Below are 57671 nucleotides of genomic sequence, written 5' to 3' on the forward strand. Positions count from 1 at the left end.
ATGACTAAATCAATGGGTCCATTTTGTTCAATTGTTGCCCTTAGTTTCGTCTGTAATAAGGGAATATTACAATAATCAACTACGATTGGCGTTATCTGTGATGGATCTGCTGATTGATGAATGACACTTTCCATACGAAATTCGTTCCGTCCTATCATAGAAACATGAAAACCTTGACCTACTAACCAAAGAGATGTATTTGCTAACATCCCTGTCCCACCAACTACTAATGCGTGTACCATTCATATAACCCTCACTTTTATTCACATGGTGTAGCATCTACAAGCATATGCAAAGCCTTTTTATCAATTTTGCCGACGCTTGTTTTCGGTAATTCCTCTAAGAAAAGGATTTGTTTAGGGATTTTAAAACGACCTAGCTGTTGATGGCACAGATCGTGGAGTTCATCTAAAATGGTCGCCATTTGATGGTGACAGACAATGAAAGCCGTCACGACCTCTCCCCAATAATCGTCTGCTACGCCAATTACGGCAACCTCCTGTACATCAGGATGCTGTAACATACACTGTTCAACTTCCTGAGGATACACATTTTCACCACCCGAGATGATCATTTCTTTTCTACGTCCAACAATAAAGAAATCGCCATCCTCATCCATCATAGCTAAATCGCCCGTTTTTAACCAACCTTCTTGCATAATATTGGCCGTTTCCTGCTTGTTATTCCAATAGAAACGAAACATATGCTTGCCTTTTACCAATAGCTCCCCCACTTCACGAGGTGCACAATTATGTCCAGTAGGTTTGATGATTTTAGCTTCAATGAACTGCATACTTTTCCCAACGGCCCCTTTTTTGGCATAGGCATCCTCGCGAGCAATGAAAAAGTTATTAGGCCCTGCCTCCGTCAAGCCGTAGCCCTCTTTAAAAAATAACCCCTTCCTATAAAATGCATCGTAAATTGGATGAGGACATGGGGCACCCCCTGATAAAAATACTTTCATCGAAGGAAATTGATTTTCCTGAAAATATTTCGAGGCAATCATTGCTTGATACATCGTTGGGACAAAAAGTGAGATCGTTGTTTCATATTGGTTTGTAGCTCGCAGTGCTGCCTCCGCTTCGAATTTATCCCCAATGATAACAGTCCCACCAGCCATCAGTAAGGGGATACAAAGCGCATTTAAGCCACCTGTATGAAACATGGGCATATAATTTAAAGTACGATCTTTGTCGTGCAAACCCCAGCTAATAATTGTATTGATAGCATTCCAATTGACTGACTCAAAGGATAACACGACCCCCTTTGGCCGACCTGTTGTCCCCCCCGTATAAATCATGAGCCAGGGATCATCTACTTCCATCGGTTGCTTATTAACGCTCCCTTTCTTCTCTTGCTCGATACTTTGAAGCGAAAACATTTTGTCTAACACGATTGGACAAGTATCCGCCTCTTCATACAATAAAATTGAAGGGGTAGCATCCTCCAAAATTTGGGTTAGTTCCTCCTTACTCAAACGCCAATTTAACGGCACATAAATGAGTCCGCGCAGCCCACAGGCAAAGAGAACAGCAAAAAGCTGAATATGATTTTTGGCAAAAACTGCGACTCTACTTCCCTTCAAAAGCCGCTGACGCTCGAAAAATTGACACCATTTACTGATTTCCTCACTTAATTGCTGATACGTCCATTGCTCTGCTGTAGCAAGATTAATCAATGCAATGTGGTGAGGTGTTAATGCAGCACGCTTTAAAATCCACGCTTGCTCAACAAACATGTAGAAAACCTCCCATCACATCATAATGGCGCCATCCACATGAAGCGTATGACCATGGACGTAGGAGGCTTCATCAGATGCTAAAAACAAGTAAGCATTTGCAATATCACGAGGAGTGCCCAAACGCTGCAATGGGACGATGGATCGCATTTGAGCAAGGATATTTTCAGGCATTTTCTTTACCATATCGGTTTCTGTAAAGCCAGGGGCAACCGCATTGACATTGATCCCTTTCCGCCCTAATTCCTTTGCCCATGTTTTAGTCATTCCTACAATCGCCGCTTTTGTGGCTGCATAATTCGTTTGACCAACATTGCCATAAACACCACTTACAGAGGATGTATTAATAATTTTGCCACCCCCAGCCGCAACCATATGAGGAATCACTTCCTGTGTACAGTGAAAAACACCTGTCAAATTGACATCTAGCACTTGTTGAAATTGATCCTCCGTCATCTTAGTTAGCATGGCGTCTCTTGTAATCCCTGCATTATTCACTAGAATATCGATACATCCTACCTGTTCAATGACGGTTGCCACTAATTGTTTTACGCTCTCCCGATTCGCTACATCCACCTGTATAAATGTCGCCTTTTCACCTAAATGTTGTGCTGCAGCATTCCCCGCATCATTATCATAGTCAGCAATAACAACAACTGCCCCTTCTTCGATAAAACGCTCAGCCGCCGCATAGCCAATACCATTGGCGGCACCTGTAATAATGGCGACTTTATTGTTTAAGCGCATAATTTCTCCCTCCAATTTCTAAAAAGGTTTCAATTTCAGCTGTCAGCTGTGCGACATCATCCACTAATGGCGAGTGCCCACAATCTTTTAAGCTCACAAATTGAGCCTGCTTGCCCAAATCCTGAAGCAATTCTGCATTCATTTCTTCCGTAATGACTAAATCACGATCTCCTCTTACTACTAAAATGGGAATAGTAAGAAGTAGGGCTTCGTGTGACCCTTTAGCCACCTCATGATCAACTACACTTATATTAAAAGTATTCAGTGCATGATAAACTTCCGCTAAATTTCGCTGTGTCAGCATATCCTCAATATATTCTTCATATTTTTCCTTGCTCGGCTGGTGATGGGTATAAATTAAAGAATTCCACAGTGACTGTAAGCCTTCTCTATTTTTCGTATGATAGAAGCCCTGTACAAGCTTCGTTTTCGAAGTATCTACAAGTACCTCTTCATAGCTATACGCTCTCTTAAATGAGGCAGGATTGCCCGTTCCTAAATCCGTGTAAAATGGATAGCCCCGTGTGGAAGCAGATGCTAGTAAAATCAGTCGCTGACAATAGCTTGGATAATTGGCGGCAAACTGTAGACAGACTGCTCCACCCGTGGACCAGCCAATCATATCAAAGGTTTGTAATTGCAAAGCATCCACAAATAATTTGACATCCTCACTAAAATCTCTGATAGACGAAATAGGCTGATGGTAGGAAGAACCACCAAAACCACGTAAATCAATCGCATAAATCGTAAATTTGTCATCTAAAGCATCCATTAGTAAGTCCCAATGCTTAGAGGAGGTCATATTCCCGTGAACCAGCACTAAAGGATGTACTCCACCCGAACGTTTTCGATAGGCCATCGTTTCCCCATTTGCTAACTGAACCGTTTTTAACATTCTATTTCCCCCTTATCCCCAACGTATTGTAATAGCACCCCATACATAGCCAATGCCTGCACTAACCAATGTAACAATATCGCCAGCCTGTATTCGATTTTGTTCTAAGGCAAGCTGTAAGGACAATATTTGATCAATCTGACCAATATGCCCATAGTCTTGTAAATAAATAGATTGCTCGGGCTGCAGACCAAGCTCCGTTAATATATAATCATGCGCCGACCTTTTCATATGCAGCATCGCTAAATAATGTAACTGCTCTTCAATATATCCACTTTTCGATAAAGAGCTACGAATGACCTTCAAAAAATTACTTAAAGATTTCTGCTCTAACCGTTCTTTCATGCCAATCGGGTCTAGAACATCCAACTGATATAAATGCTCTGTTAAATGAAAGGGTGTTAATGGCGTTTTGGTGCCACCAACAGGAACGACGACATCCTCAGAAAAGGTGCCATCTGTCATGATTTCCGCCTCTAAAAGCTGGTTTTTTGGATAGTTTTTTTGTAACAGCATAGCGCCTCCACCAGCAGCCAAATTATACATAAAGCGTGTTCGTGGATTGCTATAATTGATAAAATCAACATTGCGATAACCACCAGCGATGAGAATTGTGTTGATCGTGTCGTCGGAGGCCATTAAGCTTTTTGCGACCTTCAGCGCCATGATCGTCGTGCCACAACGTAATTGCACATCAAATGCCCATGCATTGACTGCACCAAGCTCTTCCTGCATTTTGATGGAGGCTGTCCATAAAGGATATTCCTTATGCTCCTCTCCCATATAAATAACAACATCAATATTTTTCGGCTCTATATGTGCTTTTTTCAGGGCATCCTGCGCTGCCCATATCCCCATTTGCACGGTATGATCATGCTCTCCAGGAATCGGTTTTTCATGAATGCCCATTTTTTGACGGATAATATCCTCTGGGATATTGGAAAGATCCGCAATTTCACTCGATGACATTCTGTTTTGTGGTAGATAAATACCTGTACTGACAATCCCTACTGTCATTCAAATCGCTCCTTTTCCTGCGGCAGGGCAACCTGTGTTTTTCTGTTCTTTACTTTTCCTCGCCATTTCCATATGAGCAAGCGAAGTGTACCAATAATGCCCTTTGGGAAAAAGATCACCGCAAAAATATAGAGAATGCCAAAGAAAATAATCCAACGTTCAAAAATAGGATAATCCCGTGCCAATCCAGATAATGTGTGCTGAGCATATTCAATGACCGCTGCCCCTAATAATGGTCCCAATAAAGTGCCGACTCCTCCTATAATCGTCATTAATAAGGCATCGAGTGTAATATCCATCGTCATTACACTTGTATTAACGAAGCGTAAGGATACGGCATATAAAGAACCTGCGAAGCTCGCAACAATGCCTGCCACAACGGAAGCAATGACTTTATAATGCAAGGTGTTAAAGCCTAATGATTTCGTCCGTTGTTCATTTTCACGAACAGCAATTAAAATTCGACCTGTTGGAGTATTAACGAAGCGATAAAGGGCTAAAAAGATTAAAACTAGGCTCCCTAGTACAAAAAAATAGAACGTCATACGATCTCTAAACATATCTGGTGCTCGAAATGTAAAGCCATCATTGCCGTAAGTAACCGTGCGCCATTTTTCAGCTAGTACTAGAAATAATCCTGAAAAGGCTAATGTCAGCATAGCAAAGAAATGACTTTTCAAACGAAGTGTCATTAGCCCTACTAAGAAGCTAACGAGTCCTGCTAACAGCATGCCAATCACGATGGACAGGACAAAAATAACCATAGTATTTTCCATCTGCTTGAGCATAACCGCTGTTGTATAGGCACCAATACCAAAAAACATGGCATGCCCAAACGACACGATTCCTGTATAACCTAGTAAAATATCATAGCTCATTGCTAGTATCCCAAAAATGAAAATTTGCGTTAATAAAATAAGTAATGTCCTTGAATCATTGACAAAAGGAAGGATGAAAAATATCGCGAATAATAGGGAAAATGCGATATGGCGTAAGGCAAATTTTGGCTTCATGATGTTCGCTCCTTTCGCAACGCAAACAGTCCTTGAGGGCGGAAGATTAATACAATCGCCATTAATATCATATTGACTGCTAGTGATAGCACAGGCACATAATAAGCCATAAAGCTACCTGCAAGTCCTACTAAAATAGCCGCCAGCAACGAGCCAGAAAAACTACCCATTCCACCAATGACTACTACAATAAAGCCTAAAATAGCGTATTCCATACCCATTTCTGCATAGATTACGCCTGAATAGGGAGCCATCAACATGCCACTTAGTGCTGCAAGTGCCGCACCAATCATGAAAACATATAAAAACACGCGTTTAATATGAATACCAAGCGCCTGCGCCATTTCCTTGTCTTGAACGCCTGCCCGAACAATTAAACCAATCTTCGTACGCTTCAGCATATATTGGAAAATCCCAAAAATCACAAATCCAATAACAATAATAAATAAACGATATTTGATGATAATAACGTCACCAATTTCCCAGCTACCAGCTAAGTAACTTGGTGTTTTCACGGCAACACCATTCGGGCCAAAGACAACTTTAATTAGCTCCTGCAAAACAAGCATCAAGCCTAACGTTATTAAGATTTGCTGAATATGATTGCCGTAAACAGGTGTGATAATTAATTTCTCTGTGATAAAACCTAGCAATGCCCCCGTTAAAATGGCACCCATAATCCCTACAATGAAACTTTCCGTATACATATAGGTGAAGATTCCCGCATAAGCCCCCCAAACAAATAACCCACCATGCGCGAAATTTAACACATCCATTAAGCCGAAAATTAACGTCAAGCCTGCCGCTAGTAAAAATATCAGCATGCCTGTTGCCAAGCCATTAATGATTAAATTGACGAACAGCTCCAATGATGGTCACCCCCTTTATCCAATTCCCAAATACTTGCGTTTTAGTTCTTCATTATCAATAAGCTCCTGCATATTGCCTGAATGTACAGTTCTGCCATCATCAATTAATGTATAAGTATCACCGATTCGGCTAGCCATCATAAAGTTTTGTTCCACAAGAACAATGGACGTTTTCTTTTTCATTTCCACAATGGCTTCCATCACCTTTTCTACGACTATTGGCGCTAGCCCTTTCGACGGTTCATCAATCAAAATTAACGGACTATCATTGATAAAAGCTCTTGCCATTGACAGCATTTGCTTTTGGCCCCCTGATAAATGGCCACCAGCCTTCTTCCAAAACTTCTTTAAGTCGGGAAAAAGCTCAAGCACATATTGTTGTCGCTCGAACGACGCTGTATCCTCCTTGCGCATCGCTACCTTCATATTCTCCTCCACCGATAAATCAGCAAAAATCCCTTGATTCTCTGGCACATAGCCTATCCCTAATTTAGCCACCTTGTAAGTGGGACTTTTTTTAATAGAGTGGGAGCGAAAGGCGATTTCTCCCTTTGTGGCGGGTGTTAAGCCCATAATCGTTTTCAGCGTAGTCGTTTTACCTGCACCATTCCGACCTAGCAATACTGTCACCTGCCCCTCCTTCGCTTCAAAATTGACGCCCTGTAAGATGTGATATTGGCCGATATGCGTATGAACCTCATTTAGTGTCAGTAAGGTGTTCATCGTACAATCCCCCCAAATATGCATGTTGTACGGTGTCATTATTCATGATTTCCTCAGGTGATCCGTCTGCTAATAATTGACCATTAAACAACACCATTATCGAATCCGATAAATCTAAAATCATATCCATTTTGTGTTCAATAAGCAAAATAGTTTTATTTCCTTGCTGTTTGATTGTGCGAATCACTTCTAAAATGGTTGGTACTTCCTCTAAAGACATGCCAGCAGTTGGTTCATCCAATAACAGAATTTCCGTATCTAACGCTAGCAGCATAGCAATCTCAAGCTTCCTTTTTTCCCCATGTGAAAGCATCGTTGTAAGGGCATCGCGTTTATTATCTAGTAACACAAGTGCTAATAGCTCTTCTGCTTTTTCAGTGATCGCCTTATAGCTTTTATAGTGCCGAAATAGCTGATAACGTACTTTCTCCTTAGATTGCACAGCTAAACGAACATTTTCTAAAACCGTTAAGTTTGGAAAAACATTCGTAATTTGAAAGGATCGACCTAAACCCATACGTGTTCTTTCAATGGCCGACTTTTGTGCCAATGATTGCCCCTTAAAATAAACATCACCCGCAGTTGGCTTTAATTCACCACTAATTAAATTAAAGAACGTTGTTTTACCCGCACCATTCGGTCCAATAATGGACTTCAGATGCTTTTCAGGCATTTGAAAATTGACACCATCCACCGCTGTATGCCCACCAAAACGGATTGTTAAATTATCAGTGTGTAATATAGGCTCCATCTCTACTCCCTTCCCTTCTACTAGATATGTAGAGAGACAGAATTTCTGCCTCCCATATGGCTAATTCATAACAGGTGGGGCTGTTTCCTCAGGACTCAGCTCACGAATAAGGACTGGTACTGGGTAATCCACACCTTCTTGATTTTCTAATCGAATGGAATACATAGATTGAAGCGCTTGGTGATCCTCTTCACGGAAGGTCATCGTGCCTTTCGGTGTCTCAAATGACATGCCCTCCATCACATCAATTAGCTTATTGGCATCGGCATCCCCATCCGATTTCTTTAATGCCTCTACAATCGAAATAGCTGCGGACATTCCCCCAGGTGTAAATAAATCCGGTACCTCATTGAAACGTTTTTGATGCTCCTCCACTAACCATTTATTCACATCATTTTGAGGTAACGTATGATAATACACAGAGAAGCCTTCCATACCAACTAATGGATTCATAAATTGAAGCGCAATAATATCAGGCGCACCCGTAGAAATTTTAATGCCTTTTTCTTGAATTTTAAGATCAGCAATTTGATTCCAAGGAGAATTTGCCCCTGCCCATACGACAAATAAATAATCTGGCTTAGCATCCATCACCTTTTGCAGATTCGACGTAAAGTCTGTTGCGGCTGGATCTGCATACTCCTCTAGCACAATCTCTGCTCCCAACTTCTCTGCAGCCGTCTTAAATGCATTCACACCATCCCAGCCAAATGAATAATCTGGTGCAAACGTTGCAATCCTCACACCATCTCCCGCAATAGCTGCCGCCGCAGCATACGCATCCTGTGATGAATTACGTCCTGTACGGAAAATATATTCATTAAATTCTGACCCTGTAATACTATCTGCTACCGCAGGCTCCACGACCATAATTTTTTCATACTCCTCTGCAAGTGGAAGGACAGCCAGCGTATCACCAGAGCTTGACGAGCCTACTAGAAAATCAACCTGATCATCCTCTAATAGCTTTGTGGCCTTTTGTACAGCCACCTCAGGCTTCGTCTCTGTATCCTCATAAATAATCTCAATTTTTTTCCCATTGACCTCCATCGAACCGCCAGTGGCATACTCTATCCCTAAATCAAATCCACGCTGCGTTTGTTTCCCATAAGACTCAAGTGCCCCTGTTAACGAAGCAAGCACCCCAATCCTAATCGTTCCCCCTTCGGCCGTAACAGCCTTCGTCTCACCATCAGAACTGTCTGCATCTGCAGCCTCTTCCTTCGTATCTTTTTCGCTACAAGCCACCAACAACACAGCTACCATCACTAAAAGAAACCAATACCATTGCTTCCTCATCCCATATCCCCCTTCAAATTCAACTCCTAAGAAAGCGCTTTCGTTGCTATGACCTCACTATATAAAAGACCAGTTACAAATTAGTTACAAAAAATGATCCGGCCAAGAGGGCCGGATCATTTTTCTGTCCCGAAAGTGAAGCATAGCGTAACGGCAGGGACAAAACGGGTTTTTATCTGCACGAAAAGTGCAGAGTATTTTCCTGTCCCGAAAGTGAAGTGAAACGGAACGGCAGGGACAAAACTGGTTTATCTGCACGAAAAGTGCAGAGTATTTTCCTGTCCCGAAAGTGAAGTGAAACGGAACGGCAGGGGCAACGTTTATCTGCACGAAAAGTGCAGAGTATTTTTCTGTCCCGAAAATGAAGCATAGCGTAACGACGGCAGTTCAAACCACACTCTTTGCCGTTCATTTACCAGAAAAGGATATCCCTTTTGCCGTCCATCATTTAGTCAGAAATATTCCAGAGAGAGGCTTCTAGAAATTGTATTTAGCAATCTTCGGACAACTCCAAAGATTACTTTTTATAATGACTACTTTATTCATGCAAAAAGACCCTTTCAAATGTAGAAAGAGTCTTATATAGAAAAATGTTGAAATTAACGTTTTGAGAACCGAGGTGTACAACGAACGCCACATTCTAAAATTCAAACCGATAAAAAAGAAGACAAAACGTTGAAAGTACAACATTTGTGTCTTCTATATGTTGGAGCTATTCATTCGATACTCCCGACTGCATACCGTAATTTCTAATGAGCATACCATTGGACTTCATCATCCCAAATTTCTCGTATAAAGGAACTAAGTCATCGTCACAGCATAGATCAATCATGTATATATATTGAAGCTCAATGAGCATTCTATTGATTAATTCCTTGCCAACACCTTTACTTTTATAGGCAGGAAGCACTTCAAGAAATGGTATATAGGCAGATAGAACTCCATCACTAATGGCTGTTATAAATCCAACTATTTGATTGGATTGTTCATCAAGAGCCATAACGACTTTGCTGCTATTTCCCAACAGCTTTAGGTGCGTTTGTGGGCTTGGTGGGTTCGGCCAATCGACAAAAAAGCCCTTTAACATATCAGATGAAATATCCTCTAGATTGTTTTTATATAGTAACAAATACTAGCTCCCCCATTCAGTTATCATATCCGATCGATAGTTTACTAGCCATTTGTTGACCACCAAACATCGATTTTGCTTGTAGGTACCTATTTTGACCATTCCTGTTTTAATACGCTATACAATAATGAATCTCGCCAAACACCATCCTTCATTAACAAGTTTTCGCGCAGAATCCCTTCTTTTGTCATTCCTATTTTTTCTAACACTTTGGATGAACCAATATTTCTTGGGTCGCATGTTGCATAGATGCGGTGGAGGTTTAATAGTTCAAAACCGAAATTTATAACTAATTTAGCACTTTCCGTAGCTATACCTTTTCCCCAGTAATCAGGGTTTACAATGTACCCAATTTCTCCAACCTTATTTGTAAAATCCCTCATCATGAGCTCTACCGCACCTATTAGCTTGTCTTGATAAATAATGGCAAACACATATCTTTCTCTTGGTATCAGCTTTGCCTCTTCCAGTACATCATGAATAAACTCTTTAGAATCCTCCTCTGTATTCGGCCCCCATATTTGATACTGACAGACAATTTCTTGTGAGGCATATTGATGAACATCTGCCCAGTCAGGTTCCATGAATTCTCGTAAAATAACCATGTCACTTGCTAGTATTAAGTCATTATTTTTAATCATTTTGATTATGCCTCCCTTGTTCTGTCTCTACTCGATCCAACCATTCACTCATTAAATTGGTAAACAATTCAGGTTGTTCAATTTGTAAATTATGACCAGCGCTATCTACTATTGCGAAGGATGCTCTAGGGTATTTTTTAAAAATCGTAAAGGCATCCTCATAGCCAACAACGGAATCCTGTCTGCCTAATAGAAAGAGGGATGGTTTAGCAAAGGACTGTTCATCCACAGCAAAAGAGAAGCCGTAACTGTGCAGAATTTTTTCTAAAAAGGCATGATCTGCTATACTACATCCTACTAGAATCTCTGTTGTATATCGCTTCCAATTATAAGCATCTAGAACAACTTGATTTGACTGAAAATCTTCTAGCTCCTGCTGGCTTAATGTTGATAAAAAGGCATGATCTGATGACACAACACAATGTTCTGGCACTGTACGATGCTCCTTCTCTGGAATAATAAGAGGACAAATAAAAGCAGCCCCTAAAAGCCGCGCCGCTGACGTTCGCATAATGCCGCGCGCTAAATAGCCCCCATAAGATTCACCTACTAGCAAGTAGGATTCATCGGGAATCATTGCTTGTATAAATTCATGGACCACTTCTAACATTTCATCTGAGTTCTGAATCGATGAATAGTTCGTAGTCTTTCCCATCCCAGGAAGGTCAAAATAGATACGTTTCCACCCCTCCTGCTCTAAAAAAATTGGCTCCATACACCCCTTCATTAACCGATGATCAGGTGTAAAACCGTGTAGCATAATAATAGGTATTCCTGTTCCGATTATTTCAAAGTAAATATTTGCTTTACTAGTCTGACAAAATGGCATTGTTGTACCTCCGAATATATGATCTAAAATAAAGATTTCTTTCTCGTTTGAATCATGAGCCCCCAACACTGTGCCAACATTCTCTACCCCATAATCAAATCATAAACAGCCATTGTTGATTCCATTGGAGTAGTGTTCAATTCCTGCTGTAATTGTTGGACGCATTTTTCATACCATTTCAAGGCTAGTGAACGGTTTTGAAGCTGGTAATGACTATACATAAGCAGACGATACCCTTCCTCCCATAACGGGTCCTCACGAAGCATCCGCTCTGCATAGCCAATAGTCTTTTTATACTGTTGCTGTCTTGTAGCGTTTTGGGCTAGGCGTTCAAGTACCTCAATATATAAATACTGTAGTTTTTCGCGATCCTGTGTCAGCCAGTCTAGTTGTTTTTTTTCCGCATATAATGCGTCCGTATAACTAGCTAGAGCTAGTTGTAGCCATTCATTGGACAGCTCTGGATCAAATTCCTCCATGCCTAAATGGAAGTAATAATGAAAGCGTTCTACGTCAATTTGAAGAAAAGAGATATGCTGTAATTGATACATATTATTTTTTCGCTGAATAAAAAGGCTATCCTGTCTGGCATGTCGTTGTGGTTCTAGTACTTTTAGTAAGGTATTCAAAACCACTTTAAAATCTCGATCCAAGGACTCAACGCTCCGTTCAGGCCATAATGCTTGAGCAATTTCTTCCTTCGGTGTAAAGCGATGACGATGACAATACAAATACACGAATAATTCCTTTGCCTTATCACGCTGCCACTCTTTATCTTCAAGCTTTCGTTGTCCTCTTATTAGGCTTACACTCCCGAAAAGTTGGAGCTGAATTTCGTCATGCGAGTAGCTCATACTATCTTCCGCCTGTAAAAATTGTCGCAACCCAACGATGGCTGCATGCTCTTCACTAAAGCATTGTTGACTGTATTGCAAAAGCTCATAAAAAATCATTTGATTGCTTGGGCCAAGGATCATTTTCTTTTGCAGAAAATAATGATAGCCATTTGTCATGCACAATTGGGCGAACTGTTGAAATGAAGATTGAAATTGTTCGATTGTCTTCTCTTGAAAGGCAATCACGGATTGATAAAATAAAACATGCATCAGCCCATTACGATCCCCACATTCTTGAAACAGTTGCTGGGCTTTTATTAATAACTCCTTCGCCTGTGCCGTTTCTTGCTGGGAAACATTGATTTTCACCTCTGCTATGAGAATTAGCGCCGTCATCCATGCATCTTGGACCTGTTCCGTTTCCTGTAAGCCAAGCGCTAAATATTTCTTAGCAGCTTCCATATCCCCTAGCATATGTTTGACGATGGCCAGTCCCATATATGGCTCTGCCTTAACCCGTGAGATGTTGATCGTATTCATTAATGTCAGTGCTTTTTCATAGGCATAACACGCCCCTTGATAATCGGGGTACTCCATTAATAACAAAGCATGAGCTTTTCGAATATAGCCAACAGCCTCAATGAAGACAGACTTTTCGCGTAAACCTCTTTGAATACCGTGCTGGGCCGCATACCAAGCATCCTTTCCTTCCCCTAACAATGTATAGACAAAAGCTGCTAACAATTCACTTTCACGATGAGTTGCGACGAGCTGAGGTGGTAATTCAAGCCGTTTTCCTAATAATTCCTTTGCCTCTTGCAACTGTCCTGTGCGCAGCAAGACACGTACATCGACATTGGCTCGTTGCACAACATCCTCTGGTAAAGCCACATCATCGATAAATAACTGCGCCCCCTTTGCCTTCCCTAAGTTTACTAAATTTTCAGCGTATTGACGTTGAAGCTCTACTAATTCCGTCTTCGGTAGGGGAGTATGTTTGGCGAGCTCTAAAGCTTTTTCTAAATGAGGTTCTGCCAATGCTGGTTGAATCGTGTCTAAATAGATATGGGCTAATCCCGCTTGTGCTTTTGTCACATAAACATCATCCCGCTGCTGCTGTGCAATGGTTGCACATTTTTCATAGGATTGCTTAGCTTTTTCATAAAAAGCACGGTAGCGATGGCATTCTCCCTCAAAATAATATAATTGATAAAACTTTGTTTTTTCTTGTACGGTAAAGCGATTGATTTTTTCTAATAACCATTCAAATTGACCAGCGAGAATTAGTAGCTCTGCATGGAGCTGTAAGAGCTCTCCGCAAAAATTGGGATCATTCGTTTTAAAGGCATGATAAAGGGCAGCTTGAACATTATGTTGTTCCACATAAAACAACGCTGCTTGTTGATGAAGGTCATTATATTGCTGCGGATACTGTTGCCATTTTATTTCTAAAAAACGACTAAACAACGCGTGGAATCGATAAATGCCATCAGTTGTAGCGGGCTGAATAAAGACGTGGCGTTGCGTGAATGGATTCAACATTTGTGCAAGTTCTGAGCCATAAAAATTCTCTAATAATTTTGCTGAAAAGTTTGGAAAAATCGCTAATTTTAAGATGATTTCTTGTTCAGTGGCTGTCATCGTACTATAAACTTCTTCCGACAAATAGCGGAAGAGATCATTTGTCGGGATGGTTAGCCAATGATCTAAAGGAGCATGATGCCATTGCTCTGCTAGTAAAGAAATGCTAATAGCCCAGCCTTCTGTCATGTCCAAAATCTTTGCGATTTCAGAGCTCGATAAATGCACATCTACATATTCTTCAAAAAATACAGCAATCTCCTCGTTTGAAAATGCTAGCTCCTTCTCTGTGATAACAAGTAATCTTTTTTGTAGCTTTAATTTCCTCGTAATATCCCAATTAGGTAATGTTCTAGAGGCGATAATGAAATGAACAGTTGGCGGCGCAAACTCAATGATTTTCTCCATTAAATAATTTATGTGAAATACATGATCGACGAGATGATAGTCATCTATAACAATTAGGAGCGGTTCATCGATGTTACATAAGCAATTGACAAACAGCTTATACCAGCGATTGAGCTCCTCCATTTTCGGAAAGCGAGATAATTGGTCCCATGTATCAAATGTCTGACCAAAATTAGGTACAACTCGTTGTACACTGAAAAAAAGATGCGTTAAAAAGGGTAAAATCGTATCATCTTCATCGGAAATACTGTACCATGAAAATCGTCGAGATTCGTGGTATAGAAATTGAGTGAGGGTGGTCGTCTTGCCATACCCTGCACCACTATGAATAAGTGTGCATGTATGCTGATGACATTTTTTTAATGTTCTCATTAGTGACGCTCGATTAATACAATGATTGGATGAATTTGGTGCTATACATTTGGATTGTATGATAATATCTGTCATGGAAACGATAACCTCCGTTTGTGTAAGGTTACAAAAATTCGGATTATTAAATTATTGACAGTTTACCATATTTTAATAGCTTTGATGGAAAGAAATAAAAAACCCGACTATCAAATAATGATAATCGGGCTTTTGTTCTATGATTATAGTAATTCTTTACGTAATTCTGCAGCTGATTTTGGTGAAAGCAGGCTGAATGGGATATCAAATACTGTTTTCGCCCCTTTATCACCAGTTTGGCTTAGACGGTGTGCTGCACGCGCATAAGCGACTAAAACACTAGACGTGAAGTTTGGATTACTTTCTAATTTTAATGAGAATTCAAGAATTTGTTTATCGTTTGCACCACTATCACCACTGCGAATCACAAAACCACCATGTGGCATACCTGTGTGGTTTGCTGTAAATTCTTCTTCAGTAATGAAGTTTACAGTTGTGTTATATTCATCGAAGTAGTTAGGCATTGTCACAATTTCTTGTTCAACTTTTGCCGCATCTGCGCCGTCTTCTAGTACAACCCAGCATTCACGAGCATGTTTCTCACGCGTTGTTAGCTCTGGATTTTCACCATTACGTACACGATCTACTGCTTCTTTAATAGGTAAAGTGTATTGTACAGCATTTTTAACGCCTTCGATACGACGAACCGCATCTGAGTGACCTTGACTTAGACCATCTCCCCAGAAAGTATACGTTGTACCAACTGGTAATACAGATTCACCTAATAGACGATTTAATGAGAATAAACCTGGATCCCAACCAACTGAGATGACAGATACTTTGCCAGACTTTTGAGCTGCTGCATCAACCGCATCGAAAAATTCAGGAATTTTCGCATGTGTATCGAAGCTATCAATTGTATTAAACCATTGAGCAAAATGTGGACCTTGCTCTGGTAAATCTGTTGCCGAACCCCCACATAAAATCATAACATCAATGTCATTTTGGAATTTTTCAGCGTCCTCTACTAAATATACGCTTGCATTGCTAGTTACGTTTACTGTTGAAGGGTCTCGACGTGTGAACACCGCTACGACTTCCATATCTGGATTTTGTGATATAGCATACTCCACACCACGACCTAAATTTCCATAACCTACAATACCTACTCGAATTGCACTCATTAAAATTCCTCCTCACGATTACGCGACTTTGTGAAAACCTTCACGTTAAATCTAACTACAATAATACTTCGTGTTAGAAAAATTCACAATAGTTTGAGTATGAGTTTTTTTGAAAGAATATATATCAGTTTTCTATGATTTTTATCCAATGATGGTATGAATGCGGTTACAAATTACTAAATATTCCAAGAACCTTTAAGTTTTCGTTAAAGTCTTGTAAATGACGGCTATTTTTCGAACCAGTCTTGTACAATAAATGTAACGACAAAAGGGGGCATGTTGAATGAAAAGTACTGGTTACTCATTAAGCACAACAACGGCACAAGGAGAACTACTTGCATTCCATATGACACAAAATTCTGTGGATCACAACAGTGAAGCGATTCAAACTGTAAGGAAACCGCTTGAAAGTTTTTCACCAAACAAACATTTATGTATCGGTGTTCTACCTTTTGACGTTATGGAAGACACCTTAGACAAATCCATCCAGAAAAACAGGGTTAATGAAATCGACTTTTATAATAGTGGTAAGGAAATTGCTCGCTGGCTCATTAAAAAAAGCGAATACAACAAATCTAGCCATGACTTCTTAACTTGAAGTCTGAAGAACAATATATTTTCATGCTCCTCCTATTTTTAATTCCCCCAACTATTGAATCTCCTGAGCCAATTGTGCGAGGCGTTCTTCATCAATAATATGGTAGCCCGTCTTGCGTTTCTCTAAAATCTTCTCCTCACAAAACTGTGCCAATACATATAATAAATGGCGATAGGAAACCCCTAAATACTCACAGATTTCTGTATGTTTTTCCTTATAGACGCCCTGATCAGCCGATAATTGAATAAATGCTGCTAAACGACTTTCAAAAGGATATGCCTGATTTTGTGTATATTTGGAGGTCATTTTTGTTGCCTTTTCCCCTAAAAATACGCAAAGTCGGCGTAAAAATAATACATCAGCAAGTAACTTTTCCTTACATGACTGAGTAATGGAGTAACAAATTGTCTTCGTTACTGTTTGAATTCCCTTTGTATATCTTGCCTCATTTAGTAATTCAATTTCTCCCATAAATAAAGGTCCCTCTAAATATTCGATAAGCGACACCTTGCCATTCTTATGCGTCATATAAAGCTTCGCCTTGCCCTCAATCATGTAATACAATGTTTCTGGGAAGGAGCCTTCCTGGAAAATCCATTCTCCTTTATTAAATTCACAAACTTCTAAATAGGGTTCAATATCAAATGAGAAAAAATCATGGATCGGATATTTTTCGAGATAATGGGTGCGATTTTCTGCTGTTAGAATATGCATTTTTTTACTCTCTCCTCTGAAAAATATGAGATATCTCACATTATTGTAACGATGAACGTGCTATTATTCAACATAGTTAAATGGAGGTACGGCAAATTTATGAATAATCAACGATGGCTTTCTCAAAATTTCTTTACATTTTTTATTACTTGGGGCATATTCTTACCCTACTGGACAGGGTGGCTTGTGGACGCTAAACATCTGACTGTGTCGCAGGCAAGCGTTGTAATGGGCTGTGGGTTACTCGCCCGTGCCACGTCTAATCTTTTCTTCTTCCCTACGCTTGCTAAATATGTAAACAATAAACGACTCATTACCATTTTAGCAGTCGGTTCTATTCTGACTGCATTGTTGTACATACCTAGTTCTGGCTTTAGTGCATTATTAGTTGTAACTATTTTATTTAGTATTTTTTACCCAGCACTGTTACCAGCTGTAGAAAGTAGTGCCGCAACGCTAGTCCAATATGGCAACATTCATTATGGTAAAAGCCGCTCCTATGGTTCCTTTGGCTTTGTTATTGCCGTATTAATTATTAGTATGCTAACAGGAGTATTCGGTAAAAATATTATCTTTTGGAGCATGATCATTGGTTTAATTGGCATGCTGCTTATGCAGCAATTCGCTACACCAAAGGAATTGCTTATTGTACCGACAAAAGAGCAACGTGCAAAATCATTGTCCATGAAAACACTATGGAATATTAAAGGCTTCCCTATTGTGTTATTCATTGTTATTTTATTGCAAGGGGCACATGCCTCCTATTATAGCTACGGTTATATTTACTTAGAAGACTTACATGTTGATCCATTTTATATGGGCATGATTATTAATATCGCGGTTATTTGTGAAATTTTATACTTTATGAAGGCCGATACATTATTTACGAAATGGCGTTCTTCTTCTTTATTACTGTTAGCAGCTAGCGGGTCTTCTCTACGTTGGTTACTCATATTTATGTTCCCAAATGTTTGGGTATTTATTGCCTCTCAAACTTTGCATGCGTTATCCTTTGCTCTGGCACATTTTGCTTTTATCCGTTATCTAACGCAAACCCTACCAAAGGAGCAAATTCCAAACGCACAGGGTATATATTCTGCATTAGCGATGGGGTTAAGTACAGCCATCCTGACATTTTTGGGAGGCTATTTATACGAAATATCGCCCGGTTTATCCTTTGCAGCTATGTTAATTTGTACCGTTCCAGCCATCGCAATAGTGCTCATGACACGACGCAAATATCAATATTAATATGAAACGCAGGTGAGAATGACATCACCTGCGTTTTTCATTTCGGATAATAGGAAAATCCAGGATATTTCACCACAGGCCACTTTTCTTTTCTTAGCGCTTGGATTAGCTCCGGGCCAACGTGTAGATTACTTTGCACTAGTTCGGTTGGTGTTAGCGCCATCCATTGATTTAAGGAGACGTCCTGGAAACGGTCACTTTTAAACATTTCTAAAAACCATAAAGGCTCCGTACCCGTATTTTCAATATAGTGACCGGTCGCAAACGGCACATAGCCGACATCTCCTGCACGATAATCGAATGTTCGAGCAGTTCCATCCCCAGTGAATACCGTCATACGCCCTTTTCCTTGTAGATAATATTGCCATTCATCATTATTCGGATGCCAATGCAGCTCCCGCATTGCCCCAGGCTCAATTTCCACTAATGCTGCCGCAATATTTTTAGAAATTGGGAAATTGGTCGAATCAACAATGCGTACACTGCCACCTGGTGTTTTCAAGGGTGGCTGAGCTAATAAACGGTGCTTAAAGGTTTGTGGCACCTTACCATAAGGAGATTGAATTTTTTGCGAGTCAATCGATCCAGGAACAGTGTCTTGATAAATATAAACCTGTTCATTCGGAATATCGTCAAAAGCACTGATGGGTACACCAAAGTTCGCTGACAGCACTTCCTTTGGCGTATGAGCAAACCAATCTGAAATAGAAAGTGTATTAAGGTCAGAGAAATTCCCATCATCAAAGACTAATAAAAATTCACAGCCACCCGCTAATCCTTGTATGGAATGAGGAATTCCTGGTGGGAAATACCACAAATCCCCTGGACCTACATCCGCAATAAAGTTACAGCCATTTTGATCGACTGCCGTAATACGCGCATGCCCTAATAGCATATAAGACCACTCTGCCTGCTGATGCCAGTGTAGCTCACGTACGCCCCCCGGTGTCAAACTCATATTAACACCTGCCATTGTTGTCGCAATTGGTAATTCACGGACCGTAATTTCGCGCGACCAGCCCCCTTGATTCAAGGTCATATGCGTGTCTGAAAATGAAAATCGTAGGTTTGGAATCAAACCTGCATCTGTTGTCGGCGGCACCAGCATATCAGGATTTTCTAAATCTCGCATAATATCGCGTGGCCCTTTATCTATGCCTCCTGCCCCATCACTACGCATAGGCTGAGGCACCTGAAAATAACCTGACGACATATTTTCCAATTATTCACCTCTTTATGTTAGAAATCGAACTAAAATGCTATGATTCTCTAAAATGTATGGGTATACAGCTTGGATTATGCCCTTTACTTTCAGGGACGGTTTTCACCTAGCATTTCGTTTCACCTATTTTGAATTCTCCCCTTTCTTCTTGCAAACTGTGCAGCCATCATGTACGGTCGTTACAAAATATCCGTAGCCTCCATCACACATTCATGCAAAATATCTAAGCCTTCCTCCAATTCCTCGTAGGTTGCGTACGCATAGGATAACCGAATATGATGCTGATCCTGAAGATCGTAAATATAGCCTGGGTTAATTAAAACACGACGCTGTAATAGCTTGACAAAGAAATCCTTATCCACTACAGGCTTGTGGAACTTAAGCCAAATGTAAAAGCCCCCCATTGGCTTATGCCAGTCAGCCAGCCCACTAAATTTTTCTTGTAAAATTCGTTCCGTAAAATCAGCACGATTCTGTAATTGTTGACGTAAACGTATTAAATGTCTTTCATATTTTCCTGACCGCAGCCAATGCAACACAATCTCTTGTGAAATAGCACTGGAGCCATAGTCCGTTTGCATTTTTATATCCGCCAATCGTTCAATAACTGTCGTTGGTCCAATTAGCCAGCCAATGCGTAATCCAGGACTTAAGGTTTTCGAGACACTACCAATATAAAGAACCTGTCCACTACTATCCATTGCCTTTATCGGTGGTAATGGGTCCTCAAAAAGCAATTCATGGTAAACATCATCTTCAATTATAGGAATCCGTTCTGCTTGGCAAACCTCATAGAGCTGCTTTTTTTCCAAAGATGTCCATACATAGTTGGTTGGATTATGCAAGGTAGGAATGGCATAAAACACGGCTTGTTTTTTTCGCTTCCTTTGAGACAGCGTCTGAGCAAGCTGTTCATCACGTTGTATCCCAATCATTTGCATCCCAACCGATTGAAAAGGATGCACAGAATTCAAATAGGAGGTTGGTTCCTGAAAAACGATGGACCCTTGCTCTAATAAACCAACGGCAATTAGCTGTAAAGCTTGTAGTGCGCCAGAGACAATACAAACGTTCTGTGGCTCCGCTTCGATGCCCCGTTTTTGTACATAATCACAAATAGCTGCCCGGAGTTCGTCATTGCCCTGTGGTGATGAGTAGCCTAATGTTTTGGGCTGCAATGACAGCTCCCTTAGTGAAGCTTCAATTTCCTCTGTTGGTAACAGACTCGGTGCTAGTTCTCCTGTTCCTAATCGAATCACATCATCTCGCTGCTCATATTCGTTAATTAATTGGATCGTATGGTAATTTGGCTTATGCAGGCTCGTTTCAATATAGTTTTGCCAGTTTGGCTGTGTTTGTTGAAGGAGAGCATGCCAGGAATTGCGAGTGACATAAACTCCTGAGCCTACCGTTGCTTCAAGGATGCCCATCGCCTTTAATTCCTCTAAAGCCTGTTGAACTGTACTGCGATTCACGTCAAATTGCATGGCCAACTGTCTTTGAGTAGGTAGTTTGGTCCCTGCTGCCCAATCACCTCTTTCGACTTGTGCTGTTACCCATTGAACAATTTGTTGCTGTAACGTGCTGTCACTTTGTCTATTTGGCTGCCAGCTCACGGTCATCACCTTCCATTTAAAATTGGGTGGATAAAAAACCATCCAATTGGTCGTTTTCTTTTAGTTATATCATAGCTAAAATGAATAAGGAAAGGAGGGATTAATCGTTGGAAGCATTTTTTCATGGCATCATTTTAGCATTCGGTCTCATTTTGCCATTAGGCGTGCAAAATGTTTTTGTTTTTTCACAAGGTGCTACACAGCCAACTATATGGCGCGCTCTACCAGCAAGTGTGACAGCTGCTATTTGCGACACACTGCTAATTTTACTGGCGGTTTTTAGTCTATCATTAATCGTCCTACAATTTGAATGGTTACGTATTACCTTGATGTCGGTTGGGATATTGTTCTTACTTTATATGGGCTATACGATTTGGCGCTCTAGTCCAGCAACTGCCGATCAGAGTGAAGCACTTCCCGTAAAAAAACAAATTCTTTTCGCACTTTCTGTGTCACTTCTGAATCCACATGCCATATTAGATACGATTGGGGTCATTGGCACAAGTGCCTTAAAATATAGTGGTACAGAGCAAATCATCTTCACTACAGCATGTGTCCTCATTTCTTGGCTATGGTTTTTCGGACTTACTTTGACCGGAGCCTCTTTCCAAAAGCTTGATAGCTCTGGTAATCTGATGAGAATTTTTAATAAATGCTCAGCCGTTTTTATTTGGGCAACAGCTTGTTATCTCGCTTTTGGTTTCCTGTAACCTACATAGAAAATGCCCAGGATTTCTCCTGAGCATTTCTTTTATAAGGAGACAAAAACCATGAGCTTTTCATCAAAAAGCTCTGTTTCTGCCGATCTCCCCTCTGTCCATTCTTCGCTATAATGTATGGATTTGACTAATACATTGGCTTGTAATAACGCTTCATGCTGCTGGATGATAGAAAGTACCTTTTCACTACCGCAAAAGGCGATTGATATATATTGTTCAACAGGTAGCTGCCACTTTTTACGAGAATCTTGGATGAACCGAATTAATTCTCGCATTTGCCCCTCTTCTAGCAAACTCTCGGTTAATTGAACATTCATCAATACACGGCAAGTGCCATCCTCAGCTAAAATATAATGGTCTTTCACAATCGCTTCAGCGATAACATGGCTTGATAACAATGTTAGCTGCTGCCCTTCTAACATGATTGGTAATTCCGCATTTCGCTGTAGCTGTTCTTTCTCTTGATCCGTTAATGTCATCATATACGACTTTACTTGATTGACCCTTGAACCAAATGCAGCACCAGCTGTTTTAAAATTAAGCTTATATTGGATGCTTTCATACGCAGAGAAATCATGTGTCCATTTGCAAGCTTTCATGTTTAATTCCTCTTGAATTAGCTCGCAATAGCCTTGATAATCAGTCAGCTCTCCAGATACAGCAACAATAAGCTCGCTTAAAGGCTGTTTAACCTTCATCCCCTGACTATTACGAATACTCCTGCCAAGCTCTACAACTGTTAAAACTGTAGCCATTTCTTGTTCAAGCTGGCGATTTACTAGTTTTTCGTCGTAGATTGGATAATTTTCTATATGCACACTCTTGCCTGTTAATAGTCGGTAGATATCCTCTGTGATAAATGGTGTAAATGGTGCAAGTAATCGGCAAATGTTCGTTAAAACCTCATAAAGGGTACTAAATGCGCCCCGTTTATCCGCTGTCAGCCCATGTGCCCAAAATCTGGCACGTGATCGACGAATGTACCAATTACTTAGCTCCTCCATTAATTGTGCTATTTCCCTTGTTGCATGTGTAAATTGATATTCATCCATAGCAGTTGTCACAAGCTGGATTGTATGATGCAATCGGGACAATATCCACTGATCTAAAAGTGTTCGTGTACCAGTATTTGTAGCATCATACGTAAATTCATCAATGTTGGCATAGAGCTGATAAAATTTAAAGGTATTATCCAATGTATCCACTAGCTTTGATTTAGCATCGACCACAATCTTTTTGGAAAAACGCTTTGGATTCCAAGGCGAGCTATCAACTAAAAACGCCCAACGTAATGCATCTGCTCCATATTGCTCTATTAACTCTACAGGCTCTAAAGCATTGCCTTTACTTTTTGACATCTTTTGTCCATGTTCATCTAACACATGCCCTAATGATAAAACCTGTTTATAAGCTGGCTTTCCTGTGAATAGCGTCGATACCGCTAATAAGCTATAGAAAAAACCTCGAGTTTGGTCGATTCCCTCAATTACAACATCTGCTGGAAACTGATTGTGAAAAGTTTGAACATCCTCGAAAGGATAATGTTGCTGAGCAAAGGGCATTGAGCCGCTGTCAAACCATACATCAATTACCTCTGGTGTACGCGTCATATCCCCTTGACAAGTAGGACAAGTACAAACAATTTCATCAATAAATGGTTTATGAAGCTCGATTTGTTGATCGACATCTCCCTTAGCTAATTTTCTTAACGCTGCGATACTGTTGGGAGCCTCCTCATGCCCACAATCCTGACAAATCCAGACATTCAACGGTGTACCCCAATAGCGGTTACGGCTTATATTCCAATCCACTATATTTTCAAGAAAATGGCCAAATCGACCGTCCTTAATATGATTAGGATACCAAGTCACTTGCTGATTGTTTTGTAATAACTGCTCTTTTAAAGCGGTCATTTTGATAAACCAGCTGTCCGTTGCATAGTACAATAATGGAGAATCACAGCGCCAGCAATGGGGATAGCTATGCTCATATTTTTCTTTACTAAATAAGAGCTCCTTTTTCGCAAGCATTTTTATAATGTCCACATCACAATCTTTCACAAAGCGTCCGACTAGCTCTGGCACCTCTTCTGTGTAACAGCCTTTCAGATCCACTACATTGACAAAGGACAAGCCATGCTGTTGAACCGTTTTATAATCGTCCTCCCCATATGCTGGAGCAATATGCACAATCCCTGTACCGCTATTCTCCGTGACATAATCAGCCATCACGACTACATGACCTTGATGAACCGTCACATATGAAAATGGTGGTTGATACGACACACCAGCAAATTCCTGCCCAGTATGCTCACTTAAAATTTCCACAGCTTCAGTGAAAACCTTAGAAACCAATGATTTGGCTAGAATAAATACTTGATTCCCTTGCTTTACCCGTACATATTGTAGAGATGGATTCATCGCTAATGCCACATTGGCAGGTAGTGTCCATGGTGTTGTTGTCCAGCCTAAGAAATATTCATCACGATCAGCAAGCTTAAACATGGCTGTGGCAGATAAATCTTTCACATCCTTATAGCCCTGTGCTACCTCATGTGAGCTTAAGGATGTTTGACAACTCGGGCAATATGGTGAAACTCGATGCCCTTTATATAAAAGCTGTTCCTTATGAACATGGCTCAAAATATGCCACACTGATTCTATATAGTCATTACTTAATGTAAGATATGGATCATCCATATCCAGCCAATAACCAAGCTGTTCTGTAAAGGAACGCCATTTTTGTTCGTAGGTAAAAACACTATTTTTACACGCTTGAATAAAACTTTCCACTCCATAATTCTCAATCTCCTGCTTCCCTGAAATACCTAATGCCTTTTCTACTCCTAGTTCCACAGGTAAACCATGTGTATCCCAGCCTGCTTTTCGTTCAACTAAATAGCCTTGCATGGTTTTATAGCGGGCCACTACATCTTTAATCGTTCTACCAAAGGCATGCCCGACATGTGGTAAACCATTTGCTGTTGGTGGTCCCTCATAAAATACAAAGGGTTGCTGTCCAGCTCTATTTGTGACGGAAGCTAAAAATGTTCCCTCTTGCTCCCACAATGCCCGTATCCGTGTTTCTCGTTCAAGCATCGTTTCCTTCTTTTGTTCTGCTTTCATTTTATTTCCTCCTATACAATATTATTTTGTATAAAAGGCATACAAAAAACCCCGTCCCAAGGAAAGGGACGGGGTTAACCGCGAATACCACCCTAATTCTATTGACACCTTAGTCAATAGCACTCAGCAACGTACTATCATACGTGTTCTTTTTAACGGTAGACACCCGGGTTAGCTTACTAATTTCAGCTAACCTTCTCAGAGAGGATTTTCATGTAACACCTGCACACCGACTTCCACCAAATGTCGGCTCTCTGTAGAACAAAATGTAACATTACTTTTTCTCATCAACGAAGTTGTATGCTTTTATTGTCACTCATCTTATCAAATTACCAATTGTCTGTCAACGGTGGACAACCTTAATTTATTTCGTTTATACAAATGGCAATGCTTTGATGCAAAGATGCATATTGAGCTTGGTGATTCGTTTGAATAAAAAAACTCTTTAGCAAAGTTTTACTATTAAACCTGACAATATAAAAATTCGCTTCATCCAATTGGTCTTTTAATGTCGATAAGGTTGCTGGCAATTGCTGTATTAATTGGACGACTTCATTTTGTGCTAATCCTCGCTCCAACATCGTAAAAATGGGCACTAACAGCCTTTCATCCTCATCATGGATAAAGATATATGAGGCTGTAAATACATGGACCATAAGGCATATAATAGATCATCATAGGCAGTTTTCTTTATTTTAGGATTTTTCACAAGTTCATCCATCGCATCTGATACATGTGCCACACTATGCGCCCATCCCTTGCCAGGTACAAAGCCCCTTACATCCATCTCAGTTAACTTTATTTGACCTTCCTCTAATCTGTCCTGCGAAAAAAAATTGTCCTTCAGATCCCTTGCTAATATAAGCGCTACTAATAAAGTCGTGAAGGAACGAGTAAAAACCCCATCTGAATCCTCTTCCTCAATACCGTTCAGTAACAAATGATCCAAACAATAATGCCATAGTTTAGTCAAGCAACGATGATCCAGCAGTTTTTTCTAGTATCCATTCATACAAGCTACTATAAATATAAGTATCTCTTAGTTCACTATCGGTAGAGCCGATATGGGCTAGCATGGACTGTAAAAGCTGTTCTTGATTCACTTGTTCCCATGTTGTTTGACCTTGTTTTATGGAGCTTAGCTTCTCCTCTAAATCAACGGCAAACAATATATTCTGTATCAATTGTCAAACTCCCCTTTGTTCATTATTGTTTTGCTTTCACTGTAGAGCCCATCTAACTTCCAACCATCATAAAAACGGACATATGTAAATTCCTTTTACCAATTATCCAAACGCACTATTACCTTGCTACGCCAAGGTAAGGTGGAAGCAACTATTTTCCCCTTGCGAATCTCAGTTATATCATCCGCTACACTCTGAAGTGTGGAAGGTGCAATTGTGTGATGCATCAAATAATCCTGACGATCTGGACTTGACTCAATCTCCGTCATTACTTGCCGGTGAAAAGTTATTACCTGGTGATTCGCCTGAAATAGCGAATAGACTAGAGTACCACCAAATAGAATGATGAAGGACCCTACAATAAGTACAAATTTCTTCTTCAAACCTATGTAAAAAGCCCAATTCTTTTCTTTATTAAATAAATGAATATACATTGCAATACTTAAAGGCCACAAAAATAGTAACTGCCAACATAGGACTACCCAAAATAATTCTCCAAACGAAACAAAATATCGAATGCCTAAGTAATTGAAAATCCATAATGGCATGGACCAACGCCAAGTGGATTCTCCCTGTGGCTTACTTTTCAAATAAATGAGTAGGAGTGGCAGGCTTAGGAAAAAAGCAGTCGCATTATCCAATAGAGCAAATATCAACTCATCAAACCTTTCGCTAGAAAATTATTACAACTATTGTAATTGAATCCAGCAAAGAAGAAAAGCTTGGCAACAAACAAAAAAGAGCCTGCTATTTACAACAGACTCCCTTATTGAAAATTAATAGTCGATACTGCTTTGCCATTCGTCTCGCTATAGGGCACTTCCACTCGATCACCCTATCAAAACAGCAATGTCTCATGAAGCTTACATATTATCGTTAAGACCCGTAAATGGTGTGATCACCTTTTTTTCATTTGAAGATAATACGATATTCGTAGAGGGTGTACCATAGGGCATAGTCGCATCAATAAATTGCTCTAATGTTTCTACTGAATAGGTTGCTAGTTTAACAATATAGCTAATCTCCCCTGCTACACGATAACATTCAAGAACATCCGGGTGACTATTACAAAAAGCAGATAGGCTTTTACAATCGATGGATTTAAATAAAATAATCGCCTGAATGGTACGTTCCATTTTTTTGATGTTCACTTTAGCGTGATATCCTTCAATCACACCTTGTTCCTCGAGCTTTTTGACGCGTTCAATTACTGCAGGAGAAGATAAATGAACGGTAGCGGCTAATTCCTTCATCGAGATTTTTGCCTTTTGCTGTAACTGCTGTAAAATTTGAGTATCAATTTGATCCACCATTAATCACCTTTCTTAATCAAGTTTTTTCCGTATAATTCCTGTTTTTATAAGGAGATTTATCTAAAATACATTATACAGCTTCTGTTATTGGTTGGCTTCTTTAATTACAATAAAAGCATAAAGGAGGCAGAAACAAATGAAAAAAATAATGTTACTTTTAGCAAATGGCTTTGAGGCCGTGGAAGCAAGTGTTTTTACAGATGTACTTGGTTGGAATAAATGGGAGGGTGATGGATCAACAGAGGTTGTCACTGTAGGATTACATACACAGCTTCAATGCACATGGAATTTTAAGGTCGCTCCTGAAAAATTACTCCATAACATTGATTTAGCAGAATTTGATGCATTGGCTATCCCAGGTGGCTTTGAGGAAGCGGGCTTTTATGAGGATGCCTTTAGTGCGGAATTTCAAACGGTTGTCCGGCATTTTCATGAACAGCAAAAGCCAATTGCAACGATCTGTGTAGCTTCCTTAATATTGGGACATAGTGGTATACTCCGCAATCGTCAGGCAACAACCTATAACCATCCAACTAGTAAACGATTAGCACAGTTAGAAAGCTACGGTGCGATTATTGTCAACGAGCGAATTGTGCAAACAGATCATATTATTACTTCCTCCAACCCAGGAACAGCCTTTGATGTAGCCTTTCGCTTACTAGAAACACTAACATCTACCACAAATACAGCAAGGGTAAAAGACCTAATGGGTTTTCATTAATTAATAAAAAAAGTAGGCTACGCCATGTATTTGGCGTAGCCTACTTTTAAATTTACTATTATTTGCTAACTGGTGGTACTGTTTCAGGTGTGCTTAAATCGATTTCCTTCGCATTGTCTAGCACATCTTTTGGAATTGTAATTGTCGTCACAGCATTAAAATCATGATATTTGATAGTCATTTGCTGTTTTGTTTTAATCGTATTGCCTTCTACTTTCATGCTTAATGACATATCCATAGCAATCTCTTCAACATTAAATGTCTTTTTATTAATCACTAATTTGTAAGTAAGGCTATCAAAAGACATATTGCCTAATTGTCCATCCAAATCAGCATCCATTCCTAAATCCATGGCACCAATCTGCTGCTTCACCAACTCTGTGAATTTATCACCAGCACCTTTCAAGGTTAATTCATAACGGTCTGCTGTTTCCTTTAAAGTGAAATCCTCAGCAAATGATTGAAGCATCTCTAATTGTTCTGCTGCATCTGGCTGCATGCCTGTTTGACTGAGAACATCTTCAAATAATTGTTTCGGGAATTTTACCCAAGCCTTCTGGTCTGCCTCATACATATACATACCATCTTTAGCCGTCATATACATTTTAATTGGCAAATTAATCGCTTCACCGCTTGTTGGCTCTGTTAATGACATCGTACCTTCTGCAAAGAATTGCATCGGTTCTGTAACAATCTCCATCTTCATATTGCCTTTAGAATCCATTTTCATGGTTTCCTGACCATCTTTTGCTTCTACTGACTGCGATATTGTCATTGTAGCCTTCATGCTTTTTAAATCTTTTTGCTTAGCTAATGCTTTCGTGAACACTTCTTCTAGTAAAGCATGATCGTTTGCTTCAGGCTTTTCTTCCGTTACCGGCTCCTTATCTTCCCCAGTTGAAGGCTGTTCTAAGCCTAAGGCGTTAACAATAAATGTCGCTAACTGACCACGCGTTACATTTTTATCCACCCCGAATTCTGTTGCCGTCACGCCCTTCGCAATTCCTGCTTCATGCAATGCCGTTACAGCATCTGCAAATGGACTAGTTTGAGGTACATCCGTAAATGGACTTTTTCCTTCTGCTTTTAAGCCTGTTGCCTGTGCCACCATAACCGCCATCTGTCCACGCGTAATCGTCTCATCAGGTCTGAAAGTATCATCCTCATAACCATTTACAACACCTAAATTAACCAATGTAACAATCGCCTTATAGTATGGACTAGTTGAATCGACATCCTTGAAATTCGGATTTTCAACATCCGTTGTTGTAAGATCGAAAGCCCCTGCAATCATCTTCACTGCTTGTCCGCGTGTTACATCCTGTGTTGGTTTAAATGTTCCATCAGGAAAACCATTTATTATATCAGCTGCATATAATGTTGAAATACTTTTATAATGTGCATAATCTTCACTTACATCTTTAAATGGACTTGCTGCCGATGCAGGTACAACAGCAACAGCCGTAATGGCCACCGCCGAAGTTGCCGCCATAAAAAACTTACTTTTTTTCTTTATCATAATCATTCTTCCCCCATTTATGTAAAATTTTAAAGGCTTACCTTTAATTTTATATAAACATTTGGGAAAATGCTATGTATTTGGAAATTTTCAAGCTTATTGGTTTTTCCTCTTTGTCACATTTAGGGCTTTATCCGTCACTTCTGTGTGGCTATCCGTCACTTTTGCCCCGCTATCCGTCACTTTCTGTGCTTTATCCGTCACTTCTGCCCCGCTATCCGTCACTTTCTCCGTTCTATCCGTCACTTTGGCTGTTCTCTCATTTTCTCTCCATTATTTTATGAGGATTTTTATCCCCGCGATTTCTGTCTGGCTTTATCCGTCACTTTGACTGTTCTCTCCTTTTCTCTCCATTATTTTATGAGGATTTTTATCCTCGGGATTTCTGTCTGGCTCTATCCGTCACTTCTGCCTTGCTATCCGTCACTTTGGCTGTTCTCTCATTTTCCCACCATTATTTTATGAGGATTTTTATCCCCGCGATTACTGTCTGGCTTTATCCGTCACTTCTGCCCCGCTATCCGTCACTTTCTCCGCTTTATCCATCACTTTTGCCCCGCTATCCGTCACTTTCTGTGTTTTATCCGTCACTTTCTCCGTTCTATCCGTCACTTTGCTGTTCTCTCCATAACTTCATAAGGATTTCAAGAGCAAACAAAAAAGCCGACCTCCTAAGAGATCGGCTTGTGAATGTTATGATTACTCAGCAGCTTTTGCGCGTAGAACCATTTGTAGGATACCACCATGACGGTAGTAGTCTACTTCTACTTCTGAGTCGAAACGAGCTAAAGCTTGGAAAGTTTTAACTGTGCCGTCTTCAGATTTAGCAGTTACTGTTAAGATTTCACGTGGTTTCACGTTATCAGTAATGTTTACAGAGATTTCTTCTTTACCAGTTAAGCCTAGAGTTTCAGCAGATTCACCTGGCATGAATTGAAGTGGAAGAACACCCATCATTACTAAGTTAGAACGGTGGATACGCTCGTAAGATTGTGCGATAACAGTTTTCACGCCAAGTAGGAATGTACCTTTCGCAGCCCAGTCACGAGAAGAACCCATACCGTAGTCGTTACCAGCAAGTACGACTAAGCCAGTACCTTGCTCTTGGTATTTCATACATGCGTCATAGATGTACTCTACGTCGCCTGTTGGCCAGTAAGTAGTGAATCCACCTTCTGTACCTGGAGCAACTTGGTTACGGATACGGATGTTTGCAAATGTACCACGCATCATTACTTCGTGGTTACCACGACGAGAACCGTAAGAGTTGAAGTCACGGATAGCAACACCGTTTTCAATTAAATATTTACCTGCAGGTGTATCTTTACCGATGGCACCAGCTGGAGAAATATGGTCAGTTGTGATTGAGTCACCGAACTTCGCCATAATGCGTAAGCCGTCTAAGCCTTTGATAGCTTCTGGTTCTTTTGCAAGACCTTGGAAGAATGGTGGGTTTTGAATGTAAGTTGATTTATCATCAAATGTATATAGAGACTCAGTTGATGTTTCAATTGCATTCCATTTTTCGTTCGCTGTGAATACAGTTTCGTATTCTTTTTGGAATAATTCACGGTTAACTACAGTACCTAATACTGCGTTAACTTCTTCAGTTGAAGGCCAGATATCAGCGAAGAATACTTCGTTGCCATCTTTGTCTTTACCGAATGAATCTTTTTGTAGGTCAACATCCACTGTACCAGCAAGTGCATAAGCAACAACAAGTGGTGGAGAAGCTAAGTAGTTAGCTTTTACAAGTGGGTGTACACGACCTTCGAAGTTACGGTTACCAGAAAGAACTGATGTTACGAATAAGTCATTTTCTTTAATGGCATCTTCGATTTCAGGTAATAATGGACCTGAGTTACCGATACATGTTGTACAACCGTAACCTACAGTATTGAAACCGATTTGGTCAAGGTATGTTTGTAAACCTGAATCTTCAAGGTAACCAGTTACAACTTTAGAACCTGGCGCTAAAGAAGTTTTAACCCATTTAGGTACTGTTAGACCTTTTTCTACAGCTTTTTTCGCTACTAAGCCCGCAGCAATTAATACGTATGGGTTAGATGTATTTGTACAAGAAGTGATCGCAGCGATTGCAACAGCACCTGTTGGAATTTCTACATCGCCTTCAGCGAATTTTGCTACAGATGTTTTTGCGAATTCATCTTCTGTTAAACCAAAACCTTGTGTACCTTGTGGTGCCACTACTGCTTCTTTGTAACGAGAACGCATTTGAGATAGTGGAATTAAGTCTTGCGGACGTTTTGGACCAGAAAGGTTTGGTTCGATTTCAGCTAAGTTTACTTCTAATACGTCAGTGTAAACTGGCTCTAAAGTTGGATCGAAGAACATGTGGTTAGACTTTAAGTAAGATTCTACAACCGCGATGTGCTCTTCGTCACGACCAGTTAAACGCATGTAGTTTAATGATTCTTCGTCAATTGCGAAGTAACCACATGTAGCACCATATTCAGGAGCCATGTTAGAGATTGTCGCACGGTCAGCTAGTGGTAATTTAGATACGCCAGGTCCGAAGAACTCAACGAATTTACCAACTACGCCACGTTGACGTAATACTTGTGTTACTTTTAATGCTAAGTCAGTAGCAGTAGTTCCGTTTGGAAGGTCGCCCACTAATTTAACACCGATAACTTCTGGAATTGGGAAGTATGAAGGTTGACCAAGCATACCTGCTTCAGCTTCGATACCACCTACGCCCCATCCAAGAACGCCAATACCGTTGATCATTGTTGTATGAGAGTCAGTACCTACTACTGAATCTGGGAATGTTTCGAATGTGCCGTCAGCATTTTCGTTTACGTGTACAACTGGAGCTAAGTACTCTAAGTTTACTTGGTGAACGATACCTGTTGCTGGTGGTACAGCACGGAAGTTATTGTAAGCAGTTTGAGCCCATTTTAAGAAGTTATAACGCTCAGCGTTACGTTCAAATTCTAGGTCCATGTTTGCTTGTAGTGCAGCTGCATTACCGTATTTGTCAACTTGTACTGAGTGGTCAATTACAAGGTCAACTGGAATAGCAGGGTTGATTTTGCTTGGGTCGCCGCCCATTTCCTTCATTGCTGAACGAAGAGATGCAAGGTCAACAACTACTGGTACACCAGTAAAGTCTTGTAATACAACGCGAGAAGGCTTGAATGGTACTTCTGCTTCTGGATCAGCACCATTGCCCCATTTTGCTAATTCGTTTACGTGCTCTTCTTTAATTACATATGCATCGTATTGACGTAAAACAGATTCTAATAAAACTTTAATTGAGTAAGGAAGGTTTGAAACTTTTGCAACGCCAGCTTTTTCAATCGCAGCTAAATCATAGTAATTGTAAGTTTTACCATTTACTTCGAATGATGCGCGGCTGTTGTGTAAATTACCTTGTGCCATTTGCGGATCCCCCTAAATATATCTTTTTGAAAAGGCTTTATAAAAGTGTAGCATCTTTTCTCCAATACCCATGATAACGTATTTATATTCATAAGTAAATTACATTAATATTATCTTTTTTGATAAGCATAACTTATGACCTTGGTTTCTATCCTGATGTTTTTAATTTTTTGATGTGCATAATAAAAAGGGTTTGTTTTTATAAGGGTTTCTATACCTATCTAACTAAGTGTATTTTAACTGAGGGACTTTTTGGGGGTACTCGTAGTTTTTTTAAAAAAGGTACCCAGATAAATGATAATAAAAAAAGTTTGGACAGGAACTATTTTATTCTATAGAAGAAAAAATTTTATTTACAGTAACTTTTACTTATGGATTATTATTAACCCATTTATAATTGAAAATTAAACATCATTAATACTAGTCACTCGATTGCCTGTTGATTATTCAAATGACTAATTAATAATTTTTCAACCTGAGTTTTCAAAGCCATATTAGCATATCTGATTACCACATCATTACCAGCTATAGCTATATGAACGTCACTAATGATTGAACTGCCATTTTTAGAATTAAAGATTTATGAAATAGTCGCCTTTGCTCAGGATTCAACATACAACTCCAACCTCTCAATAAGAACTTTCGTTTGCTTTTTATAGTACGAGTGTTTATATTTTGGGAAGTATTTTTCTGTGGAAATAATTACATATATGAAATAGAGCAATACATTGTTAAGATATTATAGCTCAACATTCTATGCGAAATTCCCAAAATTGATATTGAGGTGATTTTTACATGACGTTCGCATCGTTTGGACTATTATGTATACCCATTTTTTATCTTTATCAAATTATCTTTTACTTCTTTTTCAGAAAAAAAGAACCTAAAGAATCCACCTTAAAGTATTACAAATTTACCTGCGTGACCAATTTCTTGATTTTAAGTGCGACTAGTCCATTAGGGCTTTTTATCGGTGTTATGGCAACTGATAGCGGAGAAATCCCTATGGTTTCATTCATTTTAGGATTTTTATTCATCACTGGTTTACCATTACTTTTCTTCATTTGGTCACTTAAAGATTTTCTGGTTTTACATAAAGAAGTAAAATAGGCAGTAAATAAAAACATAAAAATGCCCATTATCAATTTAGAAAATGGGCATTTATTTACATTATCAAATTGTTTTAGCCATTGTTATATTCGTAATTTCATAACCCATTTTTTCATATAACCCACGAGCTATTTTATTATGACCAAAAACATTTAAACCAATTTTATTCATACCTAACTGTTTAGCAATAATTTCAGCTTCTTTCATTGCTTTCTTGCCATACCCTTGCCCTTGATATTGTTCAAAAATCACAAAATCATAAATAAAACCTTCATTAGGGGCTTTTTGCGAAATCCAAATCATTCCAACTAAAATATCGTCATGAAAGATAGACGATAAATGATTATTTTCGGTCTTCTCACCATTGGGTAGTAGTCGTTCAAATGATTCCCTCGACAAGTCAATCGCTTCATCTTCACTCCAATTTCCGGAAGCAATTTTGTCTTTTGCATAGTCTTCAATTGCATAACTAATATATTGTTTGAACTCTTCGTGGTTCATAGGTTTTAAAGAAATCACTTTATTTCCCTCCTAATCTATCCTTTAATCTTAACATTTTTTCAAAATTTCTCATAATTACATTTAAAATTAATTTCTAATTATTAAATGTTACGCTGTGCAATGATAATCTTTAAACCTTCGGCTGTAATTTTCCGTCAGCAGCAAATGACGAATTGCACCAAGTGGTTCTCTTCTATTGTGCGATAGTTGAAAGTAAAATTGGTGCTTGTTTAAAAGATTGAGTTAAGTTCATCACCACGAAAAACACCTGAGGTTAACACTTGAGATAACTGGATCGTTGCATTACTTGCTTCAACAGTGCTCGCCCTCGCAATACCAAATTGCTTTTGTACAAGTTCAGTAAATTCTACTACCTCACTCAAGTTACTAAATGAATCGCGAGCATTAGTACCAATTCTTGAAAGAAGTATCTTTAGATGACGAGAATGACCGTTGTGCAGCATCATGATTAAGTTGTTGAGCAAGCTCTATGTCACTCATGTCAAGAAGCACGAAATCTACATTAGCCAATTGATTGTAAAAAATGCCGCTAAGTTTGTCGTATACGATCACCTTACCCTTTTCGTTTTAATTAAAAAGAACTCACAATGATGTGAGCTCTAGTCTTATAACATTTCCTGTAAAGCCCCGAATTCCTCCGGCATATCCCAATCCTAGAATGTAAAGTCGATGGAATCCTCTAGGTGCTCTGCATCTAATGCAGTAATGATGCCACCATCCATATTACAATTCATTAGGATTGTAGTTTGAAGACCAACTAACGCTGATTTATTTATAACGCCTCAATAACTTACGGAAAATAGATGTATTGAATTAGAATGTGGCACTTCCTGAATACTCTGCACCTGTTGATCTATTCCTTTTCGCTACACGGCCCGTAATAGGGACTTGTGTTTTGGTTTTGTCCATACGTACCTCTAGGAGTGATTTTTGTTTGAAGTCCTTCAATATCTACTTTCTTCAGTTCTTCAAGCTGACTACATTGTGGCAGTCACAAAAGAATCGCCTTCTAATAAAGCCGTTTTACATTTTGATTCAGGACATTTGGAGTTATAATTCCAATAATATAGATTGTTAAGGATTTGATTGTTAATTTTCCTGTTTTAGACTGATATATAATGATCCATTTGTTTGAACTTGTGCAAAATACACATCTTTTATGTTCTGGACACTTTGCTTTTTTAACTTCTTAATAAGCCAGTCTTCTGTTAATTCAAGTTCCACTAAATTTTCGACAATAAGCTGACCATCTGAGATGACCTCTGTTGGTAAATATGTTGGTGGTGTAACGTCTGCTTTGACATCTTGCTTTGTAGCTGATTGAACTGATGTTTTAAGTAAAACACTAAGCTTTCCATCTGTTTCAAGTATGGCGTATTGTATGTCCTGTACAGAAAAAATAGCTTGCTCCCTTAACATCATTGTAAGTTCGTCCATATGCAAACGATTTTTCTTTAAAGCAGATTCTAAAATTAGACCATTTTGAATGACAATAGTCGGTTTATCATCAAAGAGTACACGTGCTTTTTTAGATTTTAATGTAATAATGGTCACTATAAATGTTAAAAAACACCACCATATTAATGATATTAATCCATCTAAAAAGGGGGTTTCGGCAACTGCAGCGATTTGAGATGCAATAGAACCAATGGAAATCCCTGTTATATAATGAAAAAATGTGAGTTGACCAAGTTGTTTCTTCCCAAGGAGCCTAGCCAATATCAGTAGGGCTAAAAAGGATAATATGGTTCTAAGTGTCATTTCCCAAAAATTTAATGCAAAAAAATGGTCCATACTTTATTCAACTCCTTACATCTCTGTTGACTATTAGAATGGACATGAAACTTTTTCTTATGCTTTTTTTGAGATAATTAGTATTTTGTACTTGCTATCAATTGAATTCTACCCTTTTGTCATCTTGTTATGTTAAATATAAAATGAACACTTACTTGCTTATATAGTTTAACATGTCCCACAATCTTAAAAAGCAGTCAACACTCACTATTATTATATAGCCATAGTTATTTTTAATGTAATCGTGGATATTTTTGTCTATACAACTGCCTACAAACCCTCTAAAATAAGTAGTAATTTGAAGGCATGGGAGATTACTATTAATTATCGATGATGAATGACGATGCAATAACAAATAAGAAAGCGATAGATTATGCTCAACAAAATACAGTTGAATTAATTAGAGTATTAAATAGGTGTAGAGGATTTAAGCAATATCCACATCAATTGGCAAGCTAACTTTATAGATGCATATGATAACATCAATCCTGAATCTGCTATGACTGTCCTGCTCAAAAAAGGAGATTTTGCTAAGATCGATGTAGCTAATTTTAAAGCGTCTGACTTAAAAGAGAAAGCTACCTATTATCATGCTACATAATGATTTGAAGTAAAATATAAATAACACGAAAAGTCACTCACATTAAAATTTGAGTGAATTTTCGTATATAAGCCCTAAAATTCTGCCACTAATGTAGAGCCGCCCTCTTCCCCTGCTTGCGGAAAGGGGCTGCCTTTTTTTGATGGCAAAGTGTTCAAACAACACAAGGGAACGATTGAGCGTATTGTAGTTATTAAAAAAATGACAAAAGCCATCGAGTATCAAATTCTCGGTAACTTTTGTCAATAGGCTGAAATAACACTTATATAAATATTATTTACATTATTTCTTCTTATTCACATCATCCGGATAAACAATCGTATTATATACTTCTCCACTTGATGCATCTTTATAAATTACTGTGACTTTATAATTATCAACGTCTGCCCCATTAAATAATTGATAGTACATACCCGTTAAAGCAAGCCCGACTGCTGCCATTGTATCAAGACTTCTTTCAAACTCTTCTTTGTTTACAGATAGAGTGAATTCTGAAAAGGTTTTGTTATATGTAATATCTTTGACAAATTTGAAATCATCACTAGTTTTAATTTCATCTACATTTGCTAAAATACCTTCTTTTAAACCTTTCATCATTTCTTCGTGCTCTGGTTTAGCCATTTTATAAGTTAAAGAACCATCATCATTCTTAATGACTTCTTTAATTCCACTATTTTTCGCATTAGAAATAACAGAATCGATGTCCTGTCCTTCGAAAAATAAAGCAGGAATGGTTACTTCCACGTCCCCACCTTTTTCTTGATCCTCACTACATGCAGCCATTAAAGCACCTAGTAATAAAAGTAATGGTAACATCCATTTTCTAGCCATTAAATCTCCTCCTCATACACAAATATACAGAAGATGAAGGGATTTCACTATAACTATTACAAAAAAACATTTATTAAGATAGAAACACTTTTCATCGATCACTATTATCTGTGTACAAACCAGTTAGATTCTTTCGACTTTTCATTCAAAATGACCATTCGTTAATAAATAGTAAAATCATATATTCAACGTATCTTTCTTTAATTTTAGAAAATGGCACTGATAACAATGTTATTTTAAGAATTAATACAGCTTTATTTAACTCATTGAGAAATTCTGGTGTTCGTGAATGTATTCCTCAGAATTTCATTAATTAAGAATGCTATAAAAAACAAGTAATCAATTATTGATTAAAGATCCTGTGTTAATGGCAGGATCTTTTCTTATTCAACAATCAGGCCATATAAATGAACACCACTTTTAAAAGAACTGGATATTTATGTTAACATATAGGTGAGATTGTGAAGAATTACACTTTAACTAACGGCGCAGTTTAGTTGAACAACCATATAGGTTTTTATGGTAAAACAGTAGACGGTAGGTGCATATTCATCTTTACAGGAAAGTGGGATGGGCTATCGTTTAGTTAGGAGGTAGTGATTTTGGGGTATTTGATTGGTTGGGGTATTTTGATTTTGTTAGTTGCAGGAATTTTATTTTGGTCAGCTGTGTTACCGAAGATTACAAGTAAAAGATTATCATTTATTATGATTAGTCTGGGATTCAATGTAATCTCAATCCCAATGTCCATATTTGTAGGTGGAATGGCCACAGCTTCTCCGACCAGTACTATGAATGATTTTTGGATAGGGTTTCTCATAGCCCAGGCAACATCACTTTTAGTACTAATAATTGCAATCTTAAAATGGATTATAATTGACATAAGAAGAATAAAGAAGCGTGTGAACAGTAATAATTAATTAAGAGTAAAAATACAAGTTTGAGAAGAAATCTACTTAAACTATAGGGTGCTTTCCTTGAAGATCAAAGAGCTGTTTTTGACAGCTCTTTTTTCTTATTGTAATTACGAGGCAGTATAGTTCAACAATTTGCTATTTTAAACATCCCACACATATCGCTATGTTGAATGAATACCTGAAAGATATTGTTCAGCAGTTTGTAACTATGCCGTAAATTTCAAGTCTAACTTATAAAACAAATTGTATATAGACAAACATTGATTTACAAAAGCACCCTCAATAGTTGGAGAAAGAGTGAGAATTGGTTAAGTGAATCGAGTTGACGTGTTTCCTCTATCCACGTCTTTAAACAATCATAAATCCATTCAAATGTTGACTTAGGAGTTGTCGAATGTTGGAACTCCTATTTTGATATTGCAGATAATATAACAATATGGGGAATCAACTAAATACCACAAAGTTATTTGCTGAACAGTACAAGAATACTGTTCAGCAGAAAAAAACAAAAAGGATGATATTTTGGTAACCAATTTTACTCAACTAAATGGCGCAATTCATAATAAAGAATGCGTCTTTTTTCCATGAGTGGGCCAGGTTGTTTAATAACATTTTTTATAATTGAATATTCATGATAACTTTTTTTATCAAGATTTCATTTGGAAAATTACAAAAAGGAGTTGTTGTTTAAACTATTTTGACATATTGTCTTCCGTTAAAGCTAGAACTTCCCTTGCTGCTTCAATGAAAGATAATATAATCGGTGAAAGCCACTTGTCTTTATGCCATGCCATATGTGTATACACTTCCAAGTTTTGAAATTGCCAAGGAAGAGCAACAAGTTCGCCACGTTCAACTTCGACTGCAGTTACTATTTCAGGAAGAAAGGCAATACCGATTCCCGAAATTGCGCATTTTTTAATGGCTTCTGCACTTTGAAACTCTAATGATGAAATACTATCAATGTCCCCCTTCTTAAACGTTCGGTCAAACATTGTTCGATAGGGACAACCCTTTTCGTTAATCAAGAACACCTCTCCGTGAAAATCGTCAAGCTGTAATGCTGTTTGTTTAGTAAGTGGATGATCTGGAGCAACAAAAAAGCGAAAAGTTTCTTCTGTCAATGGCTCTACTGCAAGTCCCGTTGATTGAATGGGTTCGTCGAGTATAAAGGTGACATCCGAGGTTCCCTCAAAGAGTGTTTGTTTGAGTTGTTGATTTGGAACCGAGCGAAAGATAAGACGAACACCAGGATGCCGCGAACGAAAAAGCTTAAAGATATCTGGAAGTCGATAGGCACAAACAACTTCGTTAGCACTAATCGTTAAGGTGCCACTTAGAATTTCATTGTCATGAACGACACTCCGAGCTTCGTCCAATTTGTTTAGAACCTCTTGGACGTGAGTTAAAAAACGTTTACCCGCAGTTGTGAGAACAAGATGCTTTCCCAAACGATCAAAGAGACGAACATCTAGTTCTTCCTCCAATGCTTTTATTTGCATCGTAACATTAGAGGGTACGTAGTTTAGTGCTTCAGCAGCTCTACTGAAATTTAATGTTGTTGCCACTGTGTTGAACGTTTTCAGCTGGCGCAATTCCACCAATAATTCCCCCTTTTGACCTTCAATATTATTGAACACTACTTTTAATTTCCTTCACTTTCATTGAAAGTAACACGACTTTATACTAAATACAAGAAATACATTCTAAAATGTTTGTGTTTCATTTAAAAAGGAGTGACAATTCAATGGATAATTATGAGATTTTCAATTTAGGTGATGTAACCTTACAATCGGGAGTGACGTTACCAAGCGCTTTTCTTGCTTATAAGACTTATGGGAAGTTGAATGAAACTAAAGATAATGTTGTCATTTATCCAACTGCTTTTGGCGACCAGCATGTTAATAATGAATGGTTGATTGGAGACGGCATGGCACTAGATCCACAAAAATATTTCATTATCGTACCGAATCTAATAGGGAACGGTTTATCTTCTTCTCCAAGCAATACACCTGCACCGTTCGATAAAGCTAATTTTCCGCAGGTAACCATCTATGACAACGTTCAGTTGCAGTATCGACTTGTGACCGAAAAATTCGGCATTCAGAAAATCGCTCTTGTAGTTGGATGGTCAATGGGTGGTCTTCAATCTTTCCAATGGGCAGCCAGTTATCCTTACATGGTGGATCGAATTGCCTCTTTCTGCGGAAATGCAAAGACTTGGCCGCAAACCTATGTGGTTCTGGATGGACTGAAGGCTGCACTCATGGCCTCAGTCGGCTCAGACTCTACTAAAATAAACCAGTTAACTTCTAAAGATATGCGTGCAGTGGGCCGTGTCTATGCTGGATGGGGATTATCGCAAACCTTCTATAAAGAGGAACTTTATCGTGAAATGGGATTTGAGGAATTAGAAGATTTTGCGGTTGGTGTATGGGAAAATAGCTTTATGAGTATGGATCCACACAATGTTCTAACCATGTTATGGACGGGACAACATGCAGATATTAGTGCAAACGCAGCATATAACGGAGCGTTTGATGAGGCACTCAAAAGCATTAAAGCGATTACCTATATCATGCCAGGAAGTACTGATCTCTTCTGTACGGCAGAAAATAACGAATATGAAGCTAATCTTGTACCTAATGCTGAATATCATTCTATCAAATCAGTCTGGGGTCATTTTGCTGGTCGCGGAATTAACAGTACCGATAATACATTTATTGATGAAAATTTAAAACGCTTATTGGGACTTCAAAAAAACAGGTAAACTGTTTTTTATATACTATTATTAAGAGACGGTTACCCTAGAATTAATCGTCTCTTTCTTTTATTCAAGGACTATTGCGTAGTACATGGATACTGTACATTAGGGAAATAAAGGACGATCACCATAAAATTGGTGCTCGTCCTTGTTCAACTATCGGCTGGGATAGTTGAAGTAGCTATAAATCAGGACCTGCATTTTAGACATATCTAATTTGATTTTGTGAACAGATGCACTTACACGAACGAAGCAGTTAGTTTAAGAAGAAGTAGAAAGTTACTTAAATGAATGACAAAAACCAGGTATTCACTTTTAATTAGTGAACCTGGTCGTTTTTTATCTCTTTGCTTTCTTAAAGAATTTTGTTGATTTTTATATTAAACTAACAGAGTATTTTCCCCTTTCTTTCTATAAAAAAAGAGCAAAACCATAATGGTCTGCTCCGCATTTAAAAATGTACGCTCGAAACCCGGCATTTCTTTATTCATTTATCGTACGCAAACATTTTATTTTGTATTTCTATATGGAATTTCTGTCCATCAAGTTGATGAAGCTTGATAATATCTTCGGCTACTTGTCGAGCTTCTTTTTGAATCATATCATCTTTCTCTTCTGTTAAATTGATGATGATGTGGACAATTTCTGATGTAATCGTATAGTCGATGCTAAAGGTACCAACTTGTTGTACCGTCATCGCTTCAAATAAATGAGCCATAACATCATTATAGCTAAATCTGGTCGAGTTCATGGTCACAGGATCATAAAGATTTTTAATTGTCATTTGAAACGATATTGGATTTAAATCATTTTTTTGAATACATTCAAGCATCATTTTCTCTATTTTTTGTTTGGACAACTGATCTATTTTTTCAGGTATTGACACAAGGAGCTCTATTTTCCGATTCGGCAGTACACCATAATCTACATAAAAGATATAAGATTCTTTTTGCAGGGCCATAGCAATATCACTCATTAGAAATTGATAGTGCTGCATATAACCAAATAATTCATCGTTAGTAGGTTGCGCTAGAGAAACATTTGATTTCTCCGCATATTGAATAGGTACATTGCCAAAAAAGAAAAAGCCACCACAAACGATGATGGAAAGAAGAAACCATAAGGCAAATAGTTTTTTGATAAACATTTATAGCCCCCTTATTCGGGACTATATGCAAGTTCAGTACCGTAAATTACGGTAGAATTTTATAAAATAACACACGGTCTTGATTTTCGCCGCCATAACCACTATGGATTGACATATTATCCATTACCTTGTCACCCTTCTCCATTCTGAACCCCATATTTGTGTGAAAGGCAATGGACACTTCGTTTATAGGTGATGTTACACATTTAACGATATTACGATGATACTGTTTCACCACATGGAAGAATACATCATACAACCTTTTTGCAATATTCTGTTTTCTGTAATCAGGGTGAACCCCTACAAAATGAATGAACGCTTCATTGGTGTTGGATTGCGATAAAAAGCCGACAAGAAAACCAATAATCTCGCCATCCTTTTCCATAATCAGGCTTGTGTTCGTAAAGTGATCGAAAAATAATTTAGGCAGTTTATCTGACATATTCCTTCCGCCCCACCACTCATTAATCACTGGCGATAACGTATAATAATCTGCACTCTGTAAACTACGAATATTCATGGTATCCTTCCTCCCCTTCGACTTCACCTTGTAATTGGTCAGCATTATAGAGAACACGCTACCAATGCATATGAGTATATTGTCATTCGGATGTCTCAAATGAATAACAACACTATACCCTCGATCTAAGATGTTTAATCATACTGTTATTTTACTCTACCAATTATTTCAATTCCAATATTCCCCTCAAATCTTTGCCATGACCAATGATTTTAATGTATGACTTAAAGCCTGAATGTGATTTGTCGTATCCGTCATCTTCACTAAGAGCTGATTTTCGTCCTCCACAGAAAGCAATATATCACCTGTTGATGAGGCATTTTGCTCTGTCATTTTATTCAGCCTTTCAATTTGCATTTGAATTGCCTCAAACTGTGAGATGGCACTGCTTAATTCGTGCATGCCTCTCGTCAAATCTGTATTCGTTTGCGTAAATGAATCCTTTAAAATATTAAAGAAATGACTGACATCCTGTAAAAGCTGTTCTCCGTGCTGCAAGGCTTTTTCACCATCATCAGAACGTTGATGAGCCTCCGTCGATTTCTCAAACAAGGTTTTCGTCACATTCGTAATACTGACCGTAATGGCAGCACTTTCCTCAGCTAGCTTTCGCACCTCTTCGGCTACAATAGCAAACCCCTTCCCATGCTCCCCAGCCCTAGCCGCTTCAATGGCTGCATTGAGTGCCAATAAATTTGTCTGCTGTGCGATATGTGTGATCCCCTTCAACAAGCTATCCACTGTTTGTAAACTATTTTGAAGCTCGTTGACGGTTTCTGCGGTTGAACTCATCGCATGACTCATCACGCCCATTTGAGCCATAGCGCCTTGCATTTTAGCCCATCCTGCTAAAACCTCTTGCTGAAGTTCAGTCGATTTCAATACTGTGTCCTTTGAAATCGTCAAAGTTTCATTTACAAAATGAACAGAATCACTCATAGTGCCATGAATCATATGCAAGCTAGAAGCCTCTTGCTGAATACTTGCAGAAATATCCTCAGTCGCTACCAATATTTGTTTACTAGAGCCTGAAATACTTTGCATAGTTTGTTGGAATTGTGTCACATGCTCGTCCAATGCCTGACTACTTTTCTCGATTTCCCGAAATGTATTTTGTAATTGATTGAAGGAAGCTTGGACTTCATTTTGCTGAATTTCTGCATGTTTAATTAGCTCATTGCCCCATTTAGCTAATAAATAAAAAGCAATAATGACACCGTTCATAATCGCTAGAAGTGTGACAAAAACAATGATGTCGTCAAACGGCCCTAACAAAGATGACGAGTTGACTAAATATAAAATGAAAAAACTAATATTAGTCAGTATTCCAAAAAACACGATTAATTCCTTCTTAAAATAAAGGGCAATAATAGCAATAGTGCACAGCAAAATATAATGCTTATTCAATGAAAAACTATCTAGTAAAAATAATGTAAACACTACGCTTGATGGAATAAGACCAAAGATAAATCCCTTCACATATGTTTTAATTGGCAAGAAATAATTACACACCGCTAAAGTGATGACAGCTAGTCCGACAAATAAAAATAGTATTCCTTTTGATAGGATCATAGGTCCACAAATTAGAATGGCTAAAATCGATATTATTGCCAAATTAACTCGGTGCACCTTCCTTGTATCATAACGAATTTTGTTCTCCATAACGCTCCCCCTAAAAATGAATGGACATTCAGTTTGATTTTCTATTATTATATAGTATAACTACTACTTTTCGTAGCTAAAATTTGACTTTTAGAGCATATGTTTCACATTTTCGAAATTAAAGGGGGAAATTCATTTGAGTAGAGTCCAACAAATCGCCGCAAATTTTTATTGTATTGATACACATGATTTAAATAGGGAGCAGCGAACAAGCTCCTATCTATTAATTGATGAAAAAATAACCTTAATCGAAACATCTGCTAGTCCCTCCGTTCCATACATCATGGAAGGATTGAAGGAATTAAATATTGCTTTAGAGGATATTCATTATGTCATTGTGACACATATTCATTTGGACCATGCTGGTGGTGCAGGCTTATTTTTACAAAACTGTCCTCATGCAAAATTAGTCGTTCACCCTAGAGGGTCGGCACATATGATTGATCCGAGCAGGCTTATTTCCAGCGCGAAAGGCGTTTATGGAACTGAATTTGACCGTCTATTTGATCCGATTGTGCCCATTGATGCAGCACGAATTATTGAAGTAAGCCATGAACAACAACTCCATTTAGGACAGCATCATCTAACGTTTTACCATACAGAAGGTCATGCCAAGCATCATGTTTCTATGCTTTATTCCGCTACTAACGGCCTTTTTGTGGGGGATACAACGGGTGTACGTTACCCAGAAATGGATGGTGAAGCAATTGATTTAATCATACCTTCCACTTCCCCAAACCAGTACAATCCTGAAACGATGGAGAACTCCATTCAATTGTACGAAAAGCTACAGGCAAGTGAATTATATTTTGGTCATTATGGGGCTTATAAAAATCCACCAGAGGCATACCGTCAAGTACGCTATTGGACACCTCTCTTCTTAGAAGAAGGCCGTAAAGCACAAACAGCATCCAGCCAGTTCCAGGAACAAGTTCACTATTTGGATGCTCGCTTAAAAGAGCTTTTATTTAGCTATTTACAAGCAAATGATATACCGCCAAATCACCCTGTCTATCAAACTATCCCTTTCGATACGATTGTGTCATCGATGGGAATATTGGATTATTTAGAAAAAGTGAAAGCACAGGTACCACTTTAATCGTAAAAGGAGATGTCTCGGCCATCTCCTTTTTTAATATGGATGAAAGGTCGCTTTCAATATAGAGCATTTATTCTTTCATACGCTCTAAAACCGCTTGAAAATCCTGTTGTTCTCCTACTTCTCGAAAGTATTTAAAGGGATTACTGATTTTCTTCATGCGCTCCATAACAGCAGGAATCGTAAAGTAAGAAGGTTTTAAGTCGTCATTAACCTCTTCCCAATGGAGTGGTGTTGCCACTAAGCCTAATTCATTTCCACGAGTGGAGTATGGGGCAATAATTGTCTTGCCTTCAGCATGCTGTACATAGTCTAAATATAATTTATTATGGCGATTCTTTTTTAAGCGCTCAATCGTATATAGATGTGGCTTTTGCTGGCATAAAAAGCGACAAACAAATTTCGTAAAGACACGAACTTCCTCATAGGTAAATTTGTTTGCAGGTAACGGGATATAGAGCTGTAAGCCTTTCCCGCCCGAAGTTTTGACAAATGATTGCAGCTGAAAGTAATCAATAATTTCTTTTAAATCTAGTGCACCTGCAATCGCTAAAGAAAAATGGTCCGTTGAAGGGGGATCTAAATCAAAGACAATCTCTGTAGGATACATGGTTTGTCGTGTTTGGAATGGAATGTGCAATTCTAATGCCAATTGATTGCCCAACCATAACAATGTTTCAAGATTATTACAGACAATATAATCAATCTCATCCATCATCGCTGTGGCTACAAAGTTAGGTAGTTTATCTGGTCTACTCTTTTGATAAAAGCTTTCCCCTGGCACACCATGTGGATAGCGTATTAATGTTAATGGTCGATCTTGAAGAAATGGCAACAAATATGGGGAAACACTTTGTAGATACGATAAATAATGATCCTTTGTCACACCTATTTTTGGCCATACAGGTTTGTCGGGATGTGTAATGGGAACTGTTTCAGGGATAGGAAACAGCTGACGCTGCATATGCTGCCAATGACAACTATCTGGTGATAATTCCAATCGAAAGGCATGAAATTTTGGCTCACGGAGCTTACTACCATCAAAATCTATGCAGGCAATATCCACACAAATAGAGGGCTCAAGCTCCCATAATTCTTTCTTACGTTGCCCTTTAGCCTGGAAAAAAGCAACGAGGGTTTGATGCTCTTCCTCCTTCATGCCATGTTTAAATGTAACGACCTCTCGTAAATGTCCTTCATCATAAATCGAGCCTTGAAAATAACCATTACTATGATCATATTGCGTCACAATGACCGTCACATAACGCCAGTTTTTAATTTTCAACCAATGGCTTGAACGTGTGTTATCCAGCCATTTACTTGTTCTCTTCTTTGCAACCATTCCTTCCCCATTGTAGCCCTTGATGGCCTGCCATAAAATCTTACTTTCCTCACTAGCCTGCACCATTTGTATAGCCCTTCTGTCTTCATAATCTACATTGGGAAGCTTTACCCTTGCCGCTAGCTTCGCCAATTGCTCTTTACGAGTTTTTAAATAACGATTGCTGAAAGATTCCCCTTTCAACGTTAACACATCAAACACTAGAAGCCGCATCGGAAAAGCTTGTGCATGTTTGGCAATAACATCTTGATTTTGCATTCTCCCTCTTTGTTGAACAACAGTAAATTCACTTTTATATGAATTGCTTAAATACACTAGCTCCCCATCAAAGGTCAGTGGTAAAAATGCTTTTATTGAGGCATATAGTTGGTGACAATACTCTATAATTTCCGGGAACGAATGATTTAAATTTCGTCCATTTCTACTAATAAGCATCGGTTGTTCATCCCATAGTAAGAGGCATCGAAAGCCGTCATATTTCGTTTCATAAAGCCAGTCATCCCCTAATGGAATTTCATTTGCTTCCGTTAAAAGCATTGGTTTCATGACACAATACCTACCTTGCTTTTTATCTACAGTGTTTGACGATTTCGATTTACGATACATAAAAACCTGCAAAATATATCATAGTAAGAAAAAAAAGAGGTGACAATTATATGCATACAGTATGGAAAGGAAGCATTTCCTTTGGACTTGTCAATATCCCAGTAAAGCTTCATGCCGCTACGGAAAATAAAGATATAAAGCTGCGTCAGCTCCATAAGGAATGCCATACACCCATTAGCTATAAAAAGGTTTGCGAGGGCTGCAATCAGGAAGTAAAAGATGAGGATATTGTAAAAGCATATGAATATACAAAAAATAAATTTGTCGTACTGGATCAAGATGATTTAGAGAGCCTACGAAAAGAAAATGAAGAGAAAGCCGTAGAAATTATCGATTTTGTACAATTAACGGAAATCGATCCGATCTATTTTGAACGTACCTATTTCCTATCCCCTGATTCTACTGGTGCTAAAGCCTATTCGTTATTGCGCAAAACATTAGAGCAATCAGGTAAAATTGGCATTGCAAAAATCATTATTCGTTCAAAGGAACAGCTTGCAGTCGTTCGAGTGTATCAAAATGCCCTCGTGATGGAGACCATTCATTATCCTGATGAAGTAAGAAGTGTTGGTGATGTCCCGAATATTCCTAGCGAGCAAGATGTTGTACCAAAGGAATTAGAGACAGCTCTAATGCTTGTCGATCAATTAACGACTACATTTACCCCTGAGAAATATACTGATGACTACCGCAATGCATTGCTGGAATTAATCGAAGAGAAGAAAGCAACCAATATGGTAGCCACGAGCGATCAGCAACGACCAGTTCCTGACAATGTCACAGATTTAATGACAGCGCTACAGGCATCCTTAGATAAAACGAAAAAGCCTACGACAAGAAAGCGTACAACACGCACAAAGAAAAATGCCTAAACAAGAAGCGTATCCATTCATCATCGGGATACGCTTTTTATTGGTGGAAACTGGCGAAAATAATTTTCTACATCCTTTTTATGCCGAACGACTACTAGTTTATCTACTAAGTCTTCCTGATTGTTAAAAAATTTAGGCTTCCCCACCTCCTCAAAACGTTTATTCCATCGAAACATTTTAAAAAAAATCGAAAAGGTTGGCTCATAATGGGCTTTTTCAATCCCTATTTTTTGTTTAAAAAATCTCTTAATAATTCGAGCAGTACGAATTTTATAAGGCGTATCCAAAAAGATGATACAATCCGCTTGCTGGAAGCTTTGTGTCACCCATTCCTCTTGATGGATCCCTTCAATAATCCACCCATCCGTTTGGATAATACTTTGTAAATATTCCTGCCTTTCATGCTCCGTCCTTCTCATATCCCCCGATGGTTTGCGAATCCAAACGACATTGTCTAATTCGTGAAAAGGAAGCTGAAGAGTTTTGGATAATGCTCGTGCTAATGTCGTTTTCCCACTACCAACAGAGCCAATAATATGTATTTTTTGCGGAATTTCCATTGCCATTGTAGCAACACCTCTCATGTATCTTTGTAGAATTTTTCCCTTTATTATACAATAACCTTCATAATAGAAAATAGGAGGACAAAATGAAGCCACACAATTTCGAAAATAATTTACAAACTTATAATAATCCATCCGATTATGACGCTCTCTATGCCAACTATCAAGACGACCTTCACTTTATTCAACGCTATCTTGGTACGAAAAAAGACCCCATTATTGAATTAGCCTGTGGCACTGGCCGAATTGCTATTCCATTAGCTACTCATGGAATTCCTGTCTTTGGGATAGACCTTCATGAAGGGATGATTCAGCATGCTATCGAAAAAGCCCAACAACAAAATGTAGAAGTGCAATTTATCGTACAAGATTGTACACAGCTACAATTGCCTATCACCACAAAATTTATGTACATGACAGGCAATTCCTTTCAACATTTTTTAACGAATGACAGTCAAAATGCCTTATTGCAATCTGTTAAAAAGCATTTACAGCCAGGTGGCGAGTTTCTTTTCGATACAAGAAATGCTATTTTAAGTGAGCTTTCAGTCATTGATGAATATGAGGAACAAACGGTCAATAGCAATGGTGAACAACGAATCACCTTCCATCGTGAGGAATATAACCCTGTCACGCAAATTTTAACGTGCCATGCCACCCATCAACAAGGTGGAAAAACGTATGAGAATTCCATTTTACTGCGCTATACATATCCACTGGAAATGATGAGACTATTACAGCAAAATGGCTTTGAATTGGTACACCTATATGGTACATGGCAAAAACATGAATTTCATGCACAGAGTCCCTCCATGATTGTTCATGTACGTTCACTATAGATAAGAACATACATATATAATACAAGAAAAACTAGGAGTGCCTATTATATGCTGACAAATTATGATCATATGGTGCAGAAACAAATTACAGGGCTTAGTCTTGCTTTTATTGAACATGGAGAGATTCAAAGAACTGAATGCCTTGGAGTGTTAGAAATTGGATCATCGGATTATGTAAATGAGGAAACCCTTTTTAATGCCTGTTCGATGAGTAAATTATTGACAAGTATTTTAGTGCTAAAGCTAGCAGAGCAAGGAAAAATCGACTTAGATGAGGATATTAATCGTAAGCTTCTCTCTTGGAAGTTGCCAGAGAGTGAGCATACTCGGACAAAAAAAGTAACAGTACGGAGCTTATTAAATCATCAATCTGGTATTGTTGATCCAGCAGATAGCTTTTCTCCCCTACATTCTTTGGCTCAATGGCCATCAATGAAGGATTTATTACAAGGTTCAACGCCTTATTGCCAGAGTCCAATTGTAAGCACACTTGAACCCAATCAAAAATTTTATTATTCTGATGCAGGCTATTGCATCATTCAATTGCTTATTGAGGACGTCACAAACACACCCTTTTCTGCTCTCATGGACGACCTAATTTTTCAACCATTAGCCATGCAGCATAGCTTTTTTTCATCTTCACTCCCAGTAGCTCATACAGCAAATGGCCACCATAAGGATGGCACTAGAACGATACCAAGCCACCCGTTGTATCCTTATGATGCAGCATGTGGCATTTGGACGACACCCTCGGATTTGGCTAAGTTGTTAATCGATATGATGCAAACCTTTAAAGGAAAAGGAAAACTAGGTCTGACAGCTCCGACCATGCATGAACTCATGCATGCACAAGGTTGTAATGAATCTGTAGGGCTTGGCATATTTCTTGATGGCCAAGGCGAACAGGTTGAAATTTCCTCATTAGGCTGGGGTTTTGGCTTTCAGTGCATGCTAGTTGCTTACCCCTATTTAGAAAAAGGCTTTGTTGTAATGTCTAACACGGATTCAGGTGTTCATCAAATGCAAGGAATCATGGGTGATATTTACCGCTCCTTCGTCTTGTCGGTTTAGCGTAAGCTGAATGGCTACATAAGACTTCTTACATTTATATAAATGATTCCATGAAAAAAAGGATAGATTTTCATCATCTATCCTTTCCTTATAATCCATAGTATCTTACACTTCTTTCTTCACCTTGTAATGCATTTGAACCATTTGACCATATCGCTTTGTCTCAAGCAGTTTTAAATCTTCAAAAGGTCGGGGCTGTTTAAATAATGGAATACCTGACCCTAATAAATGTGGGGTAATGGTGATGATCCATTCATCAACCAACCGCTCCTGTAAAAAAGCATCCAATATATCAGCACCACCAACCATCCAAATTTTTGCGCCTGGCTGGTGTTTTAATTTCTTAGTAAACGCCACCACATCCCCTTGAACAAACTCCACATGCTCATCTTTTCCCGTTTGAGATTTGCTGAACACATAACATTTCTTATCAGGATATGGGAATGTATCAATATGTTCCAAGATATAATCATATGTTCGTTTTCCCATTATAACGGTATCAATGGTTTGATACATATCCATATAGCCATTATCCCTTTCTCCCTCTGTTTCTTCCAGCCACTGTAAATCATCATTTTCTTTCGCTATAAACCCATCTAAACTTATCCCGATAAATACCACTATTTCTCGTGACATAATGTCAGCTCCTCTTCTTTTGAAAATCTTCTGTACAACGTCTATACTAAACATAAAACATGACAACTATTGACATGATTAAATAAAAAAGGTGAAAAAATATGTCCAAGGCTAAACGATTAATTGATATTTTGTTATTTGTCAGCGCTAAAAAGCAATTTACAGCTCAGGAAATTGCCGATGCCTTCAATATTTCGGTACGAACTGTACATCGCTATCTGTTAGATTTAAGTGATATGGGGCTTTCAATTTATGCGGAGCAAGGAAGAAATGGAGGATATACAGTGCTTTCAAGTGCAATCCTTCCCCCTCTTTTATTTACAGAAGAAGAAGCGGTCGCTATTTTCTTCGCGTTCCAATCGTTGCACTATTATCGTGATTTACCTTTTAATACGGAAATGAAGTCTGTGTCACAAAAACTATATGAATCCTTGCAGAAGGATGCTCAAAAAAAGGTAGATAGTTTGCAATCCTATATGGCCTTTTGGAACCCTAAACGCTCTATATCTACACCACTATTATCAGATGTATTAGAAGCGATTATTAACCACTCCCAATTAGACATTCAATATGAATCAAAATCAGGCATCACCACTAAGCAAGTCCATCCTATTGGGGTGTATGCGCATGACGGCCTATGGTATATGCCTGCCATTCATGTACAAACAGAAAAAAACCTTCTATTTCGAGTCGATCGCATTCATTCAATGCATGTAAGCGATAAAGGCTATAAGACAACTGTTCATTTACAACAATGGCTAGAGAGTCCCCATGAACCTCAGCAGCCTATACGCTTACATGTTGAATTAACAAGGGAAGGTGTAAGACAGTGCAGAAGTGAGCCAAATTTTGAACAGGCATTGGTTCCTAATAGCAATGGAACTGGCTATCTCGATATGATGATTGATCAAGGAGAGATTCCCTTTATTAGCTCGTTTTTTTATCGCCTAGGTCCAGATGCGATTGTCCAAGAACCCCCTGAATTAATTCAGCTTTTGCGGAAACATGCGCAAACCATATTAGCGACATACCCTCTGGACAGCTAATTCCAATATGACGATTTTGTAAGATTCACGTAACATTCATCGTTACTAATTTTTAGGAAATGTCTTTATACTTGGTTGTAAGGAGGAGATAACATTGCAACCAACCGACAACAACAAACGTATTGATACATTAGATTACTTAAGAGGATTTGCCTTACTTGGTATTATTTTAGTGAATATCCCTGCATTGATGTGGATTGCACCACCCCAATTAGCTAGTGATATTGCCTATAATCAATTTCTCACACTTTTTATAGAAGGTAAATTTTTCATTATATTTTCTTTTTTATTTGGAATCGGATTTTATCTTTTTCTTTCCCGTGCAATGGCTAGAAACGATAGAGCCTATATTTTATTTAGTCGCAGACTTCTGATCTTATTACTAATGGGTATTATTCATTTCTTTTTTCAACCAGGAGAAGCTTTAACTGTCTATGCCATCTTTGGCTTTTTAGCTTTACCCTTTTATAAAGTGCGGAAAGAAATTAATTTATTAATTGGGCTCATCCTATTAGCCCTAACAGCTTATTTTGGAATGAAAATCGTCATGCCTTTCCCACTAATTTTACTAGGTTTAGCTGCTGGCCAATATCGCCTATTTGAAAATATCCCACTACATCGAAAAAAAATTCTGCTAGCGACAATTGTCATGTTCCTTGTTAGCATAGGTAGCTGGTTGTATCAATGGCAGTATGTCCCTACAGCCAATGTGAATATCGATCAATTATCCAAAATTCAGCTGGAAGAGCATATTACGAATATGGAGCAATTTGCGTTAATTGGATTACAGTTTAGTCCGTTTGTTTCAGCGTTTTACATGGGAGCCCTTATCCTATGTCTACAGAGTGCACTATTCCAACAACTTTTATCACCATTAAAGGCTTATGGACGCATGGCTTTAACAAATTATTTAGGGCAGACAGCACTCATTTTAATCATTGGTCATACATTCCAGCTAATCGGGCAGCTTCGATACATCGAGTCACTATGGATTTGTCTAGGTATTTATGTTTTCCAATTGATCTGTAGTAAGCTATGGCTACACTATTTCCGCTTCGGACCAATGGAGTGGCTGTGGCGAATGGGGACCTATTGGACAGTCCCTCCCCTAAGAAAAAGAAAAGATTCTTAGCCAAGGATATATACCTATCAACCTAAAGTGAAACGTCATATATTGGTAATGTACCCTACTCGCTTTCCATCTTTGCTCATATCTTCAGCAAGATACACATCCCCATTTTATTTGGTCACTTATTTTTCAATAAGTGACCTTTTTTGGCTACCATTCACTTTCACCTTTGTTGCTCTGCACCTGTCTCTTACAACATGCATACTATGTAAATAATACCCTTTTTTGCAGGGAGGATTTTATGAAAAATAACAAAGGCTATCGGAATAGTGAAGGAACTGAGTCAGTGAGTCAAGCAGCTAAGCTGGCTGTTATTGCGGGAGCCATCACCACACTAGGTGATGCACTAGCGACCATTGCAGCAGGTCTTGCTTTGGAAGATGAGTTAAAGGAAAACGAAAGTAAAAATAATGATATGGGTAAACTGCAAAAACAAATTGACGATTTAAATTATGAAATGAAGCAATTAAAAAAAATGTTCCGATAATGGTGGCAATGGACGAAAAAAGACGACAATATTCAAATGATATTGTCGTCTTTAAAATGTACAATGATAAAGTTAAGCAAATGATTGTCACTACTGGTGGACACTTTCCACAAATGGGACCACCCTTCGTTCCAATCGTCCTCGTAAAAATAAATGTTTAAGGTGATAAACAATAATAACGAGGCATCAAATTATTTTGCCGCCCAAATTTCAAGCTCTATTTTAATTTCTGGTAAACCTAGTGCCGATACGTAGGCTATGGTCATGGATGGATAGGATTCGCCAAACATACCTTCCCATTGCTCGTAGAAATGATTCCAATCTATTTCCTCCGTAGCCCAAATATTGACCTTTACAATGTGAGTGGCATCCATTCCCTCTGAAGCTAAAATTGTTTCAATATGTTGAAAGGTATTTATAATTTGTTCCCATAATGTCTGTGGTAATTGCTCATCTTGGTCCAAACCAATTTGACCTGAAAAAGCATACATTGTCGCATCTTTTGGAATAATTGTGACATGACTATATTTCCCAACAGGTCTAGGTGCCTGCATTGGATTTTTACGCACTAGTTTTGATTTCATGTTGAATCTCCTTTAGGTTTTTTTCTAAAAAAGGACAGACTTATCCCTAAAGCAACTATTCTAGAAAAAAACAGCAGTGGAGAATCCAATGCCCATGCTTAAAAAACGAATTGATCTTTTTTTCATAAGCCTTCTCCCCCTCTACCTAAAGTTATTTCCATGTTACCATTTCTATCCTTATATTTTCAATTTATAACTGAAACTATTCAGGAGTTTCTTTTTATGATCTTTCAGGCAATTAACTATTTAACAATAGCGAACCTAACATATACTTAATAGTGTAAAGCTAAATTAGCCTTACACCTCCGAATTGTTACTAGGGTTACTCCATCCCAAGTGACCCTTCCTTTTTTCATAATTAAAACTAGGTGCTCTCTTTGTGTAGTACCTAGTTTTTTGTTAGTATGCGTGTTCATCCATAGAATATCATGTCAACCTCTACAATTTTTCAACAAACTTCCTTTAAGTGCGGTATACATAGTTACTATGTTTGTACTAAATAAAAATGGAGAGCGATTGTCTTTGTACAGCCATCATAATCTTTTCTCTTTTTACAAGCTAAATGGTATATAATTTACAAAATAAGTAAATGATATGTTTTGTAAGGGGGGAATCGCTATGAACACTAATGTGACTAAACCCTTTATTCCATCCCCTAGTTCATAGCGATTACCATTCTTAAAAAATACAGGTCTCATTAGAGTACCTGTTTTTTGTTATATTTTTTTAGGACAGTACCCTTTACTACTACATGTTGACAAGCATAACTAAAGAATCAGCCTGAAATAAGGCGTTTTTCTTTTATTGCTCCTACTTGACCAAGAATTAAGGCACCGAACATTTGTATAATCGTCTTCACAATAATTTGTCCTAAAATAGCGGCTGGTACTGCTTCCCAGGGTAATATATTGGCTCCAAGTGGACTCAAACCAATGACAACGAAAATGGCGGAATCTAGAAACCCTCCAACAATTCCACTATATAACACTCGCCAAGCCATTGGTAACTTCAGTCGAGTATAGATTTCAGTATCAGCCGTTTCAGCGACAACAAATGAGACAGCCGATGCTACCACAATTAAAAGTGTATCTCCCAATATGAATGACACGACTGCTGATAAAATTAAAGCTGCACTAATAAATATATATGTCTTTGCTCGTCCGTATTTATTTTGCACAAGGTCCCGAAAAATAAAGGTCGCCCCAATTAAAAGCGTCCCCATGGGAACAATAAACATCCCAAACTGCAAGGGCGCAAATGCCGCCGTTACTACATTAGCGATGACAATCGATAATAAATAAAATAAAATTCTCAACCTACTACTCCTCCAAAAAATGTATAGACATTTTGTAATGCCACACTATACACCCCTTTTATTTCCCCAGACAAGGGCATGTAGCTGTGGCAATACTTTGACGTCTTTTAATTCATCATCTTTCATCACTCTATCAATCAATGCATGATATTTTTCTAATAAATCGTTTATTAAGCATGAATTGTCAATCGTTGTGAAATCATCATTTCCAACTTGCAGATAAAAAGGAAGCATTGGAAATCGATGATGAATTTGTTTGGCAAAATCATAATCCTCTTGATTAAAAACGACTATTTTGAGTGAAATATTGTGATTCCTATTTCCCCTTTTAAGTTTGTCTAAAATATTAGCGAGCACCAAATGGTCAGTGGTCATTCCTGAACTAGGTGGCTTTGGTGAAATTGTCAATTCATCAATGTCATACATCCAGTTTTGCCACCTACTGCCCTGTGTTTCCACTCCGATCTTTATATCGTTTTCTTTTAAAATGGCTATTAGTGCTTCTAAATTGGGATAAAGGGCAGGATTACCGCCTGAAATCGTAACAAATGAAAAGCCATGACCTCCAAGGCGCCTCAACTCAGCCCAAATCTCTTCCGCTGTCATTTGAACGATAAGATGTTTTCCGCTCCCGTCCCAAGTAAATGCAGAATCACACCAAGAACAGGAATAATCACAGCCCGCTGTTCTTACAAACATGGTCTTTTGACCAACTACCATTCCCTCACCTTGAATTGTTGGTCCAAATATCTCGATAACAGGTACCTTACTCAACCTCCA

General features: G+C 38.5%; 55 protein-coding genes, 2 pseudogenes and 1 other annotated feature (2 of these 58 cut by a window edge). Of the genes and pseudogenes, 15 read left to right on the forward strand and 42 right to left on the reverse strand.

The features are described from left to right. The 15 genes from AC07YC_RS04760 to AC07YC_RS04830 all read right to left on the reverse strand — a co-directional run. Positions 1 to 242 carry the beginning of a short-chain dehydrogenase gene (locus AC07YC_RS04760; RefSeq protein WP_494918537.1) on the reverse strand. 313 nt of this gene lie to the left of the window's left edge, so 242 of the gene's 555 nt are visible here — the first part of the coding sequence; it begins with the start codon at positions 240 to 242; the stop codon falls past the left edge of the window. Positions 243 to 259: 17 nt separating this feature from the next. After that, complete coding sequence (locus tag AC07YC_RS04765) at positions 260 to 1738, reverse strand: class I adenylate-forming enzyme family protein (protein ID WP_494918538.1); 1479 nt, start codon at positions 1736 to 1738, stop codon at positions 260 to 262. Between the two features lie 15 nt (positions 1739 to 1753). Continuing rightward, on the reverse strand, positions 1754 to 2485 hold the full coding sequence (gene fabG, locus AC07YC_RS04770) for a 3-oxoacyl-ACP reductase FabG (protein WP_336634515.1): 732 nt from the start codon (positions 2483 to 2485) through the stop codon (positions 1754 to 1756). Continuing rightward, the gene (gene phaZ / locus AC07YC_RS04775; RefSeq protein ID WP_494918539.1) at positions 2469 to 3380 is read right to left on the reverse strand and encodes an intracellular short-chain-length polyhydroxyalkanoate depolymerase; all 912 of its coding nucleotides are present in this window, start codon (positions 3378 to 3380) and stop codon (positions 2469 to 2471) included. Before phaZ ends, fabG begins: the two co-directional genes overlap by 17 nt. 12 nt (positions 3381 to 3392) lie before the next feature. Further along, positions 3393 to 4397 carry a 3-oxoacyl-ACP synthase gene (locus AC07YC_RS04780; protein WP_494918541.1) on the reverse strand — a complete coding sequence of 335 codons (1005 nt, stop codon included), beginning with the start codon at positions 4395 to 4397 and terminating at the stop codon, positions 3393 to 3395. Beyond that, a complete protein-coding gene (locus tag AC07YC_RS04785) occupies positions 4394 to 5410 on the reverse strand; it encodes a branched-chain amino acid ABC transporter permease (RefSeq protein WP_494918543.1) in 1017 nt (338 codons plus the stop codon). Before AC07YC_RS04785 ends, AC07YC_RS04780 begins: the two co-directional genes overlap by 4 nt. Next, complete coding sequence (locus AC07YC_RS04790) at positions 5407 to 6279, reverse strand: branched-chain amino acid ABC transporter permease (protein WP_336634511.1); 873 nt, start codon at positions 6277 to 6279, stop codon at positions 5407 to 5409. Before AC07YC_RS04790 ends, AC07YC_RS04785 begins: the two co-directional genes overlap by 4 nt. A gap of 15 nt (positions 6280 to 6294) precedes the next feature. Continuing rightward, entirely contained in the window at positions 6295 to 7002 is a 708-nt protein-coding gene (locus AC07YC_RS04795; protein ID WP_336634510.1) for an ABC transporter ATP-binding protein, read from the reverse strand. Further along, the gene (locus tag AC07YC_RS04800) at positions 6977 to 7753 is read right to left on the reverse strand and encodes an ABC transporter ATP-binding protein (protein WP_494918545.1); all 777 of its coding nucleotides are present in this window, start codon (positions 7751 to 7753) and stop codon (positions 6977 to 6979) included. Before AC07YC_RS04800 ends, AC07YC_RS04795 begins: the two co-directional genes overlap by 26 nt. Positions 7754 to 7813: 60 nt before the next feature. Then, positions 7814 to 9052: a substrate-binding domain-containing protein gene (locus AC07YC_RS04805; RefSeq protein WP_494918546.1), complete on the reverse strand. Its 1239-nt coding sequence runs from the start codon at positions 9050 to 9052 to the stop codon at positions 7814 to 7816. Between the two features lie 712 nt (positions 9053 to 9764). Further along, positions 9765 to 10181 (reverse strand): GNAT family N-acetyltransferase, encoded by a 417-nt coding sequence (locus tag AC07YC_RS04810; RefSeq protein WP_494918547.1) that lies wholly within the window; start codon positions 10179 to 10181, stop codon positions 9765 to 9767. An 89-nt stretch (positions 10182 to 10270) separates the two neighbouring features. Further along, positions 10271 to 10822, reverse strand: a complete 552-nt coding sequence (locus AC07YC_RS04815) for a GNAT family N-acetyltransferase (protein WP_494918548.1) — start codon at positions 10820 to 10822, stop codon at positions 10271 to 10273. Then, entirely contained in the window at positions 10815 to 11651 is an 837-nt protein-coding gene (locus AC07YC_RS04820; RefSeq protein ID WP_494918549.1) for an alpha/beta fold hydrolase, read from the reverse strand. Before AC07YC_RS04820 ends, AC07YC_RS04815 begins: the two co-directional genes overlap by 8 nt. Positions 11652 to 11734: 83 nt before the next feature. Further along, positions 11735 to 14923, reverse strand: a complete 3189-nt coding sequence (locus AC07YC_RS04825) for an AfsR/SARP family transcriptional regulator (protein WP_494918550.1) — start codon at positions 14921 to 14923, stop codon at positions 11735 to 11737. A 143-nt stretch (positions 14924 to 15066) separates the two neighbouring features. Continuing rightward, positions 15067 to 16047 (reverse strand): diaminopimelate dehydrogenase, encoded by a 981-nt coding sequence (locus tag AC07YC_RS04830; protein WP_494918551.1) that lies wholly within the window; start codon positions 16045 to 16047, stop codon positions 15067 to 15069. Between the two features lie 283 nt (positions 16048 to 16330). Between AC07YC_RS04830 and AC07YC_RS04835 the strand changes: the two genes are divergently transcribed. After that, positions 16331 to 16645, forward strand: coding sequence for a hypothetical protein (locus AC07YC_RS04835; protein WP_336634502.1), 315 nt, complete (start codon positions 16331 to 16333; stop codon positions 16643 to 16645). A gap of 51 nt (positions 16646 to 16696) precedes the next feature. Here the strand turns inward: AC07YC_RS04835 and yeiL are convergent, their stop codons facing one another. Further along, positions 16697 to 17359 carry a transcriptional regulator YeiL gene (yeiL, locus tag AC07YC_RS04840; protein WP_336634501.1) on the reverse strand — a complete coding sequence of 221 codons (663 nt, stop codon included), beginning with the start codon at positions 17357 to 17359 and terminating at the stop codon, positions 16697 to 16699. Between the two features lie 99 nt (positions 17360 to 17458). Here yeiL and AC07YC_RS04845 point away from each other — a divergent pair, with 99 nt between their 5' ends. Beyond that, complete coding sequence (locus tag AC07YC_RS04845; protein WP_336634500.1) at positions 17459 to 18610, forward strand: MFS transporter; 1152 nt, start codon at positions 17459 to 17461, stop codon at positions 18608 to 18610. 37 nt (positions 18611 to 18647) lie between these two features. Here AC07YC_RS04845 and AC07YC_RS04850 read toward each other — a convergent pair whose 3' ends face one another. Then, the gene (locus AC07YC_RS04850) at positions 18648 to 19823 is read right to left on the reverse strand and encodes an oxalate decarboxylase family bicupin (protein ID WP_193833686.1); all 1176 of its coding nucleotides are present in this window, start codon (positions 19821 to 19823) and stop codon (positions 18648 to 18650) included. A 188-nt stretch (positions 19824 to 20011) separates the two neighbouring features. Next, the gene (locus AC07YC_RS04855; protein ID WP_494918693.1) at positions 20012 to 21448 is read right to left on the reverse strand and encodes an aminotransferase-like domain-containing protein; all 1437 of its coding nucleotides are present in this window, start codon (positions 21446 to 21448) and stop codon (positions 20012 to 20014) included. Between the two features lie 107 nt (positions 21449 to 21555). On the opposite strand from AC07YC_RS04855, the gene AC07YC_RS04860 reads away from it, so the two are divergent. Continuing rightward, positions 21556 to 22158 carry a LysE/ArgO family amino acid transporter gene (locus tag AC07YC_RS04860; protein ID WP_494918552.1) on the forward strand — a complete coding sequence of 201 codons (603 nt, stop codon included), beginning with the start codon at positions 21556 to 21558 and terminating at the stop codon, positions 22156 to 22158. A 41-nt stretch (positions 22159 to 22199) separates the two neighbouring features. Here the strand turns inward: AC07YC_RS04860 and ileS are convergent, their stop codons facing one another. The 5 genes and pseudogenes from ileS to AC07YC_RS04885 all read right to left on the reverse strand — a co-directional run bounded on the left by ileS (position 22200) and on the right by AC07YC_RS04885 (position 27786). After that, entirely contained in the window at positions 22200 to 25292 is a 3093-nt protein-coding gene (gene ileS, locus AC07YC_RS04865) for an isoleucine--tRNA ligase (RefSeq protein ID WP_494918553.1), read from the reverse strand. Between the two features lie 61 nt (positions 25293 to 25353). Continuing rightward, positions 25354 to 25592 (reverse strand) — a binding site (T-box leader). A gap of 59 nt (positions 25593 to 25651) precedes the next feature. After that, positions 25652 to 26265, reverse strand: a pseudogene (locus AC07YC_RS04870) (DUF2785 domain-containing protein). Next, on the reverse strand, positions 26258 to 26476 hold the full coding sequence (locus AC07YC_RS04875) for a hypothetical protein (RefSeq protein WP_494918554.1): 219 nt from the start codon (positions 26474 to 26476) through the stop codon (positions 26258 to 26260). The pseudogene AC07YC_RS04870 and the gene AC07YC_RS04875 overlap by 8 nt, the downstream one beginning before the upstream one ends. Positions 26477 to 26571: 95 nt before the next feature. Further along, positions 26572 to 27066 carry a hypothetical protein gene (locus tag AC07YC_RS04880; protein WP_494918556.1) on the reverse strand — a complete coding sequence of 165 codons (495 nt, stop codon included), beginning with the start codon at positions 27064 to 27066 and terminating at the stop codon, positions 26572 to 26574. Between the two features lie 273 nt (positions 27067 to 27339). Continuing rightward, on the reverse strand, positions 27340 to 27786 hold the full coding sequence (locus tag AC07YC_RS04885; RefSeq protein WP_494918557.1) for an Lrp/AsnC family transcriptional regulator: 447 nt from the start codon (positions 27784 to 27786) through the stop codon (positions 27340 to 27342). A 139-nt stretch (positions 27787 to 27925) separates the two neighbouring features. On the opposite strand from AC07YC_RS04885, the gene AC07YC_RS04890 reads away from it, so the two are divergent. Beyond that, positions 27926 to 28510 (forward strand): DJ-1/PfpI family protein, encoded by a 585-nt coding sequence (locus tag AC07YC_RS04890; RefSeq protein ID WP_494918558.1) that lies wholly within the window; start codon positions 27926 to 27928, stop codon positions 28508 to 28510. A gap of 58 nt (positions 28511 to 28568) precedes the next feature. On the opposite strand, the gene AC07YC_RS04895 is transcribed toward AC07YC_RS04890, so the two are convergent. The 8 genes from AC07YC_RS04895 to AC07YC_RS04930 all read right to left on the reverse strand — a co-directional run bounded on the left by AC07YC_RS04895 (position 28569) and on the right by AC07YC_RS04930 (position 38292). After that, positions 28569 to 30029 carry a DUF6612 family protein gene (locus AC07YC_RS04895; protein WP_494918559.1) on the reverse strand — a complete coding sequence of 487 codons (1461 nt, stop codon included), beginning with the start codon at positions 30027 to 30029 and terminating at the stop codon, positions 28569 to 28571. A 96-nt stretch (positions 30030 to 30125) separates the two neighbouring features. Then, positions 30126 to 30275, reverse strand: coding sequence for a hypothetical protein (locus AC07YC_RS04900; protein WP_494918560.1), 150 nt, complete (start codon positions 30273 to 30275; stop codon positions 30126 to 30128). Positions 30276 to 30512: 237 nt separating this feature from the next. After that, on the reverse strand, positions 30513 to 30641 hold the full coding sequence (locus AC07YC_RS04905; protein WP_494918561.1) for a hypothetical protein: 129 nt from the start codon (positions 30639 to 30641) through the stop codon (positions 30513 to 30515). A gap of 87 nt (positions 30642 to 30728) precedes the next feature. Continuing rightward, a complete protein-coding gene (gene acnA, locus AC07YC_RS04910) occupies positions 30729 to 33434 on the reverse strand; it encodes an aconitate hydratase AcnA (RefSeq protein WP_494918562.1) in 2706 nt (901 codons plus the stop codon). Positions 33435 to 34607: 1173 nt separating this feature from the next. Then, a complete protein-coding gene (locus tag AC07YC_RS04915; protein ID WP_036126269.1) occupies positions 34608 to 35063 on the reverse strand; it encodes a GNAT family N-acetyltransferase in 456 nt (151 codons plus the stop codon). A gap of 212 nt (positions 35064 to 35275) precedes the next feature. Next, positions 35276 to 35512, reverse strand: coding sequence for a tape measure protein (locus tag AC07YC_RS04920; RefSeq protein WP_494918563.1), 237 nt, complete (start codon positions 35510 to 35512; stop codon positions 35276 to 35278). 643 nt (positions 35513 to 36155) lie between these two features. Beyond that, positions 36156 to 36860, reverse strand: coding sequence for a YetF domain-containing protein (locus tag AC07YC_RS04925; RefSeq protein WP_336634487.1), 705 nt, complete (start codon positions 36858 to 36860; stop codon positions 36156 to 36158). A gap of 883 nt (positions 36861 to 37743) precedes the next feature. Beyond that, on the reverse strand, positions 37744 to 38292 hold the full coding sequence (locus AC07YC_RS04930) for a hypothetical protein (protein WP_494918564.1): 549 nt from the start codon (positions 38290 to 38292) through the stop codon (positions 37744 to 37746). A gap of 206 nt (positions 38293 to 38498) precedes the next feature. On the opposite strand from AC07YC_RS04930, the pseudogene AC07YC_RS04935 reads away from it, so the two are divergent. Together AC07YC_RS04935 and AC07YC_RS04940 are read left to right on the forward strand one after the other, a co-directional pair. Then, positions 38499 to 38609, forward strand: a pseudogene (locus tag AC07YC_RS04935) (spore coat protein); the annotation flags it as partial. 279 nt (positions 38610 to 38888) lie between these two features. Next, positions 38889 to 39212, forward strand: a complete 324-nt coding sequence (locus tag AC07YC_RS04940) for a hypothetical protein (protein ID WP_494918565.1) — start codon at positions 38889 to 38891, stop codon at positions 39210 to 39212. A 689-nt stretch (positions 39213 to 39901) separates the two neighbouring features. Here the strand turns inward: AC07YC_RS04940 and AC07YC_RS04945 are convergent. After that, positions 39902 to 40810, reverse strand: a complete 909-nt coding sequence (locus AC07YC_RS04945) for a LysR family transcriptional regulator (RefSeq protein ID WP_336634987.1) — start codon at positions 40808 to 40810, stop codon at positions 39902 to 39904. Between the two features lie 146 nt (positions 40811 to 40956). On the opposite strand from AC07YC_RS04945, the gene AC07YC_RS04950 reads away from it, so the two are divergent. Further along, on the forward strand, positions 40957 to 41979 hold the full coding sequence (locus AC07YC_RS04950; RefSeq protein WP_494918566.1) for an alpha/beta fold hydrolase: 1023 nt from the start codon (positions 40957 to 40959) through the stop codon (positions 41977 to 41979). Between the two features lie 481 nt (positions 41980 to 42460). On the opposite strand, the gene AC07YC_RS04955 is transcribed toward AC07YC_RS04950, so the two are convergent. The 3 genes from AC07YC_RS04955 to AC07YC_RS04965 all read right to left on the reverse strand — a co-directional run bounded on the left by AC07YC_RS04955 (position 42461) and on the right by AC07YC_RS04965 (position 45302). Continuing rightward, positions 42461 to 43120: a hypothetical protein gene (locus AC07YC_RS04955; RefSeq protein WP_494918568.1), complete on the reverse strand. Its 660-nt coding sequence runs from the start codon at positions 43118 to 43120 to the stop codon at positions 42461 to 42463. Between the two features lie 46 nt (positions 43121 to 43166). After that, complete coding sequence (locus tag AC07YC_RS04960) at positions 43167 to 43640, reverse strand: GNAT family N-acetyltransferase (protein WP_036225778.1); 474 nt, start codon at positions 43638 to 43640, stop codon at positions 43167 to 43169. A gap of 186 nt (positions 43641 to 43826) precedes the next feature. Then, positions 43827 to 45302: a methyl-accepting chemotaxis protein gene (locus tag AC07YC_RS04965; RefSeq protein WP_494918570.1), complete on the reverse strand. Its 1476-nt coding sequence runs from the start codon at positions 45300 to 45302 to the stop codon at positions 43827 to 43829. A 136-nt stretch (positions 45303 to 45438) separates the two neighbouring features. On the opposite strand from AC07YC_RS04965, the gene AC07YC_RS04970 reads away from it, so the two are divergent. Continuing rightward, positions 45439 to 46401, forward strand: a complete 963-nt coding sequence (locus tag AC07YC_RS04970; RefSeq protein WP_336634480.1) for an MBL fold metallo-hydrolase — start codon at positions 45439 to 45441, stop codon at positions 46399 to 46401. Positions 46402 to 46471: 70 nt separating this feature from the next. Here the strand turns inward: AC07YC_RS04970 and AC07YC_RS04975 are convergent, their stop codons facing one another. Continuing rightward, positions 46472 to 48289, reverse strand: coding sequence for a DNA ligase D (locus AC07YC_RS04975; RefSeq protein ID WP_494918571.1), 1818 nt, complete (start codon positions 48287 to 48289; stop codon positions 46472 to 46474). Between the two features lie 110 nt (positions 48290 to 48399). Between AC07YC_RS04975 and ku the strand changes: the two genes are divergently transcribed. Further along, positions 48400 to 49221 (forward strand): non-homologous end joining protein Ku, encoded by an 822-nt coding sequence (gene ku, locus AC07YC_RS04980; RefSeq protein WP_494918572.1) that lies wholly within the window; start codon positions 48400 to 48402, stop codon positions 49219 to 49221. A gap of 20 nt (positions 49222 to 49241) precedes the next feature. Here ku and AC07YC_RS04985 read toward each other — a convergent pair whose 3' ends face one another. Further along, positions 49242 to 49787, reverse strand: a complete 546-nt coding sequence (locus AC07YC_RS04985) for an AAA family ATPase (protein WP_336634477.1) — start codon at positions 49785 to 49787, stop codon at positions 49242 to 49244. Between the two features lie 83 nt (positions 49788 to 49870). Between AC07YC_RS04985 and AC07YC_RS04990 the strand changes: the two genes are divergently transcribed. Both AC07YC_RS04990 and AC07YC_RS04995 read left to right on the forward strand, forming a co-directional pair. Beyond that, positions 49871 to 50623: a class I SAM-dependent methyltransferase gene (locus AC07YC_RS04990; protein WP_494918573.1), complete on the forward strand. Its 753-nt coding sequence runs from the start codon at positions 49871 to 49873 to the stop codon at positions 50621 to 50623. Positions 50624 to 50671: 48 nt separating this feature from the next. Next, a complete protein-coding gene (locus AC07YC_RS04995) occupies positions 50672 to 51694 on the forward strand; it encodes a serine hydrolase domain-containing protein (protein WP_494918574.1) in 1023 nt (340 codons plus the stop codon). Between the two features lie 105 nt (positions 51695 to 51799). Here AC07YC_RS04995 and AC07YC_RS05000 read toward each other — a convergent pair whose 3' ends face one another. After that, positions 51800 to 52330 carry a dihydrofolate reductase family protein gene (locus AC07YC_RS05000; RefSeq protein WP_494918575.1) on the reverse strand — a complete coding sequence of 177 codons (531 nt, stop codon included), beginning with the start codon at positions 52328 to 52330 and terminating at the stop codon, positions 51800 to 51802. A gap of 101 nt (positions 52331 to 52431) precedes the next feature. On the opposite strand from AC07YC_RS05000, the gene AC07YC_RS05005 reads away from it, so the two are divergent. The 4 genes from AC07YC_RS05005 to AC07YC_RS05020 all read left to right on the forward strand — a co-directional run bounded on the left by AC07YC_RS05005 (position 52432) and on the right by AC07YC_RS05020 (position 55153). Continuing rightward, positions 52432 to 53376 (forward strand): helix-turn-helix transcriptional regulator, encoded by a 945-nt coding sequence (locus tag AC07YC_RS05005; protein ID WP_494918576.1) that lies wholly within the window; start codon positions 52432 to 52434, stop codon positions 53374 to 53376. Positions 53377 to 53470: 94 nt separating this feature from the next. Beyond that, positions 53471 to 54508, forward strand: a complete 1038-nt coding sequence (locus AC07YC_RS05010; protein WP_494918578.1) for a DUF418 domain-containing protein — start codon at positions 53471 to 53473, stop codon at positions 54506 to 54508. Positions 54509 to 54746: 238 nt separating this feature from the next. After that, positions 54747 to 54992 carry a hypothetical protein gene (locus AC07YC_RS05015; RefSeq protein WP_494918580.1) on the forward strand — a complete coding sequence of 82 codons (246 nt, stop codon included), beginning with the start codon at positions 54747 to 54749 and terminating at the stop codon, positions 54990 to 54992. Positions 54993 to 55000: 8 nt separating this feature from the next. Continuing rightward, positions 55001 to 55153, forward strand: coding sequence for a hypothetical protein (locus AC07YC_RS05020; RefSeq protein ID WP_336634470.1), 153 nt, complete (start codon positions 55001 to 55003; stop codon positions 55151 to 55153). A 30-nt stretch (positions 55154 to 55183) separates the two neighbouring features. Here AC07YC_RS05020 and AC07YC_RS05025 read toward each other — a convergent pair whose 3' ends face one another. From AC07YC_RS05025 to queD, 4 genes are all read right to left on the reverse strand, one after another. Beyond that, a complete protein-coding gene (locus AC07YC_RS05025; RefSeq protein ID WP_494918582.1) occupies positions 55184 to 55576 on the reverse strand; it encodes a RidA family protein in 393 nt (130 codons plus the stop codon). A 775-nt stretch (positions 55577 to 56351) separates the two neighbouring features. Next, complete coding sequence (locus tag AC07YC_RS05030) at positions 56352 to 56891, reverse strand: VUT family protein (protein ID WP_096365513.1); 540 nt, start codon at positions 56889 to 56891, stop codon at positions 56352 to 56354. A gap of 45 nt (positions 56892 to 56936) precedes the next feature. After that, positions 56937 to 57665 carry a 7-carboxy-7-deazaguanine synthase QueE gene (queE, locus tag AC07YC_RS05035; RefSeq protein ID WP_494918694.1) on the reverse strand — a complete coding sequence of 243 codons (729 nt, stop codon included), beginning with the start codon at positions 57663 to 57665 and terminating at the stop codon, positions 56937 to 56939. Then, positions 57658 to 57671, reverse strand: partial view of a 6-carboxytetrahydropterin synthase QueD gene (gene queD, locus AC07YC_RS05040; RefSeq protein WP_494918583.1) — the 3' end only. It continues 460 nt past the right edge of the window; only the last 14 of its 474 coding nucleotides appear in the window; its start codon lies off the right edge, out of view; it ends in the stop codon at positions 57658 to 57660. Before queD ends, queE begins: the two co-directional genes overlap by 8 nt.

The organism is Lysinibacillus sp. GW247-5R2A, assembly GCF_059424475.1.

Bases quoted from the DNA above. Each gene is read 5' to 3' on its own strand.
- AC07YC_RS04950 (WP_494918566.1), top strand. From the start codon at position 40,957: ATGGATAATTATGAGATTTTCAATTTAGGTGATGTAACCTTACAATCG.
- ileS (WP_494918553.1), bottom strand. From the start codon at position 25,292: ATGAAAGCAGAACAAAAGAAGGAAACGATGCTTGAACGAGAAACACGG.
- AC07YC_RS05000 (WP_494918575.1), bottom strand. From the start codon at position 52,330: ATGTCACGAGAAATAGTGGTATTTATCGGGATAAGTTTAGATGGGTTT.
- AC07YC_RS05005 (WP_494918576.1), top strand. From the start codon at position 52,432: ATGTCCAAGGCTAAACGATTAATTGATATTTTGTTATTTGTCAGCGCT.
- AC07YC_RS04815 (WP_494918548.1), bottom strand. From the start codon at position 10,822: ATGATTAAAAATAATGACTTAATACTAGCAAGTGACATGGTTATTTTA.
- AC07YC_RS04930 (WP_494918564.1), bottom strand. From the start codon at position 38,292: ATGGCTAGAAAATGGATGTTACCATTACTTTTATTACTAGGTGCTTTA.
- AC07YC_RS04800 (WP_494918545.1), bottom strand. From the start codon at position 7,753: ATGGAGCCTATATTACACACTGATAATTTAACAATCCGTTTTGGTGGG.
- AC07YC_RS04805 (WP_494918546.1), bottom strand. From the start codon at position 9,052: ATGAGGAAGCAATGGTATTGGTTTCTTTTAGTGATGGTAGCTGTGTTG.
- AC07YC_RS04845 (WP_336634500.1), top strand. From the start codon at position 17,459: ATGAATAATCAACGATGGCTTTCTCAAAATTTCTTTACATTTTTTATT.
- AC07YC_RS04995 (WP_494918574.1), top strand. From the start codon at position 50,672: ATGCTGACAAATTATGATCATATGGTGCAGAAACAAATTACAGGGCTT.
- AC07YC_RS04765 (WP_494918538.1), bottom strand. From the start codon at position 1,738: ATGTTTGTTGAGCAAGCGTGGATTTTAAAGCGTGCTGCATTAACACCT.
- AC07YC_RS04965 (WP_494918570.1), bottom strand. From the start codon at position 45,302: ATGGAGAACAAAATTCGTTATGATACAAGGAAGGTGCACCGAGTTAAT.
- fabG (WP_336634515.1), bottom strand. From the start codon at position 2,485: ATGCGCTTAAACAATAAAGTCGCCATTATTACAGGTGCCGCCAATGGT.
- AC07YC_RS05015 (WP_494918580.1), top strand. From the start codon at position 54,747: ATGAAAAATAACAAAGGCTATCGGAATAGTGAAGGAACTGAGTCAGTG.
- AC07YC_RS04835 (WP_336634502.1), top strand. From the start codon at position 16,331: ATGAAAAGTACTGGTTACTCATTAAGCACAACAACGGCACAAGGAGAA.
- AC07YC_RS04830 (WP_494918551.1), bottom strand. From the start codon at position 16,047: ATGAGTGCAATTCGAGTAGGTATTGTAGGTTATGGAAATTTAGGTCGT.
- AC07YC_RS05020 (WP_336634470.1), top strand. From the start codon at position 55,001: ATGGACGAAAAAAGACGACAATATTCAAATGATATTGTCGTCTTTAAA.
- AC07YC_RS04955 (WP_494918568.1), bottom strand. From the start codon at position 43,120: ATGTTTATCAAAAAACTATTTGCCTTATGGTTTCTTCTTTCCATCATC.
- AC07YC_RS04960 (WP_036225778.1), bottom strand. From the start codon at position 43,640: ATGAATATTCGTAGTTTACAGAGTGCAGATTATTATACGTTATCGCCA.
- AC07YC_RS04780 (WP_494918541.1), bottom strand. From the start codon at position 4,397: ATGACAGTAGGGATTGTCAGTACAGGTATTTATCTACCACAAAACAGA.
- AC07YC_RS04975 (WP_494918571.1), bottom strand. From the start codon at position 48,289: ATGAAACCAATGCTTTTAACGGAAGCAAATGAAATTCCATTAGGGGAT.
- AC07YC_RS04785 (WP_494918543.1), bottom strand. From the start codon at position 5,410: ATGAAGCCAAAATTTGCCTTACGCCATATCGCATTTTCCCTATTATTC.
- acnA (WP_494918562.1), bottom strand. From the start codon at position 33,434: ATGGCACAAGGTAATTTACACAACAGCCGCGCATCATTCGAAGTAAAT.
- AC07YC_RS04985 (WP_336634477.1), bottom strand. From the start codon at position 49,787: ATGGCAATGGAAATTCCGCAAAAAATACATATTATTGGCTCTGTTGGT.
- AC07YC_RS05025 (WP_494918582.1), bottom strand. From the start codon at position 55,576: ATGAAATCAAAACTAGTGCGTAAAAATCCAATGCAGGCACCTAGACCT.
- AC07YC_RS04825 (WP_494918550.1), bottom strand. From the start codon at position 14,923: ATGACAGATATTATCATACAATCCAAATGTATAGCACCAAATTCATCC.
- AC07YC_RS04990 (WP_494918573.1), top strand. From the start codon at position 49,871: ATGAAGCCACACAATTTCGAAAATAATTTACAAACTTATAATAATCCA.
- phaZ (WP_494918539.1), bottom strand. From the start codon at position 3,380: ATGTTAAAAACGGTTCAGTTAGCAAATGGGGAAACGATGGCCTATCGA.
- AC07YC_RS04820 (WP_494918549.1), bottom strand. From the start codon at position 11,651: ATGCCATTTTGTCAGACTAGTAAAGCAAATATTTACTTTGAAATAATC.
- AC07YC_RS04850 (WP_193833686.1), bottom strand. From the start codon at position 19,823: ATGTCGTCAGGTTATTTTCAGGTGCCTCAGCCTATGCGTAGTGATGGG.
- AC07YC_RS04920 (WP_494918563.1), bottom strand. From the start codon at position 35,512: ATGATGCTGCACAACGGTCATTCTCGTCATCTAAAGATACTTCTTTCA.
- AC07YC_RS04895 (WP_494918559.1), bottom strand. From the start codon at position 30,029: ATGATAAAGAAAAAAAGTAAGTTTTTTATGGCGGCAACTTCGGCGGTG.
- AC07YC_RS04890 (WP_494918558.1), top strand. From the start codon at position 27,926: ATGAAAAAAATAATGTTACTTTTAGCAAATGGCTTTGAGGCCGTGGAA.
- yeiL (WP_336634501.1), bottom strand. From the start codon at position 17,359: ATGCATATTCTAACAGCAGAAAATCGCACCCATTATCTCGAAAAATAT.
- AC07YC_RS04925 (WP_336634487.1), bottom strand. From the start codon at position 36,860: ATGGACCATTTTTTTGCATTAAATTTTTGGGAAATGACACTTAGAACC.
- AC07YC_RS04795 (WP_336634510.1), bottom strand. From the start codon at position 7,002: ATGAACACCTTACTGACACTAAATGAGGTTCATACGCATATCGGCCAA.
- ku (WP_494918572.1), top strand. From the start codon at position 48,400: ATGCATACAGTATGGAAAGGAAGCATTTCCTTTGGACTTGTCAATATC.